We start from the raw sequence: 56,274 nt of genomic DNA, 5'->3' as shown, positions 1-56,274 counted from the left end.
GTTTCAAACGGGGTGCCGTCCACATCGCGGGCCGGTACCAGGCCACGGCCCGCGCGGCCGGAACCGGTGCCCGCCCGGCGGCCGGCGCCACCCCCGGCCGTCAGGCGCCGGCGCGGCACCACCAGGGTTTGGGCGCGGTAGGAGCCCGTGGCCGGGTCCTGAATGGTGGTTTCAATGGTGTCCACGTCGGCCGCGGCGAGCCGGGCGGCTTCCGCGCGACGGGCTGCGGCTTGGGCGACGGCCTGCGCTCGACGCCGCTTGCGCAGGGCCAGTCCAGTGGTATCGACGGCAAACACGTCCACGACGTCCTGGTCGGAAGCCCGGGCGGGGGCGCTCTGGGCATCCTGCTCGGCGCGGCGCTGGGCTTCGATTTGGGCCGAGGGCGAAGCGACCGGGGCCGGGGGCGCCGCTTCCACCGAAGGAATTTCGGGTTCGATGTTGGCCGAGGCGGCCGCGACCGGCTCGCGCTCCTGCTGGGCCGCCCGCTGCGCGGCCTTTAGCCACAGCAGCAGGCCACCGATGATGAGCACGAGCAGCAGGCCGGCTAAGGCCATCCAGTTGGCGCGCAGCACTTCAGCGGGCGTGCGCTTGGCAGGGGCAGCAGCCGGTACGGGCTGTTCCGTTGCTGGCTGAGCCGCAGAACGGCTATCGGTTGGGGGAGTGAGGGGTTCCATAGCAGGTACGGGCGGCGTTAGATGGTGGCGGCGCGGTTAATCACGCGGGAGGGCACGGGCAGCACCAGCACCCGGGCGCCGTTGAGCTCGCGCAGCGTTACTTCCAGGTAGCCGCGCTCGGTGGCCGCGTACAGGGGAATGGCGTAGGTCAGGTAGCCCGTGGTACGGCCGGTGATGACCTGGTTCGGGCGGCCGCCCGAAGGCGCCAGCGGGCGCCGGGCTTCGTTCTTTTTGCGGGCCAGGAACTTCTTCTGGGCATTTTCCACCAGCTGGAAGTCGGTGAAATCCACGTTGTAGTCGATGTTGGTCTTGTTGATGACCTTGAAGCGCAGGTAGGTAAAGTCCTTGTCGTTGCGCACGTTGGCCAGCGACAGCACCAAATCATTGTCGACTACGGCCACGGCCTGGTGCTCCTCCCGGGCTTTGCGCAGCTGGCTGAGCTTGCCCTCGACGACGGCTTTCTTTTCCCGCTCCTTGTCCAGGGCCAGCTCGTTTTCGGGGGGCGCCCCGGCGGACGCGGTGCTTTTGCCGTTGATGCTCAGCGCGCCGTCTTTCTGGAAGTCGTAGAGCTGCAGCACCGGGCGGCCTGTATACACGAGCCGGCCCATCCAGTACTTGGAGCCGTAGCGAATGAGCATGGGCGTGGGCGGCACGTGCTTGCGCTTGGCCCGCACAAACACGGCGTTGGCCTCAATCTTCACCAGGTAGTTGCCGGCCATGCCCACGTCGACCAGCGACACAGGCCCGCCAAAGACCAGGTAGGTGGTGGAGGAATCGGACACGGCCACGTCCAGCAAATTATCGGAGGTGGCCAGGGCGGGAACCGGGGTGGCGGCAGTGGTTTGCGCGGCCGCGGGCGCCGTGGTGAAGAGCAGGGAAAGCAGCCCCAGCAGGGCCGGAAGGGTGTAGCGTTGCATCGGAGACAAGGATGGGTGATTAGTTAGCCGGGGCCGCGGGCCCTGGGGTTGTAGCGGGGGCAGGAGCAGCGGGCGCTGCCGGCTCACCGGCCGGGGCCAGGCCCCGCTCGGCTTCCTGCAGGCGGCGCTGGCGGTCGGCTTCCTGGGCCTGCAACAGCTCCTGCTCTTCCCGCGTCAGCTGCGGGTTGTAGGGGATGTAGTCGAAGTTGGTGATGAGCAGCCCGTAGGGGTTGGCGTCCGAGCGGTTGGTTTCCACCAGGTTGAACTTGGCGGCCAGCGGCAGGGGCTCCTTCTGCTGGCCCCCAATGAAAATGCGCTGCTTGATGTAGACCGAGCCCGACCAGGGGCGCTGGCTCATGTCCACCAGCACGCTGTCCACGGTCACCACGTTGCGGGCGGCGTAGCGCTCGTAGTTCTGGAGCACCTGCCCGCGGGTAAAGCCCTCGTAGATGCGCCGGCCGCCGCGGCCCTCAATCAGGGGCAAGGCTGCGTCCAGGTTGGCTTTGTAGGTGTATTGGTCGTGGCCGAACATGGTTTGCATGAACTGGCGCACCAGGTTGCGGGCCTCATAGGGGGTATGAGCGTCGTTGCCGGCCGAGAGGGCCGCCACCGAGCCGGTTTGCGATACGACGTACACGCGCCGGCCGCTGTTTTCGTAGGCCCGGTACACGAGAAAGCCCGAAGCCAGGGCCACCAGCAGCAGGGCCAGCACGCTGCCCAGCGCCAGGTTGCGCATGGTGGAAAAGGAAGTACTTAAGTCTTTGGCGGAATCCATGAAAGTGTTGAGAGTCTGGTTGTGGTGATTGGTGCTTTTCTCCCGACCGCCCTTTACTGGCGGATGGGCAGCAGCACCTTCTTAAAGGAGTCGTCGAACCCGCCGGCGCGGCCCCGGTAGGGGTACACCACCAAAGCGGGCTGCTGCTGCTCGTTCCGGCCCAGGAAGGCGTAGAGCGTGCCGCGCACGGTCAGCGGCTTGCGGGGCTCGATGGGCGTGACGGTGTACCGCTCGCGGCCAGGCACGTTCAGGTTGAGGCCGCCCACGCGAAACGACGCTAGGGTATCCCGGCCGTTCGGGGCGTACAGCGGCAGCGAGGCCGGCACCTTTTGGTGGCCGAAGCCCTGGGGAATCCACTCAAGCACGGCTTCGTAGGAAATGCGGTAGCCGGGAGCCTGCTTCACCCCGTCCGGCCGGTCCGCGTCGGACTGCCACGCGGCCGGCAGCCGCAGCTGCATGGGCTCGGCTTTCAGGGCCTTGGCGGAAACGACCTGCAGATACCCTTCGCGGGGAGTCTGCTCAGCCACGCCGGGTTTGAGGTCCACGGCCGACGCCAGCAGCGGAGCCGGTAAACCAGCAGCAGGTTGGGTTGCTGCCGGGGCCGCCGGCGTGGTAGCTACCGGAGCGGATTCCTTGGATTGGCAAGCGGCCGTCAGAGTCAAGGCAAAGCCTGCAGCAATACATCGGGGAATGTTTTTCATGGCTAGGAAGTCAGCAGGGTGAGTTATTTGGTCCAGATGCCCGAGGCCCGCTGGCGGTAGGACGGGTTCAGGGCTTCCGACATGGTGATGGTGGGCAGGCCGGAGGAAGCCGAGGACGAAGCCGGCTCGTTTCCCTCGCTGCCGCCACCGCTGCTACTGCTTCCGCCGCCGGCGCTATAGCCCCCTCCCCCGCCGCGGCTGCCGCCGTTGCCCAGGGCGCGGCCCACGGCACTTGACAGGCCGCCGCCCCCAGGCGAGGCCACGCCGGCCACGGCCGTCGCGGCGCCCACGGCCGAGCCGACCATGGAGCCCACGAAGCCCTGCACGGCCGAGGAGCCGATGAACATGGACGTGAGGTAGGGCACCATTACGTAGAGCAGGACAAAGGCCACGGACATCACCATGAACTTCTCGTCATCGACCGACTGCTGCGGGCCATTGGTGAGCCCGCTGAACAGGCCGTTGGGGGCCTGCGCCGTCTCGGCGTAGAAGCCGTAGATGGTGTCGAGCAGCACAAACGTGAGTCCCCAGAGCTGCACGGCCAGAAAGTTCTGCAGCCACTTCAGGGCCAGCTGCCCGAAGGCCGGAATCACCGACAGGGTCATGGCAATCGGCCCGCACACGTACAGAAAACCCAGGATGAACTGCTGGATAAACTGCATGATGTGGCGGATGATGAGCACCGCCGTGGCCGTGAACAGCCGGGTCAGGATGCCCGAGAGCGTGAACGAACTCAGCGTTTGGGAAATGCTGGTCATCAGCGAGCTGGCGCCGGCCACGATGTCGCCGATGCCCATGGAGTCGTTGCGGGCCGCCGCGGCCACCGAGGCCGGCGTGGTCAGGTCCCGAATAGCTTCGGCCGCGGACTTGTCGGTCGAGAACAGGGCCGTAAAGGCGGCCAGTCCCGTGCCCAGGGTATCTACCAGCGTCTGGTAGAAGAAGAGCAGAAAGAATATCCAGGTGGCCTTGATAATTGGCCCCCAGTCCATGGCCAGGCCGCTACCAGAAATAAAACCGCGCCCGATGGTGTAGAGCAGGGCAATGCCCATCAGACTGGGCGTGATGAAGCGGCAGGCGGTAAGCACCACCTGCAGGGTCTGGTCACAGGCCCGCAGAAAGCCCGGGTCGATGCCGTAGGCTACCATCGCGAGCATGCTCATCGGGCCAGGGGCCCTTGGCGGGCCTGTTTATCTTCCACAAACTGGTCGACGGCGTAGTCCAGGCGCTGCACCCGTACCGGCTCGTACTCAATCTGACCCTCGGCATTGAGCAGCACGTGGCCGTTTTTGTCGGTGCGGGGCCGCTGCTGGGTTTGCTGGTAGAACTTGACCAGCTTGTTGAGGTGGTTGCGCTCCACGGGCTTCGACGTCAGGATGGCGTCGAGCTGCGGGGAGGCCTCCAGGGCAAATACCTTGCCCTTGGCGCCCTGCTTGATGAAAAACTCCCGCAGCGCCTCGGTGGAGCGCACCGACTTAATCAAATCCATCTCGTGGCCGGTGAGGCCGAGCGGGGCCTGCAGCTGCGCCAGCGAGTCGGGGTTGACGTGGCGCAGGATAATCTTGGTGGCCGAGTTGTTGATGATGGCCGGCCCGATTTTGCTGCTGGTAATCTCGGTGATGCCCTGGGTGATGATGGTGACCGAGCCGTTGGTTTTGCGGATGGTGCGGTACATCGACTCGATGAACTCCGAGAGCACGCCCGAGAGCATGGTCCAGGCCTCGTCGAGGGCGATGTACTTGATGTCGTCGGGAAACTTGCGGAACAGGTCCAGGCTCAGCTCCGTGATGAGCATGGCCACCACCGGGTAGAGGTCGGGGTCGGCCTGCACCTTGGCCAGGTCAAAGCAGATGAGCCGGTACTCCGACAGGTCTACGTCGCGCTTGGCGTTGAGCACCCGCTCGTAGCGCCCGCCGGTGATGTACTGGCCCAGCACCAGGAAAAACTGGTGCATGTCGATGTACTTCAGGTTCTTCTGGTACTGCCGGCGGGCGCCGTCCAGCGGGTCGGGCTCCCCGCCGTCGCCGGGTTGGGCCACGGGCTTCTGCATTTCCTGGTCGTACTGCTCCACGAAGCGGTAGAAGCTTTCCATGCCGGGAAACTCCTCATCCTTCTGGTTCAGGCGCGGGCTTTCGTTCAGGCAGGCGTAGTACTCAATCAGAAAGCGCGAGAGAATGGTGCGCTCCGACTTGTCCAGCGCCGTGTCCTTGCCGCCCTTCCAGAGCGCGGCCAGCAGGGCCAGGTGAAAGTTGGTTTTCTCGTCGTTGTAGAGCCACTTGCCCGCCGCGTCGCGCGGCACCACGAAGGGGTTGAACTCGATGGGCCGCTGCGGGTCGTACTCGAAGTAGGTGTTGTCGAAGTCCTCGCCGTTGAGCGACTGCAGCACGTTGCGGTAGGTGCCGCCCACGTCCATGATGATTTGCCGGGCGCCCTTCTCGAAGCGCTGCACAATCAAATTGCCGAAGGTGTAGCTCTTGCCCGAGCCCGAGGGGCCGATGACAATGGCGTTCTGGTTGTCCAGGGCCGTGTTGAAGAGGTTTACCTGCACCAGGTTGCGGAACCGGTCGGTCAGGTACTCTCCCACCGGGTCGGTTTTGTAGGTGGCCGTCCAGTGGGTGTAGCAGGCGCCGCGGTCGGCGGTGCTCGTCAGCCAGCGGTCCGGCACCTGCCAGGCGTTGCCGGGCAGCAGGCCGAAGAACACCGGCAGGGCAAGGTAGCTTTCCACCACGCTCTCGGTGCCGAACATGTAGCGAAAGGCCGCTGTGGCCCGCTCCACGTTCTCGCGCCGGCTGGTGTCGTTCGTGTCCCAGAGCACGCACGAGAGGTGCAGGCCCACAATCTGCTTGTTGTCGGCCCGCACTTCGGCGGTAAACTCCTCCACTTCAGCGGCCCGCAGGTGGTTGTCCTGCGTGGCCAGAAACGAGAGCGAGGCGTTGAGCTTGCGGTCGGTATCCAGCGAGCTGAGCTCGGCGCGGGTATCCTGAATGAGCAGGGCCTGGGTGAGCACGTGCGGGCACTGCAGCACGTGGGTGAGCGGGTAGAGCATGGGCGCTGTCACCCCGTAAGAGTTGCGCACGGCCGGGTAGGCGTCGGAGCCCTGGCCCACCATGCTCAGCACGTTGACCTTGTGCTCGCCCACGCTGAAGGTGCCCAGGTCGTTGCCGATTTCGCGCTCCTGCCGGGTGGGCTGCCCGTCGAAGTTGAGGTTGAAGTACTGCAGGTAGAGCTGGTGCATCTCGGCGCTGGCCAGCCGCTCGAAGGTCACGCCGCCCAGGTTCTTGAGGCCCTGAATGAATTCCACGGCGCCGCTTTCGGCCGCTTCGAGCGTGTGCACAAGCTGGGCAAACGGATTCTTGAGCACGGCCTCGCCGGCGCGGGCCACCAGGGCATTCACCGCGTTGGTCTTGGGCGACTTGACGGCCACCGGGGCAAAGGAGAGGAACAGGTAGGACTTCTGGAACAGCACCAGCCGCTCGAAGAAGTGCTTGTTCATCTTGTTCTCGAAGTAGGTCTGCTGGGTTTTGTCCTCGCGGTAGGGCCGGTCGTAGTAGATGTCGGTTTTCTGCACGATGGTGCCCACCGGCAGGGGGCGCAGCACGCCTACCAGCGCCGTTTGAAAGGCCTCGTAGTCGTCCGCGGTCCAGCTCTCCATCTCGGCGGGCTCCACGCGGAAGCCCACCGCCACGCGGCCGTCCTTGAAGACCACCTTGTCGCCCTCGAAGCTGTGCACGGGCATCACGGCGTTAAACGCGGCCGTTTTGGGCTTTTTGGTCATGATTGGGGAGGGGTAAGGCCCCCACCGCCAGGCGGCGGGGCTGGATGAAGGTGAAGGAAAGCCAGCCCATCAGAAAGCCGGGCGCCTGCCGCTTGCTCAGGTAGCGCAGGCCCAGAATCAGGCCCAACTCCACCAGGATGACGAGCAGGTACACCAGGCGCGGAATCTTGACGGCCATGCCCAGAAAGCCCAGCAGCAGCACCGAGCCGATGAAGAGGCCGACCATGATGCCCAGGTCCTGAATGTTCATGCCCAGCACCTGCGCGGGCCGCTCGATGGATTTGTAGGAGCGCATAAGTACTAGCGGACGCCCCCGTCGCCACCGCCCACGGCGCTGACCAAATCGTCCTTGAACAGCTGGAAGCCGAACCACAGAATCACGCCGCCCACGAGCCAGCCCAGGGAGCCCAGGGCATCCGGTGCGCCCTGCACGAACTTCATTACCACCCGAATCAGGCCCACGATGAGCACGATGGCGAAAATGACCTGCACGATGCCCACGACCGTTTCCTGCACGCCTTCAAGGGCCGCCGCGGCGCCCCCGCCGCCCAGCTGGGCGCGGGCCGGGCTGGTGGCCAGGGCCAGGGTGGTAAGCAGGGCCGCTACGCGCTGCTCGGCTTTGGAAGGCTGGTAGGTGTGGCCGGCCGCGGCCAGCGTGTGCAGTGCTTCGGTTGCCTTCGCGGCGTGGGTACGGGCCCGGGAAAGAAGGTTGGTTAGCATAGGAAGGAGGTTGGGTGAAAACGGGGCGCTTATCTCCCCGAAAAGCAGGTGTGGCAGTTAGGAGGGTTTGGCGGTGGGCACGGGGCTGCCAGCGCCGGGAAACAGCCCCGTGAGGGCCGCCCGCTGGGCCGCTGCGTCCTTGCTCATCCGGGCCCGCCGCTGCTGGCGCAGGGCGATTTCGGCCGCGCGGTTGGCCTGGTCATTGGCCGTGGGCGCCGGAGCGGTGATGGGGTTGTGAAACAGGGCTTCGCCCGGCTCCTCATCCGGGTCTGGCACCGGCGGTGGCGCCACTGCAGGCGCTTCGTCTACCGCGTCCAGCAGCACGGCAACGGCCCCGGCCGCGTGGCGAATGGAGGCCGGCCGCGGCGCGTCGTCGGCAGTCGGTTCAGCGGTAGCTTCTGCGGCTTCGGCCGGGATAGATTCCGCTCCGTCGGCTGGGCCGGCGGCCGCAACACCTGCTTCGGCCGGCTGCGCTGATTCTGCTACTTCCAGGTCTTCCGGGGGCAGCAGACTGGCCAGCGCCGCGGCCACGTCAGCCGCGGCCTCGGAAACCGCGGCTTGGGGAGTAGCGCCGGCGGGCTGGGGGTTCCACTAGAGTAGGAACGAAAACCAACGCTAAGGAAATTCGGCCAGGCGTTCTTCCCAGTTGGCGGGGTCGCGCAACGGGCGCATCTCCCCGGCGGCAATGCGGTCCGGCAAGGTGAAGTCGTAGCGGCCCAACATGTTTACGTGCTCGTGCAGCAGCGGCGAGAGGCGGGCGATGTCCGCTGGGTCCACCGCACCGTTCGTTTCCTGCCAGTGTTCCAGGGCGTGTTGCAGATACCGCGTATTCCACAAGACCAACGCATTGACGACCAGCCCCAGGGCACCTAACTGGTCCTCCATGCCTTCCCGGTAGCGCTGGCGCAATTCGCCTTTCTTGCCGTGAAACACCGCCCGGGCCACCGCGTGCCGCCCTTCGCCGCGGTTGAGTTGCACCAGGATACGACGGCGGTAAGTTTCGTCCTGCACATAGGCCAGCAGGTACAGCGTCTTTTCGAGGCGGCCAAACTCGGCCACGGCGCGGCCCAGCCCCGAGAGCGAACCCGCCCGTTGCAGTGTGCGCATGACCGCCGTGGCCTTGACTTTGCCCAGCTTGAGCGAGCCGGCCAGCCGCAGCATGTCTTCCCAATGGTCGTGAATCAGTTGGGCATTGACCACGTGGCGCCCCAAGTCGTTGAGCGGGCCGTAGTCATCCTGCTTGCGCAGGCGCCAGAAGCGCTGGTCGGCCAGATCGGCCAGGCGCGGGCTGAAGCGGTAGCCCAGCAGGGCAAACAGGCCGAACACCACGTCGCTGTAGCCGTGGGTGTCGGCCATGATTTCGCGCGGATCGAGGCTGGTTTGCTGCTCCAGCAGGCCGGCCAGGATAAATAAGGAGTCGCGCAGCGTGCCGGGCACGACGATGCCGTGGAAGCCGGTGAACTGGTCGCTGGTGAAGTTGTAGTAGGTCACGCCGCGCTGGCCCGGAAAGTATTTGCGGTTCCAGCCCGCGTGCACCGTACGCACGGGCACCACGAAGCGCAGGCCGTCGGCCGACGCCACGTCCCCGCCGCCCCACGCCTGGGCCAAGGGTAACTGGGCTTGCGCATCGACCAGCCGGGCGTTGGCGGCCGTCAGGGTTTCCACCCGCAGGTAGTGCTGCTGCACCCACAGCAGGCGCGCCGGCGTCAGGGCCGGCACGTCCGCCCGGGCGACGGTTTTGAGCCCTACGTTGCACGCCTGGGCCAGCAGCACGGCGCACACGCTCAGTGGCAGGTCCGCGGTGGCCGGCTGCCCGTCGGCCACGTGGGTAAACGCGCTGGCAAAGCCGGTGAAGGCCTCGACTTCCAGCAGCAGCGCCGCCACGTCGACCTGTGGCAAGCACGCCGTCAGCTGCGCCCGCAGGTCCGCCAGCTGCTCGGATTCCGACTGGGCGGGGACCGCGCGGAGTTCCACCGCCAGCTGGCCGTCTTGCTGGACCAGTTGCAAGGCGGTATTCTGGGCCAGGTTCTCGCTCACCTCGGCATACGCCGCCTGTACCCGTTGCTGCAAGGCGGCCAGCTCTACGCCGGGGTCCAGCGACCGGTCCAACGCCCGGACTACGGCGTCACGCACTGCGTCCCAGGCCGCCCCGCGCAGCAATTCCGCCCGGGGATCGGCGTACCGCTCGCTGACGGCGACGAACACGTCGCGGCGCCGCAAGGCATGGTGCAGCCGCTGCACCACGCAGAGGGTGTACGCCTGGGGGCTGACTTCTCCCGGGGCCGGGAACACCCGCCGGCGCCAACTGGGGGGCACGACCGTGCGGGGCGCCACAGTCCACTTGGGGCGCCCCCGCCCGCCGGCCTCTTGCTGCTGCAGGAAGCGCCAAGCCTCCAGCAACGGGCCCGCCGCCGGCGTTCCGTCGAACGTGAGCCCTGTCAGCAAGGCCGGCAGAAACCGCCGCACGGTGGCGTAGCTGCGGCTCAGCGCCTCGGCCAGCGGGTCGTCGTCGTCGGGGCTGGCCAGCGATTCGACGGTCGCCACGGCGGCCCGCAAGCGCTCTTCGCCCAGCTGGTCCAGCACCTGGCGGCGCACCTGTTCGGTGGGCACGGCCTCGTCCAGCAGCACCTGCACGGCGCGTTGCAGCAGCAGCGCGGCCTGGTCCAGGTCCTTGAGCGAGCGCAGCCGCTGCTGGCGGCGGGTGCTTTCGCCCCGCAACGCCAGCGTGGTGAGCAGGCTGTCGAAGAGGTCCAGCACGTCGTCGGTGGCCGTGCGCTCCAGCGCCTGCACGCATACCAGCAGCGTGGCCCGCCGGCGCTCGTCGCCCATGCGCAGCAGCGTCTGGGCCCACGCCACCTGGCCGTAGCGGGCCAGGCGCACCAGCTGGGCTTCGGGCAAATCCGCCACCGGCACCGTGCTCACCCCGAGCGCGCGAATCTCGTCCACGCGGCGCAGGGCGGCCACCAGCGCCGGCGCGGAGACGCGGGTGGGGGGTGTGCGCAGCCGCTCCAGCGGCGTTAGTCGCTCGCCCGGCGCCACGGTCAAGAGCGCTTCCAGCGCGGCCTGCTGGGCCGGCGTCAGGCGCGCCGCCAGGTGGCGGTAAAGCAAACGGCCGGTGCGTTCCCGCACCCGTGCAATCAGGCGGGCCAGCAGCGAGACGCCCGGCAACACCACCCGCTGCGCCACCAGGTGGGCCGTCGTCCAATCAAACAGGACGCTGGGCCGCACGGTGCTGGTCAGCACCTGGGCGTAGAGCCAGCGCGTGAGGCGGAACCCTTGCCGCGCGTCGAAGGGTGTATACCCCAGATGGGCCACCAGCAAGGCCTGGTGGGCGTACCACGTGTTGGGCCGGGTGCGGTACGCGGCCAGCGCCTCGGCCGGTACGCCGAGCTGCCCGGCCACGGTCTGCACGACTACGTCGGGCACCTGCAGCGGGTCGGGCAGGAACGTGCCCAAAAAGCGCAGAGTACAGAGTTGCACGCCACAGCCTAGCTTATTAGCGGGCCGTCGGCGCGTGGCCAGAAAGGCCTGATCCGCCGGGCTCAGGTAAAAGAACTGACTCAGCTGCTCCGGACTGGGGTCGGCGTGGTAGCAGCCAAAGCGGGCGGCTTGCTCATCGCTGAGAAACTCGACGGGCATGGGCAAAACAACCGGAAGAACACGGGAAACGCCTACAGACGCTATCCTCCTACCGGGGGGTGTGCCGCATTGCCCGTCGGTACACCCAGGTGGGCGAGGTAGCGGTACACGGTGGCCCGACCCACGGACAGCAGCTGGCCGATTTCGGCCACGGTCTTGTCGCGCTGCAGGTAGAGGGTTTTCGCGGCCTGGGCCTTGGACAGCGCTTCCTTCGACAAGCCTTTGGGCCGGCCGCCCTGGCGGCCCCGGGCCCGCGCCGCCGTCAGCCCGGCGTGGGTGCGCTCGCGGATCAGGTCGCGCTCGAACTCGGCCAGGGAGGCAAATAGGTTGAACATGAGCCGGCCCTGGGCGGTGGTCGTATCCAGGTGGTCCTGCAGGCTGACAAATTGCACGCCCTGCTCTTGAAAGCCGGTGACCAGCGTGACCAGGTCTTTGAGCGAGCGGCCCAGCCGGTCCAGCTTCCAGACCACGAGCGTGTCGCCGGCGCGCAGCTGCGTGAGCAAGCGCTGCAAGGCCGGCCGCTCCTTGCCTGCTGATACTTTTTCCTGCACCACCTCGGCGCAGCCGTAGGCCTGCAGGGCGTCGGTCTGCAGGTGCAACTGCTGATCAGGGGTACTGACGCGGGCGTAACCAAAAACCATGGGCAAATTCTCAACAAGTCAACACCGGCGAAGATAGCGAGTCGTTGATTCGTGAGAACTACCGATGAGACAATTTATGCTGCGCTTTGATGGATTGTTCGCCGCGAGCGCTGCCGTGCTTCTAAAACGTGCGTTTCGCGAGACGCTCTTGCTCACTTTTACATGCAGAAGTATCTCCCTGCCAATCGGCGGGGCGCTAGGGGTGCAACAGGTCGCTGGCGCGTTGGCGAAAGTGGCGGTAGAAGATGCGGGCGAAGTAAGCCACGTCCTCGATGCCCACGGCGAAGGCCGCCTCCTCGACGCTGCGCACCGCGCCTTCCTGCAGCAACTGGCGGGCGTGGTGCAGGCGATGCTCGCGCAGGTAGGCGTAGGGCGTCTGGCCGGTCAGCTCCCGGAAGCGGCGGTACAGCGACCTTTCGCTCATGTCCAACAGGTCGGCGGCCCGAGCCACGGTGAACGTCGGGTCGGGCACGGCCCGGGCGGCCAACTGGCGGAAGTTGCGGAGCATGGCTTGGTCGTCGTCGTTGGGTTCAGTCATGGCGCGACACGCGCAGCAGGTTCAGGGCTGCGCTACCTCTATCTTCTCACTGAAAGCGAAGCCGGCGCCCTCGACCCACAGAAAGTACCGCCCGGCCGCCAGACCGCGCACGTCCAGCACAGTAGCCCGGCCACCCGATACGGTCACGGCCGGCCGCACCACCTGACCTAGGGCGTTGAGCAGGCTCAGGCGCAGGCGGCTCAGCCACAGAGCCAGGTCAGCCTGCACGCGCAGGGGCGTAGCCGCTTTCCTGACGGGCGCGGCCAACTCCACGCGGCGCAGGCTGCTATAGGGCTGCTGGTAGCCGCTGATGTGCCATTCAAACTTGTGGCGCGGGCCGGGGCACGTGGGGCTCGTGCCCTCCAGCTTGGCATTGACATAGCCGCTGTGCCAGGCCCAGTACATGCCGCGGGCCGGGTCCAGGCCGCTGCCCTGGACCCCGGCTACGTTGGCAGCGTTGTCGACGCCCACGTCGATGAGGTGGTAGCCACGGGGCTGGACGTAGCTGCTGCCGCCGGTGTAGGTTAGGCGCAGGGCCGAGAGGTAGAGGAGGCAGGCACTGATAACGACCGGCCCGTTGTGGGTGGTGGGGCAAGCCTGCGCGTCGAGCACCAGCGGTTGGGCCCCGAACACCGGCTCGACGTGCACCTCTATCCCCCCGTCCGGCGGGGTATGCGGCAATCCGAGCGCAAGGGCCAGCCAGCAGACCGGCGGGGGAAGAAGCGAATGGAGCATAGCACGTCGAAAATGACGCCCGCACGCTTCATATCCGCGGCCGTTCGGCCAACGTGCACGTTTTTCCGACCAATACCCACAATGCCCGGCTGGCGCCCGCCCGTCCTCGAGGCTATTCCGCCAGCCAGGTTTTCAGGAATTCCCCGAACTCGTCCTTGTACTGCATCCCGATGGGCACATGGGTGGCGCCGATCTGGACCGACAGCCGCGACACGGCCTCAATGCAGCTCAGGTTGACGATAAACGAGCGGTGAATGCGCATAAACTGCTCAGCCGGCAGGCGCTCTTCCAGGGCGCGCAGGCTGCTCAGCGCCATCAGCGGCTTCAGCTCCCCACGCCGGTGCACCCGGGCGTAGTCACGCAGGCCTTCGATGTAGAGAATATCGGCGAAGCGCACCTTCACCAACTGGCTTTCCACCTTCAGGATAAACGAGTCGGCCGCTTCGGCCGCCGGCACCGGAGCAGGCGGCGCGGCGTAGCGCTGGGCCTTGAGGGCTACGCGCATGAATTCTTCGTAGCCGAAGGGTTTGAGCAAGTAGTCCAGCGCGTCGAGCTTGTAGCCGTCGAGGGCGTATTGCTGGAAGGCCGTGGTAAAGACGATGCGCGGGGCCGTACCGGTAACGCCGGCTGGCTCCAGCAACCGGGCCAGCTCCAGGCCGGTCAGCTCGGGCATGTGAATGTCGAGAAACAGCAAGTCCACGGGCTGGGCGCGCAGCGCGTGCAGCGCCTCCAGGGCATTCGTATAGCGGCCCGCCAGGCGCAGAAAGGGCGTGCGCTCAATGTGGCCGCAGATGTGGCTCAGGGCCAGCGGCTCGTCGTCGACGGCTAGGCAGGAAAGCGGTTGCATCAGGTCAGGGGCAGGGTCAGGTGAATGCAAAATTCGCCGGCGTCGTTGCGCTCCACCACGCGCAGGGAGTGGCGACCAGGGTACAGCAGTTCCAGCCGGCGCCGGGTGTTGCGCAGCCCGATGCCACTGCCCACCGCGAAGCCCGACTGCGGCACCGGAAACACCTGGTTGCGCACCTCAAAGGCCAGCGTGCCGTCGTCGGCCGACTGCTGCAGCCCGATAAAGATAGTGGCCGGCTGCGAGGTGCTGACCCCATACTTAAAGGCATTCTCCACGAAAGGCTGCAGCAGCATGGTGGTTAGCAAGCCGTTGCGCAACTGCTTGGGCCGCTCAAACTGTACCTGCATGTTGGGCGTCAGGCGCAGCTGCATCAACTTCACATAGTCGGTCAGAAACTCCACTTCCTGCGTGAGCTGCACCTGCGTTTCGTGGGTTTGGGCCAGCAGGTAACGCATCAGGCGCGAGAGGCGCAGAATGGCCTGCCGGGACTGGTCAACATCTACGTCGGTGAGCACGTAGATGCTGTTGAGGGTGTTGAAAAATACGTGCGGGTTCAGCTGGGTGCGCAGGTAGGCCAGCTCCACCTCCAGCTTTTCGCGCTCGGCCACGCGCCGCTGCTCGGCCTCCGCCAGCAGGCGCTGGTTAGTGGCGCGCAGCACCCCTGCCCCAATGATTACTGACACCGATAACAGCAGAATAAAGGCCGAGTCGTGTAGGCGCCACGTGGCCGGCCCCTGAGGGTTGCCCTGGGGCGGCAGCTTCACGAAAGGCATCATCTGCGGGGGACGGGGGCGGCCGGGCGGGCCTGGGGGCGTAAGCTCCCGCTGAAACGTGGTGGCCAGCAGCTGGCAGCTGGCTAGCATACCCAGCATCAGCGCCAGTACCACCAGCGCGTAAGCCCCCGCCCGGCCACGTAGCAGCAGCCGCGGCAGCGCCACGCGCGCGTTGAGCAGGTACACGCCCACGAGCAGCCCTACCCCGAACAGGTGGGCTGCCCAGGAGGTGGCGTTGTGCATCTGTCCACGCAGCACCGGCGCCAGCATGGGCATGGCCGCCGGCAGCAACAGCAGCAGAAAGTAGCTGAGGCGCGCCGCGCGGCGGGGCTGGCTGGGTTCGGTCATGGGAAAGAGGGCGACAAATGGGACGCAGCAATAGTACGCCCTAGCACCGGACTTCCCGGCGTTTTCCACCGATACCGTCAAATCACCGACCAACCCGCACAAAAACGCGGTGGTCTTAGAAACTCCTATTCTGCTTGCCATTTCCAGGCGCAGCCGGCGGCTAGGTCGGGCACCTCGGCCAGTGGCAGGGGCATAGGCGCCGGGCCCGGTAAGCCGGGCGCCGGTACGGCCGGCGGCAGCTGGCCTTGCAGAATATAAGGTTTTCGTCATAAGCACACCGCGCCTCCCGACTGGCCTTGCGAGCAATGACGGCTTCGGCCTCAACATTGGGTCAGGATGTCGAGCCGAAAAAAGGGTGGCGAGGCACCGGCTAAGCGCGCACTGCCCGCGTCGCCTCCTGTTGTAATTACACATCAGCGCCCGGCCTCCCCACGTTCCGGCCGCAGTAAGTATTGGTCGATGAAAGCATAGTTTATGCAGCACGCGGTCCGGGTTTGGTCGAATACCGGCAAGCTCCCACAAATCGCACGGCCTTTCCGTGTTTCTTTGCCGGATACTCTCCTCGTCAGTTGCCCGAATTGCGTATGCGCTTCACGTTTACCTGCCTGGCTGTCCTCAGCACCCTGGTGGCCCACGCCCAAACGGGCGTCGGCATCGGTACCACTACTCCGCAGGCCCCGCTGCACGTGGCCGAGGGCAACGTGGTATTTTCCGCCACCGGCGACGTTCCCGGCACCGATCCAGCGCCACCCCTCAGTGGCCTGGGCCGGCGCCTGATGTGGCTGCCCGACCGCGCTGCCTTCCGCGTGGGCTACGTCAGCAGTACACAGTGGGACACCAACAACATCGGCCGCTACTCTTTTGCCGCTGGCTACAACTCCACTGCCAGCGGCTACTCCGCCGTGGCGCTGGGCAACTCGGCCAGCGCCCAGGGCGAGCAGAGCCTTGCCATCCACGGGACGGCCGGAAGCGACGGCTCCGTGGCCATTGGCCAAGGTTCGGAGGCCAGGTCTATGTATGGCGTGGCCATTGGCATTTCGTCCTTATCTATGAACATGGGCAGCATAACCATCGGCCCCAGCATCACCAGAGGCCAGTTTGCCACGGCTATTGGCTTGCAGAACAGCGCCAGCGGCCAATATTCCACCGCCATCGGTAAAAACGCCCGCACCAACGTGAAGAAGGGCGCCATGGTCCTAGGCGACGCCAGCGCCACCTTCTCTTCGGACAGCGTGTACGCCACCGCCGACAACCAAATGTCTATGCGTTTCGTGGGCGGATATAAGCTCTACACGGCCCTGAACCTGAGCACCGGGGTGCAGGTAGCGGCCGGCGGCGGCTCCTGGACCAACATCAGCGACCAGCGCAAAAAGGAGAACTTTCGCCCCGTGGATGCCGAGCAGGTGCTGCGCAAAGTAGCCACCCTGCCCATCACCGAGTGGAACTACAAAACCCAGCCACCCACCCAGCGCCACCTCGGCCCCATGGCCCAGGACTTCTACGCCGCATTCCGCCTCGATGGCCTGGGCGCCGACACCACTATCAACTCCCTCGACATCGATGGGGTGAACATGCTGGCCATCCAAGCCCTGGAAAAGCGCACCGCCCGGCTGCAGCAGGAAAACGAGCAACTGCGCGCCCAGCTTCGCCAAAAAGACGAGCAGCTGGCAACTCAACTGCAGCTGCTGAACCAGCGCTTAGCCGCCTTGGAGCAAGTCGGTTCGACCGCGCCGGGCCGCCCCCGCAAAAGCCCGACACGGGCCGTAGCCACCAACTAACGTCGGGGAGCCAGCCGATCTGGCAGCATCCGAAGCCGGTGGTGTTGTCGGTCTGGAAAACCGGCAGCCCGTCGGACGTGGAGCAATAGCCAGGCGCCCGGGCCCGCGCCGGTGGTCCAAGCGGCGGGCGGCAGAAGGCCACTAGTCTGGGCGTGCCGGTCAGCGAACTGCAGGAACAAAGGCGCGCAGGTGCAAACAGCCCGGCGGCCGGGTGGCTTCTTATTGGATGACGGTGAGGTAGTAGTTCATCCCCAACGCATCCTGGGTATTCCCCCCTGCATTGACAAACTTGATGTCAATGGACCCATTGTAGGTCACGCGGGCGTTGGAGACGACCAGCGAGCCAGGAAGCCCCGCGTTGGGCGACACATATACGGTGGCACCCGGTACCGCCCCGGGCACGCTCACCGTCTGGACGTAGGAGTTATTGGAGCCGATGGCGGGCAAGTCGAAGTATACTGAGGCGCGGATGACGGCGTCCAGGGCCGTGCCGCTGCTGCCAATAGTGGTGGTGCCCGTCACGCTCAGGTTGGCACCAGCCGCCACGTCGCCGTTCACGGCCAGGGCTCCGTCGGTGGTCACGGCCCCGTTGTTGGAAATGCTCAGGCCGGTGCTGCCGCCGTTGCCCGTCAGCTTATGGGCGCCCAGGTCCAGGTCTTGGGTAGCGGTGTGGTCACCCAGGTTGTCGCTAAAGCCCGCGGGCAGGGCCGTCATGGGCGTCAGCAGTCCGCCGCCGTCGAGCCCTAGCAGGCGGGTGCTGCTCGCCGCGCCGGTAGCCAGGCCACTCAGCCGCAGGGTGCCCTGGCTGAGCCGCAGGGCCACGTCGCCAACGCTGCCGCTCTCGCTGTAAAGCTCCCACTCTTCAAAGGACGGGTGGACATTGCTGGCTTGTACGGCGGTGATTTTCAGGCGGTAATAGCGGTAGGTAGTCGTGTTGCTGAGCGTGTGCTCGTGCCAGCCGACGGTATTGGGCTCCCCGCTCACGGTGTGCAAGGAAATCCAGTTGGTAGCGTCGGTCGAGCCCTCCAGCGTCCAGTTCTTGGGGTTTTCCTGGTAGACCCCGACGTAGTAGAGGCGGTAGCGGCGCACCATCGCCCCGTTGGCGCCCAGGTCGGCCTGTACGTACTGGGGTAGGGTAGTGTTGGCGGCATACCAATGGGTGCTTACGTTGCCGTCGCCCAACCTGCGAACGGGGAAAGCCGCCATTTGGGAGCTGGCGGTCAGGTTGCTCGTCGTTACTAGGTTGCCGCTCGTGCCGTAAGAATAGAAATCGGTCACGCTGCCGGCCACGTGGAGCGGGGCGGCGGGACTGGTAGTGCCCACGCCCACCGCCCCGCCGCTGCTGATGCTGATGCCGGTGCTACCGCCGTTGCCCACGAGCTGGTTGGCGCCCAGGTTCAGGTGTTGGGTGGCGGTATGGTTGCCTAGGTTGTCGGCACCAAGCAGCACCCAGGCCGCGCCGGAGTAGGCGTACAGGCCGGGCGTGTTGTCGGTCTGGAAGATAACCAGGCCGCCCGGCGGGCTCGCAATAGCGTCGCGCTGGGCCTGGGTAAGACGCGGCAAGAGCAGCCCCTGCGTAGTGGACTTGATTTCCAGGGCCGCCGAAGCGTCCGGCGCCGTCGTGCCGATGCCCACGCCGCCCGTCGATTGGGCGCGGGAAGCGCAGCTGAGAAAGAGGGCGACCAGCCCGGCCAGGACGGGCCGCGAAACACGGGTAAAAAGGCACATACTAGTAGGGCCCGGGTAGGCGGGCAGCTTACTGAATGACGGTAATGAAATAGCTCATCGAAGGCGCGTCCTGCGTATTGCCGCCAGCGTTGACGAACTTGATGTCGATGGTGTCGTTGGCCGTCACGCGGGCGTTGGAGATGACCAGCGAGCCGGGCAGGCTGGCGCCCGGCGAGACGTATACCGTGGCGCCTGGCACGGCGCCGGTCACCGTCACGGTCTGCACATAGGAGTTGTTGGAGTTGATGCTAGGCAGGTCAACGGTAGCCGTGGAGCGGATGACGGCCGCCAGGGCCGTGCCGTCGGCCCCAATGGTGGTGGTACCCGTCACGCTCAGGTCGGCGCCGGCCGTCACGTTGCCGCCCGCCGTCAGCGCGCCGCCCACCACCAGCTGGGGCTCGGCGCTGTCGATGCCGCCAGGCGAGTCTTTGAGGTAGAACGTGTTGTCGGCGTAGCCCAGAAAGTCGGCACTCACGCCGTTGTGGCCGAAGGCAATGTAGTTGTTGTTGATGTAGTACCCGACCGCCGGGGTGCTGCCGTAGAGCATCTTGATGCCCGCCACCGGGGAGAAGGCGCCGTTTACTGTCAGGTCGGCGTCGCTGGTGACCCCGCCGGTGCTGCTGATGCTCAGCCCCGTGCTGCCGCCGTTGCCCACCAGCTTGTGAGTACTTAGATTCACGTTGCCGCCGGCGGTAATCTGCCCGCCCGTGGTCAGGGTGCTGACCACGGTCAGGGCGTTGTCGAAGGTAGCCGCCCCGCTGCTGGCAATGCCCAGGCCTGTGGTGCCGCTGTTGCCCACCAGCTTGAAGACGCCCAGGTTCACGCGCCCGCCGGCCGTAAACGCGCCGCCCGCCGCAATGGCCCCGCCGGTGGTCAGCAGCCCGGCGGTGGTCACCGAGCCGTCGCTGGCAATGCTTATGCCTGCATTGCCGCCGTTGCCCACCAGCATGTTGGCGCCGAGCTGCACGTTGCCGCCAGCCGTGATAGTACCGCTGGTTGTCAGCGTGCCGTCGGTGGTGACGTGGCCGCCACCGCTGATGCTCAGGCCGTTGAGGCCGCTGCTCACCAGCTTGTTGCCAGCCAGGTTCACGCGCCCGCCAGCTGTGATGGCGCCGCTGGTGGTCAGCGCCCCGCCGGTGGTCAGATCCCCGTCGGTGCTCACGCTGCCGGACGGGGTCACGCTCAGGCCCTGGGTGCCGGCGCTGCCCACCAGCTTGTGGGAGCCCAGGCTCACATTGCCGCCGGCCGTAATCGGGCCGCCCGTGGTCAGGCCCGCGTCGAAGGTGGCCGCGCCGGTGTCGGCAATGCGCACGCCCAATGCCCCGCCGCTGCCCACCAGCCGGAAGGTGCTCAGGTTGAGGTTGCCGCCCAGCGTGGTCACGGCATTGGGGTTCAGCAGCCCGGTGATGCCCAGGTTGTCGCCCACGTTCAGCGTGCCGTCGGTGCTGATGGTTCCGTTGGTGTCGATGCTCAGGCCCTGGGTGCCGGCGTCGCCCACCAGCCGGTAGGCGCTCAGGCTCACGTTGCCGCCGGCCTTGATGGGGCCTTCGGTGGTCAGGCCCCGGTCGAAGGTAGCGTCGCCGGTATTGGCAATCTGCAGGCCCAGCGAGCCGCCGTTGCCCACCAGCCGGTAGGTAGCCAAGTCGATGCGGCGGGTAGCGGTGTGGTTGCCCAGGTTGTCGCCGCTCAGCGTGGCGGTGGTGGGCAGGTTGAGCCAGCTGCCGCCGAAGTAGTACCAGAAGCCGGCGGTGGCGTCGGTCTGAAATACCATCAGCCCGTCGGGCACGCTGGTGAGGGCCGTGCGCTGGGCCTGGGTCAGCCGCGGGATGAGCAGCCCCTTGTCGGTGGCACTGATTTCCAGCGCCGCCCGGGCATCGGGCGTGGTGGTGCCGATGCCCACCTGGGCCCGGGCCGCGGGAGCCAGCAGCAACAAACCGGCTCCCAGACCCAGGGAGCGACAAAACCAGGAAAGCGTAGGGGTGGACATGGAGAGAGAAATCAGGAAGTGAACGAATCGGCAATAGAAGTCCGCGCCGGTTAGCCCGCGCCCCCAACCGACGAATGCGCGCCTGGCTCGACCGACACGCACAATTTTCCGACGGCACCTGGCGCGGCCCGCAGAAGCCGCAAGCCCCGCGAGGCGCCCCGCCCCAGCCGGGGCAGCAGTTCTTCGCGGGGCTTGGGCCGTGCGGAGGCTGCCCTGGCTGGTCGCCGGGGAAGGGCAGCCGGCAGCGCTTACTCCACCGCCAGCCGCTGCGTCTGGCCCGCGGCCTGAACCACGTACACGCCGGCGGGCAGGCCCGTCAGTGGCAGAATCAGGGCGCTGCCGTTGGTGGGTACGGTGCCACGGCGCAGCACCCGGCCCACGGCGTCGCGCAGCGTCACCACCTCGCCGGCCGGCAGTCCGCTTACCGTTACTTGCTGGCGGGTGGGGTTGGGGTACAGCGTCCAGGCCGCGCCCGGACCGGCCGTTACCGCGGCTATGGGCGAATACTGCACGCTGCCATCCGTATCCACTTGCCGCAGGCGGTAGTAGAGCTGCGCGGCAGGAGCGGCCGCGTCGCGCCAGGCGTAGCGGCGCAGCGTGGTGCTGGTGCCGGCGGCGGGCAGCAGGGCCGAAGCGTCGGCAAACGCGCGGCCGTCCAAGCTGCGCTCCACCACGAAGCCGGCCGCGTCGCGCTCCTGCGCCGTGGCCCAGGCCAGATCCACCGCGCCATCGGGGCGGCGAGTGGCCGCGAAGCCCAGCAGCTCCACCGGCAGCGGGGTGCTGCCCGCGTTGAGGGCCACGGCCCCGCCGTGCAGGTAGAATTCCGAGAAATGGTCGTCGACGGTAGCCGCGACGCTGAACCAGTTGGTGCCGCTGATGCTTTCGGTGCCGGTGGGCGTGAGCAGGCGCAGGCTGGTGGCGGCGGTGTTATCAGCCAGGGCGCAGTTTTCGTTGCTGCCCGCGTACTGGGTCAGGCGCAGGTCCGCCAGGGTGGTCACGTCGTTGGCGTCGCCGTCGTTGGCGGCCAGCAGGCGCGTCCATTCGCTGTTGAGCCCGTAAAACTTCACCTTCACTGCCTGGCCGGCAAACGTGTTCTGGGCTACCAAGTGCCAGTTGCGGTCCAGGTACTCCACCCCGCTGTCGTCGCGGCGCTGAGGGCTGCTGCTGAGTCGGTACTCGGCGTACACCGTGCCCAGGGCGTGGCCCTGGTCCTGCACCGCCGCCACCAGCTGCCCGTTCGGGGCCAGCAGCCACTGCCAGAGCGTGGTGCTGCTGCCCGTGCTGCTGATGCTGGTCGTGGTCAGGCACTGGTCGGGGCTGCCGCTGAAGATGTCGAGCACGGTAAACGTCTGGCCCGATTGGCTCGTGCCGCTGGCGTTGGTCAGGGTCACGTAGCCCGTGCCCGAGGCAGCAGCCGGCACCGTCACCTGCATGACGCTGCCCGTGAGGCGGCTGAACGTGGCGCTGACGCCGTTGACGGTGGCGCCCGTAATGGCGGTGGCGCCCGTCGGCAAAAACGGCCCGCCCAGCACGTTGATGACCGTGCCCACCGGCCCGCTGGTGTACGAGAGGCTGGTAATGGTGGGCGTGCCGGGCGTGATGGTAAACGAGCCGCTGGAGGTGAGCGTGCCGGCGCTGGTCACAACGATAAGCGGCCCGGTGGTGGTGCCGCTGGCTACTACGGCGTTGAGCGCGTTGGTCGAGGTGACGACGTAGGAGGTGGCGTTGGTACCGTTGACCTTCACGCCCGCCGCCCCGCTGATGCCGGTAAACCCGTCGCCGGCGAGGTAGACCCGCGTGCCCACCGGCCCGCTGGTGGGCGAAAACGAGTAAATGCTCGGCAGCAGCGTGAAGCTGGTGGGGGAAGTGCCGGTGCCCACACCCGTCGTCACGGTAATGGTCCCCGACGCGGTGCCCACCGGCAGCGTGGCCTGCAGCTGGGTATCCGACAGCACCGTGAAGCTGCTGGCGGCCGTGCCGTTGAAGCTGACCGCCGTGGCGCCGGTGAAGTTCAGCCCGGTGAGCGTGAAGACGGTGCCGGCCACGGCGCTGGCGGGCGTGAAGCCGCTAAGCGAGGGCGGCACTGCAAACACGCTGCTGCTCGTGGCCGAGCCGCTGGGCGTAGTCACCGTGAGGTAGCCGGTAGTGGCCGTGGCGGGCACGGTGGCCGTGAGGCTGGTGGCCGAGTTGACGGTGAACGTGGCCGCCGCGCCGTTAAACGTCAGGCTGGTGGCGCCGCTGAGTGTGGTGCCGGTGATGGTGACGCTGGTGCCGGCCGGGCCGCTGGTGGGCGTAAAGCTGGTAAGGGTAGGCGTGACGGTAAAATTACCGCTGCTGGTCACGGTGTTGCCCGCCGCCGTCAGGCTGATGAGGCCCGTGGTGGCGCCGGCCGGCACCGTGGCCGTCACCTGCGTAGCCGACCCTACCGTGAAGCTGGCAGCCGTGCCGTTGAACTTCACGCTGCTGGTCGTGCTCAGGTTGGTGCCCGTGATGGTGACCACGGTGCCCTCGGGGCCGCTCGTCGGCGTGAAGCTGCTAAAGGTTGGCGGGGCCGCGTTCAGCAGCACGCTCACCGAATTGCCGCTGCGGTCGGCCGTTACCAGGTCCAGGGCCAGGTCACCGTCCAGGTCGCCCACGGCCAGGCCGAAGGGCCCGTTGCCGACGGTGGCCACGCCGCTGCCCGTGAAGGCGGTGCCGCTGCCGTTGTTCAGGCGCACGCTCACCGCGCCGGGCGAGCTGGCGTGGCAGGTCACCAGGTCCAGGTCGCCGTCGCCGTCCACGTCGGCGGCGGCCAAGCCGTAGGGGCCAGCCGGCACACTCACGCTGCTGGCCGTGCCGAAGGTGGCTGCGCCCGTGGCCAGCGCCACCGAAAGGGAAGCCGCGCCGTTGTTGGAAGTCAGCATATCGGCCCGGCCGTCGCCACTCACGTCGGCCAGGACCACGTTGACGGGCCAGGTGCCCACGGCCACGGTAGTGCCGCTGAAGGCAAACGTGCCGCTACCGTCGTTGAGCGCCAGCCGCACCACGCCATTCGCGTGGTCGGCCACGGCCAGGTCCAGGTCGCCGTCCAGGTCCAGGTCGGCCACGGCCAGGCCGTAGGGCGTGCCGGTGGTGCTCAGCGTGGTGGCGGCGGCGAAAGTGCCCGCGCCGGTGCCCAGGTTCAGCGCCACCGACACCGACGGGGCACTGCTGCTGAGGTTGGCCGTCAGCAGGTCGAGCCACCCGTCGCCATTCACGTCGGCCACTACCACTTTATTCGGTAGCTGTCCCACCGCCACCGGCGCGGCGCTGGTAAAGGTGCCGGCGCCGGTGTTGAGCAACACACTGGCCACGTCGGCCATCAGGTTGACGGTGAGCAGGTCCAGGTCGCCGTCGTTGTCCACGTCGGCGGCCGTTACGTCGGTGGGGCCGTTGCTGGTGACGTAGCCCGTAGCCGGGCCGAAGCCGACGCCGCCCGTGTTCAACTGCACGAGCACCTGGTTCAGCGTTAGGGCTGCGGTGGCAAGGTCCAGGTCGCCGTCGCCGTCGAGGTCAGCCAAGGCCGTGGCCGTAGGCTGCGAGCTGCTGCCGATGCTGAGGGTGCTCCGCAGCCCGAAACCACCCGGGGCCGCGCCGGCTGCCGTCGTGAACTGCCACACATACGGGGTGGCCGGGGCGCCGCCTGCATTCTTCGCAAGGGCCGGAATGGTCACGCTCACCTGCTCACCGGGCTTGAAGTCGATACCCGGGTCCAGGGTCAGGCTGTTGCCGCTCACCGTGGCGGTGCGGCTGCGCCGCCCCTGCCGCTGCGAGCCGAACACGCGCACGTGGGCCCTGGTGGTGGCGGCCATCGGCTCCGGGAACGTCACGACCAGGTTGGTGGCGCGGCCTGCCGCTACCGCGTGGGGCGCGGGGGTCACGGCCGTTACGGGGAACAGGACCGTAAACGACGCCGCGCTGCTGCCCGGGCCACTCGGCGTGGTCACAGCCAGCGGGCCGGGGCTGGCGCCGGCCGGCACGGTGGCGGTAAGCTGCGTGTCGGAATTAACCGTGTACGGCGCGCTCACGCCGTTGAATTTCACGCTCGTGGCGCCGGTGAGCGTGGTGCCCGTGATGAGTACGCTCGTGCCGGCCGGCCCGCTGGCCGGGCTGAACGCGAGGACGCCCGGCGTGACCTGGAAGGCGGTGGCGGTGCTCACCGTGCCCAGCGTCGTCGTCAGGCTGATAAGGCCCGTGGTGGCGCCGGCCGGCACGGTGGCCGTCAGCTGCGTGGCCGAGTTGACGGTGAACGGCGCGCTGACGCCGTTCACCGTCACGGCCGTAGCGCCGGTGAGCGTGGTGCCGGTTATGACGACGGTGGTGCCCGTGGGGCCGCTGGCCGGGCTGAAGGCCGTGACGGCGGGCGTGACGGTGAAGCTACCCGCACTTGTGCCCGTGCCGCTGGGCGTGGTAACGGTAATGGGCCCGGTGGTGGCGCTGGCGGGCACTACCGCCGTGAGGCTGGTGGCCGACATCACCGTGAAGCTGGTGGCCGCCGTGCCGCTGAAGCTTACCGTGGTAGCTCCGCCCAGGCCCGAGCCGCTGATGGTGACGCTGGTGCCTTCGGGTCCGCTGCCGGGCGTAAAGGTCGCGAGGGTGGGCAGCACCGCAAATGCCCCCGTGGTGGTATACATGCCCGTCGGCGTCGTCACCCGGATGGCGCCCGTCAGGGCTGTAGTCGGGACGGTAGCCGTAATCTGGGTGGCCGAGTTGACGGTGAACGTCGCGCTGACGCCGCCGAACGTCACGGCCGTAGCTCCCGTAAGCGTGGTGCCGCTGATAACAACCGTGGTACCCGTGGGGCCGCTGGTGGGGCTGAAAGCCGTCACGGCCGACGTCACGGTGAAGCTGGCCGTGCTGCTAGCCGTGCCGCCGGTCGTCGTGACGCTGACGGGGCCGGTGCTGGCCCCGGCAGGCACCAGCACCGTGAGGCTGGTGGCGCCCAGGGCCGCAATGGTCGTCACGGCCGTGCCGTTGAAGCTGGCGCCGGTGGTGCCCGCCAGTCCGGTGCCCGTGATGGTCACGCTCGTGCCCTCAGGGCCGCTGCTGGGCGCAAAGCTCGTCAGCGTGGGCAGTACCGTGAAGCTGGCCGTGGTGGTGTAGGTGCCGCCGGCCGTGGTCACGCTCAGCACGCCGGTGGTGGCCGTGGCGGGCACGGTGGCCGTCAGCTGCGTGGCCGAGTTCTGGGTGAACGTGGCGCTGACGCCGTTAAACGCCACATCGGTAGCGCCCGTTAGCCCCGTGCCGGTAATGACTACGCTGCTGCCCGTCACGCCGCTGCCGGGGCTGAAGCTGCTCACTACGGGCGTAATAATGAAGTTGATGCCGCTGTTGGCCGTGTTGGCCGCGGCCGTCACCTCTACCGGTCCGGTAGTAGCCGTGGCGGGAACCGTGGCCGTGATGCTGGTAGTCGAGTTAAGCGTAAACGGGGCGCTGACGCCGTTAAACGTCACGCTGCTGGCGCCCGTAAAGGCCGTGCCCGTGATGGTGACCGTGGTGCCCACCGGCCCGCTGCCGGGGCTCAGCCCGCTGATGGTGGTGGAGCCGGGCACCACCACCGTAAAGTCGGTGCCGGTGGTGGCCGTGCCCCAAGGTGTGGTAAGGCCGATGCGGCCGGTGCTGGCCCCGCTCGGGACCGTAAACGTCACCTGGGTGCTCGATACGCGGGTGTAGCTCGTCACGGTAGTCCCGTTGAGTGTTAGGCCGGTAATGTTGTTGAACTCCGTGCCGGCTAGCGTCACCGTAGCACCCACGGCCCCGTGCGGGGTGAAGGCCGTGATGGTCGGCGTCCGGCCGTTCAGGCAAATTTGCATGGGCTCGTCATCCTCGTAGGAGGCGGCCATCAGGTCCAGGTCGTTGTCCCCGTCGAAGTCGGCCAGCAAGCCGGTGCTGGGTGCGACCTGCGTCACAAACCGGCTCAGGCTCAGCAGGCCCGCGCCATTGTTGAGCAGCACGGCCACGTTGGCGAATTGCTGGGAGCCGGCCACCACGTCCAGGTCGCCGTCGCCGTCCACGTCGCCAGCATCCGCCCAGGCGTAACAGGCAAACGTGACGATGCTGGTATAGTTAGTCTGGCTCCGCAGCGTGTACTGGCCGGTGCCGTCGTTGGCCAGCAGGAAGCGGACCCCGCTGTAGCAGCTGACCAGTACGTCCACATCCCCGTCCCCGTCGAAGTCTTCGCCCAGCAGGTGGGCAATCCTGCTGCCGACGGTGAACGACGAGGCCGCGCTGCCCATCAGGCCGTTGCCTTCGTTGGGGTACCACACCAGGCTAGTGCCCTCACCGCGCAGCAGGTCTAGGTCGCCGTCGGCGTCCACGTCGCGCAGCAGCACCGGCCCCGGCCAGAGTGACCCATATTCCGGACCCGCCTCGCCCACCACACGCACGGCCGTCAGCGTGCCGGTGCCGTCGTTGTAGCACAGGCTGGCGCTGTCGTCGTTGCCAGTGGCTACGTCCAGGTCGCCGTCGCCGTCCACGTCACCCACGTCCAGCAGCGCGAAGTTGCAGCCCCCGCTCACGTTGCACTTGCTGCTGAAGGTGAACTGCCCGCTGCCGTCGTTGCGGTACACGGCCACGCCCGCCACGGTCTGGCCGCTGAACTGAATCCCGACGACCAGGTCCAGGTCGCCGTCGCCATCTAGGTCGGCCAGGGCCACATCATCGGCCCAGATCGTCGACAACGTTTGCCAGGTGCTGAACGAGCCGCCGCCGTCGTTGCGCAGCACGGCGGTGGCGTCGGAGTTGGCCACCACCAGGTCCAGGTCGCCGTCGCCGTCCACGTCACCGCTGGCGCTGCCAATCCGCCCGTTGGCCAAGGCCGGCGCCGCCACCGTGCCGATGTTCTTGAGCACGTTGCCGGTGCCGGTAACGGCCGTGCGGAACTGCCACACGCCGCCCGCGGCGCCGGGGGCCGTGGCGTGCACCCGCTCGCCGGGCTGCCACGGCAGCGCCGGCATAAGCGTGCTGGTGTAGGTACCGCCGCCGCTCAGGCTGCCGGTGCGCAGGCCCTCGCGCTTGTCGCTGTACACTTTCAGGCCGGCCGGGGTCGCGCCGCTGGCCTGCGCCTGGCTGAAGGTGGCGGCCGGGCGCGTGCTCAGGGCTTGGCCGAAGGCGTTGCGGGCCGGCGTGGTGGCCAGCACGGTGGCCGTGCGCACCTGAAAGTGGGCGGGGGCGCTGGTGGTGGTGCCACCCACCACCGCCGTTACGGGGCCCGAGGTAGCCCCAGGCGGCACCACGGCCGTCAGGCTCGTGGCCGAGGTGCGCGTGCTGCCGGAGCTGGTCACGCCATTGAAGCGCACGGCCGTGAGGCTGCCCAGATTCGTGCCCGTCAGTGTCACCACGGTACCTACGGGGCCGCTGCCCGGGCTCATGAACCACAGCACTGGTGTGGGCGCGAACGAGGTGGCCGAGGTGGCCGTGCCGGCCGCGTTGGTTACCGTAATCGGGCCCGTCAGGGCGGTGGCGGGCACGGTGGCCGTCAGGCTGGTGTTGCTCTGCACGCTGAACGAGGCGGCGGCCACGCCGTTGAACATCACGGCCGTGGTGCCGAGCAGGTTCGTGCCGGTGAGCGTGACGGTGGTGGCCGCGACGCCATTGGCGGCGGCCGTGCCGCTGCTGGGCGAAAAGCTGGTCAGCGTAGGGGCCAGGGCAAAGACCGTGCTGCTGGTGCCCGTGCCCTGGGGCGTGGTCACGGTGATGTAGCCGCTGGCGGTGCCGCTGGCCACCACGGCCGTAATCTGCTGGGCTGAGTGCACCGTGTAGCTAGCGGCGTCCGTGCCGTTGAAGCGCACGGCCGTGGCCCCGCTCAGGCTCGTGCCGCTGATGACCACGCTGGTGCCGCTGGCCCCGGTGGCGGGCGTAAAGCCGGTGATGCCTGGCACGACCGTGAACCAGCTGCCGGAGGAGCGCGTGCCGGCGCTGGGCGAGGTCACCTGAATCAGCCCCGACACGGCCCCGGCCGGCACCGTAGCCGTGATGCTGGTGGCCGAGTGAATGGTGAAGCTGGTCGCCACGCCCCCGAAGGTGACGCGGGTAACGTCGGCCAGCTGCGTGCCCGTTAGGGCTACGCTCGTGCCCTCGGCCCCGCTGCCGGGCGAAAACGCCGAGATGCCCGGCACCACCGTGAAGCTACTGCTGCTGGTGCCGGTGCCCCCGGCCGTGGTCACGCTCAGGGGGCCGGTCGTGGCGCCGGCCGGTACGGTGGCTGTTATCTGGGTGGATGAGTTAACCGTGTACGTGGCCTCCACGCTGTTGAACTTCACCGCCGTCACGCCTACGAAGCCCGTGCCCGTCAGCACTACGCTGGTAGTATTTTCCCCGCCGCTGCTGGGCGTAAACGACGAAACAACTGGCAGCACTAAAAACGGGAGCGTGCCGCTGCCGTAGCTGCTGGTCACGCGCAGCAGGCCCGAGCTGGCGCCAGCCGGCACGGTCAGCGTTAGCTGATTGGGGGAATTCACGGTGTAGGTGGCCGCCACGCCGTTCACGGTTACCCCCGTTACGGCTGTGAAGTACTGTCCCGCCACTACCACAGCGCTGTTGATGGCGGCCGCCGCGGGCGTGGCCGAGGTCAGCTCCGGGGCCGGAATGCGGTTGAGCACCACGCTGGCCGAGTTGCCCGAGCCGTTGGCCGTCAGCACGTCCACCGCCCCATCGGCGTTGACGTCGACCAGGGTCAGGGCGCGGGGGTTGCCGCCCACGGCCACGGTGGTCGGGGCCGCGAAGCTGCCGCTGCCGTCGTTGAGGCGCAGCACCACCTGGTTGTTGGCATAGTCGGTCAGCAGCAGGTCCAGGTCCAGGTCGCCATCAATGTCCCCCGCCACCACGGCCGAGGCGTTGGTCCCGACGCTCAGGCTGGTGGCCGCCGCAAAGCTGCCGTTGCTGTTGAGCAGCAGGCTGGCCGTGCCGTCGGCGTTGGCCGTCACCACGTCCAGGTACTGGTCGCCGTTGACGTCGGTCAGCGTCAGGTGCTGCGGCCCGCTGCCCGCGGCTAGGGTGGTGGCAGCTGCCAGCGTGCCCGAGTTGTCGCCCCGCAGCAGGCTGACGGTGCCAGCGGTGGCGTTGGCCGTCAGCACGTCCAGGTCGCCATCGTTGTCCACGTCGCCCGCGGCCACGGCCTGCGCGCCGGTGCCCGCCGCGTAGCTGGTGGCCGGGGCGAAAGCGCCGCCGCCGGTGCCCAGCAGCACGCTCACGGTGTGGTTGCCGCTTACGACCACCAGGTCGGGATTGGTGTCAGCGCTCAGGTCGGCCACGGCCACGGCCAGCGCGCCGCTGCTGGCGCCAGTGCTCAGGGCGCTGGCCGTCCAGCTGGTGCCGCTGCCGCCGTTCAGCAGCACGCGCAGCTGGTTGGGCGTGTGCTCGGCCACCACCAGGTCCAGGTCGCCGTCCAGGTCCAGGTCGGCGGCGGCCACCGCCCGCGGGCTGCTCAGCCCCGCGTATGCCAAGGGGCTGCCGAAGCCGCCGCTACCGTCATTCAAGCGGATGGTCAAGGTATTGCCGGTGGCGTTGGCCGTCACCAGGTCGGGGTAGGCGTCGCCGTTCAGGTCGGCCGCCGCCACGCCGTAGGGGTTGGTGCCGCTGCTGTAATTGGTGGGGCTGGCCAGCGAGCCGCCGCCGGTGGTTTCCGTCCAGAACTGCAGCACCTGCTTGGTGGCAATGGCGCTGGGCACCACTACTGTGACCAACTCGCCGGCGCGGAAAGCGTTGGTGGGGGTGATGTTGAGCCGGTTGTTGGACTGGTTGCGCGAGCCCACCAGCGCGTACGCAGCCGCCTTGCGCCCTTCGTACTGGCTGCTCATCACCTTTACCAGGGAGGTGTTAAGGCTGGCTGACTGCGAGTGGTTGAAATCAACACGGATGCCGGTGGCACGCAGGGCGCCGGTTGTATGGCGCGACGGCGTGATGGAGGCTGTGTAGGTCTGGCCCTGGCCGAGCCTGGGAGACAAGGCGGCCAGCAGCAGGACCGCCGTAGGAATCAGCGTCGAAAAGAAACGGGGGCGTACATGTAGGCGCATAGGCAGGGGGAAGGCGACCAACCACAAATGGTTCTTCCTGATCCGTTGCGCCAGCGTTTGTGTGCTTCAAGTCACGTGTTGAGACGCGACAATCAGCCGCCAAGCAGACCACTCTAGGAAAAAGCCAATCGAACAAAGATGGAAGCTTTGCACGGGCAATGCCTAGTAAATTCCTGCCAATCTTGATGCCAAGGAGCCTTCCCTGCTTGTGGATGCGGTAGCTGCAACGAGCAAACCAGTCCGGCGCCACCTGGCTTTTTACAGCCAAGTGGTAGCGGCCAGGAAGAGGCCTTTTTGTGCTGCGCTGGTACAGCCTAGAGTTGGCGCAGCTTGGGTGAAATAGCCTGACTAAGATGGGTAATTTTAATACGTTGTTTTATATTGATTTTCAATTAGTTTCAAAGTTGTTGAATGAATGGTAACCGAGGGCGGAGTGACGCCGCTCGTCGTTGTACGGGTAGCATAAGCGTAAGGACAAAAATTCCCGTTGGGCTCGTGATGACCGGAGCGGCGGGTCGGGGTGTCTCCGGAAACGGGCGTTTTTTCGACCCAGCCGTAGCAGCCCCGGCTGTCTTACCGATGCACGGCACAAATTGTCTCATTCGTTGTTCTCACGAATCAACGACTCGCTATCCGCGTTGGTGGAGACTTTCTGAGAATTTGCCGCCGATTTCCTTAGCGTTGTTTTCCGTTCCGACTCTAGTGGGACCCCGGCTGGTAGTGAAAGGTGCGCAGGGAATGATGGTTGCGGGTGGCCGTCGCGGCTGGAGCCGCCGGCATGCCGCCGCCCTTGAACCGCCACCAGAGCAGGGCCGCCAGCGCGGCCAGGGCCAAGACAACCACCAGTAAGAGTATTCCCGAACGCATACCGCCCCCTTACGGCAGGACGCATTATTGTGTTAGTAAAAAGTTAGTAAAAACCTAAAAATTGTTTAGTCGTATGATGCGGCTACCGGCGAAGCAGGTCCCCATCCGGGCGGGTATCCGACGGGCAATCGGGTGGAAGATTTGAGTTTTTCCACGAAGGCGTTGCGGCTTCTAAGCCCGATATGCGTCCTTTGGGGTATCTCTCCGATACTTCACCCCCACTGCCCCCAGCAGTGAGCCTCCTTCGCATGGTACCCTCCGACCACGTTTCCGCCCCTTTGGGGTTTCCTGATTTAAGCCTATCCGCGCCCTACAGCGAGTGCCTGCGCTATGTCCAGTTTCGGCTCAAAGCCCTTGCCCAAGGCGATTTAACCTCTTTTTGCGCCCAGCATGGCCTGACCTATACCAACGTCGTGAACCTGAAAAACGGCAAGCTCAAGCGCGACGAGCCCCGCCTGGTGCAGCGCGTGCTGCGTGCCCTGGGCGTGCCCACCGACATCGTGCGCATCGACATCGGCAGCGGCGCCAACCAGTACGTGTTCGGCAGCGCCGAGCTTCTAGCACAATTCCGCGAGCAGCTGGCCTTCTTCGACGCGGCCGCCCAGCGGGCCGGCGGCACCCCGCCGACCACCTAACCCCCGGATAGCTTTCCGTCTCACGCCCGGTTCGGGTGCGGGAGGAGCCGGCGCTGTCCGGCTCCACTCCCCCATCTCATGAACGCACCCCGGGAAAACGACCCCTCCGAACTCGACCGCTTCAAGCGCGACATAGACCTGGTTGACTACGCCCAGCGCCAGGGCTACACCATCAAGAAGGAAAGCCGCCGCGGCGACTGGCACCACCTGGTCAAGGACGACGAGCACGTCATCGTCACCCGCAAGGGCGACCACCAGGTGTACCTCAACACCGGCGACGACCGCGACGCGGGCTCCATCATCGACTTTGCCAAAACCCGCGGCGGCGACGGCCACGGCCTCAACCTGGGCCAGGTACGCCAGCAGCTGCGCGAGTACCTCGATGGCGCCCCCGCCCCGGCCCGTCAGTATGCGACTCAGTACGCCACCCCGCCGGACACGTCCCGCCTGAGTAGCCTGCCCGCGGGCGACCCGGAACAGGCCCGGCAAGCCGAGGAAGAGCGCCGCACCCGGCTGATTTCCGAGGTGCTGGGCGTAAAGAAGGAGCTGACCGACCGCAGCTACCTGCACGGCCGCGGCATTACGGACGAAACGCTGGACAACCCCGCGTTTCAGGGCCGCATTTTTACCGCGCAGCAGAACGAGCACAAAAACACGGCTTTCCCCCTCTACAACGAGCACGGCCTGGCCAGCGTCGAGCAGAAGAACGAGCACTATAAAAGCCTGCTGCCGCTGCCCAAAAACGGCATCTGGGTATCCCACCCCACCGAAGGCAAGGACACCCCGGTGGAGCGCGTGGTGGTGAGCGAGTCGGCCATCGACTCGTTGTCCCACTTCCAGCTCAAGCACGCGCAGGACCCGAAGAACACGCTCTACATTGCCACCAGCGGCACGCCCACCGAGGCCCAGATTGCCTTGATTCAGCGGGTTATCGACAAGCAGCAGCCCCGGGAAGTGGTGCTGGCCAACGACCGCGACGCCGGCGGCCGGCAGTTCAACATCAATTACCTCAACGAGCTGCAGCCGGCTAGGCCGATGGTGCCCGTCGCCGAGCAGGAAGCCTACCGCGAGGCCTCCCGGCCGGTGGAGTGGCACGCCACCAGCGACAAGTACCATACCAGCCTGAAGGTGACGTTCCACCACGAGGCGGCCGAGCAAGGCGGGGCCCAGGTGCAGCAGCTGCGCGAGCGGGTGGAGCACATCAACCAGACCCAGCAGGACGGTCCGTCGCTCACCGTGGAAGTGCAGCGCAGCACCGAGCAGGCCACCATTGTGCGCCTCACGGTGGCCCGCGCCGACACGGCCCAGCTGGAAGTCGTGGCCCAGGAGCTCTACCGGCAGCGGGAGCAGCTGCGCACCGCGGCCGAGCGGCAGCAGGAAAGCTTTCTGCGGGTGGACTACCCGCTGGCCAAGGACTTCAACAAAGAGTTGGAGTACACCAACCAGGGCCTGAGCGCCGAGCAAATCCGGGCCGCAGCCCAGCGCGAAGAGCAGCAGCGCGAGTCGGAGCGGCAGCAGCGACTGGCCGAAGCCCAGCGCCAGGAGCGGGAACAGCGGGCCTTGGAGCGCCAGGCCCAGCGCGAGCGGGAAAACACGCCCGAAGCGCAGCAGGAGCGTGAGCGGGACGATAAGCGTTTTAGCCAGGCCGTGTTCGGAGCAGCTGTAACTGAGGCGGAACCGCGGCCAACCCGTTCCTACCGCAGCGAGCAAGAGGCTCGGGAGCAGACTGCCCAATTCACCCACCTCAAAGAGGCTGGGGTGGTGTTGCTTAAGGACTGGATGAACGACAACCCGCCGCCTACTGGGCGCCGCGCCAGCGAGGAAGAGCTGACGGCTGCACCGGCACCCAGAGCACCTGCCGTGGCAGTGGTTGCGCAAGCGCCTGACCACCCTGGGGTTGATAAGGTGGCTACTTGGCGGGTGGATGAACTGGCGCCCCATACCACGGGCCGGGCCGAAGCTTGGCAGGCCGTGCTGGAAAGCGACGGGTATATCCGCACCAGCGCTGTCCGCAGCACGGTGGATGAGCAGGGCATCCGCCGGGCTGAGTTCGATATGTACTACCGCAACGAGCAGCCCGAAGTCGCGCTGATTCACGCCATCGTGACCAACACCACGGCGCGGGCGGCAGCTGGCAATGCGAAATATGTCGGCGTCAGCATTACCGAAAGCGACCAGGACCGGGCGGAACGTCAGCAAGCCGCCGCCACCGCTACGCTGCAGCCCCGCACGGGTCCGACGCGTGAGCCGGCGGCTGCGGAAGCCACCGCGCCGCGCCCGGCCGACGCTGCCGGGGTCGAGCGGCAGGTTATTGTCCGGGTAGACGAAGCAGCTCCGGCGGAAGGCACCCGCGGGCAGGCCGAGGCCGTGAAGGAAGCACTGATAGCCAGCGGTGCCAAGGTTGGGGAGGTGCAGAGCACGACCGACGAGCAGGGCATCCGTCATTCGGAAATCAAGGTCTCCTACCGCACCGACCAGCCGGAAATGGTCCAGGTAAGCCATGCCCTGGATGCCGTAGCCGCGCAGCCGGGTAGCCAAGTAGTAGAACACGACAGCCAGCGGGCTGAGCGGCAGGAGTGGGCCCGTGGAAAGCAGGCCTTGGAGGCAGGCGCTAACCGCTCCGAAATGACGCGCTAGTCCCTGAAACGCCGTCCATGCCTGCGCCCGAGGCTTGGGTAGCTCGTAGTTACCGGGGTGCGTTGCGGGTAAGTGCAACCGGGGTGTGGAAGACCACTGAATCCTGTTTGGCTACCGCTGCCTAGTTGCTCAGCGCCGAAAAGTTTAAAACGATGGCGTAAAACGTGCACAAGTTGAGCGATAGTTGAGCGGCAAAAGAAAAAGCAGCCTGTCGAGGACGTATTTCCTGGTACCAGGGCATTTTCAATCCTGGCTACTCAATATGGACACGACCATCGTGCATCTATCAAACCTGCTGGGCGAAATCCCAGCCTTCGCCCAGGTTGCCGCAGTATATGGCACCCAGGGAATTGCCAACGGCCGGGACGGCCTGGCTGTTCGGTACCCGGACGGTACCGAAACGTTTCATCCAGTAGGCGACGGCAGCCGGCCCTGGCTGCGGAAGCTGTTCCCCTGGCTTGGCTGGCGGGCTGAAGTCGGACACGACGCCGACTACAAAACATTTGTGTTCCGGTTTTCCACCTACCAGGATTCGCTGGTGACCAAAACCCGGAGCCGCGTACTCTGCGCTCAGGCCTGGGGCATGCTGCGGTAGCAAAAGGGCCACAAACGCAACTGCCCGCCCCTCATGGGCGGGCGGTTGCGTTTTTAACGCCGGCCTACGGATAACAAGAACCTGCTTTGTAGCATAGACCGCTTGGCCAGCAGAATGCCGAAACGAAGACTTTGCCAAGCACCTAGTTGACCTCCGGATTGAGAACCACCTGAATGGGCTTATCCGACCGGGGAAAGATGCGCCAGAGCTCCTGGTAAGCGTTTGCTGCGGCACCCCGGTTTCTGAACCGGTTGATGATGATGGCGGTAATGTCGGCTATTTGTACTTCAAACGAGTCCTGGGAGGCGTAGAACGCGCAATGGTTCTGGAAGACATCGGCGAAGTCCAATCCCTTGCCCTCCTTTCGTTGGTATTTGTCCAGAAAAGGGTGACCCGTATGCTTCCAATCCTCCAGCACGGGAATTCCTTTAGCCGCATTGGTAAAGCTGGTGCGCAGCAACTCCTTCCAGAATATCTCCGGTTCGCGGCCGCGAACAAAATCCTGGTCAATCTTGAACTCGATGTTGAGCAGGTTCTCGTGAGAGGGGTCTTGGCCCGCCAGCTCCAGGGCGATGGACACGCCGACTACCTTCTCGAAGCAGGCGGTAATGAGTTCGCGGAGCAAGAGCAGCTTCATGTAATGCTGGTAGTGCATTTTTTTGGCATTCTTATGCCAGATGGCCATGGTGCTATACTGCTTGGCCAAGCCGTGCTTTCCTGCTTCCTGCGCTTTGGCCGCCGCGCGTTCCAGCAAGGCTACTTCCCGGGCTTTGAACGCTTTCATCCGCTCCTCCGGGTTTTCAGAAGGCCGAAACTGCACGTACGTGATGCGCACCGCCGGCTTGGCGCAGATTACGGTTTGGGCGAAGGAAAGCAATTCCTCTTCCGTTAAGTTGCTGCCCTTCACCTCCCCGGTGGCATCTAGCTTTTCGGGTGGAATGGTGGCCAGCCAAGCCCTAAACTGCTGTTCCTTGAGCTGAATCCCATTCCCGTGCTGGGCCAGTTGCACCGCAACAAAAAAGCTGAGCAACTCACTGCCCGGGGCAAAATCCCCGGTTTCGTCGATTCCTATTACCATACTAGGTGGAAAAAAAACCTACAATTTACCGGGTGTAACACCGCCCGCATGGTCGGCGGTTAAGTTTCTCGGCAGCGGCTTTCGACAAGGCCTTGATTGACCTCGTACACCACGCCAATCCCTCGCACCGAGTGGTTCGGTGGTAGGCGTAAGAGGCGGAGCCCTGGCAGATGTAAACGGGGCTGGGAGGCGACGCCACCCATAGGGCACTGAGCAGGAATAGGGGCAGCATATAGCTGCCGAATATACACGCTTAGCCCACCGTGGTGCTCACCACGTGGCTACGCGCTTCGGGCTCGCCCTGCTGGGTTTCGTGCTGCACGTAGTACTCCACCAAGGTGCCGGGGGCAAAGGCATCGGTATCCAGGAAGGGCGAGCGGGCATTCACGGCCACGCGCTGCCAGGGCGCAGCCTCGCCCCCCACGCGGCGGAACACGTGGGCCACTTCGAGCAGGTCTTTGGAAAACGCCAGGTGGCGGCCAGAAGCCTCCAGGGTCAGGTCAATTTTAACGGTGTGTTCAGCCGACATACATAACGGAGGATAAGCTCCTAGGCAACCATGCCCAGCAGCAGGAACAAAAGAAAGCCGACAAAGAAAGCCAGCGTGAGCAATGGGGTCTCGGTTTCTTCGTGGGCCTCGGTGAGCAATTCTTCGGTGACCAAAAAAAGCAACGCCGCCAGGCCAAAGGAAAGCACGATTTCCAGCAGGTTGCCGGTGGCCCCGCGCAGCACGGTGGTGCCGATGCCGGCCCCTACGAGCAGCAGCAGGGACGTGCCGGCCACAATGGCGACTACCCGCCCCTTGCCGTGGCCGCCCTGGCGCAGCTCTACGGCGGTGGCCAGGCCCAGCGAGAGCAGCTCAATGGTCAGGGCAATGGCTAGTAAGGTCCCCTCCTTGGCGCCGGCGGCAAACCCGATGCCGAGCAGCAGCCCGTCAATTAAGATGTCAATGCCGATAGCTACCAGCAGGCCCCAGGGCAACGGGGCCGCCGGCGCCGGACCAGGAGCGCTCGTCTCCATGGTTGCCGCAGCAGTGGGCTGCGCGGGTTCGACTTGCTTTTCCAGCCGTTGGGTGAAATAGCGCAGCCCGAGCATGGCCGCCACGCCCAGCCCAAAGCCCAGGGCTACTTCGTACGGGGCGTGATGCTGTACGATGTCGGGCAGCAACTCCACCGCCACCACCGAGAAAATCACGCCCGCTGCGAAGTGCAGAATGGCACTGCGCAGCTTTGGGCCAGGGGCCCGCCACATGGCCAGGGCCGCACCACCAACCATCACTGCCGCTGGCAGTAGGAAAAACCCGAGCAAGGTGGGCCAGGTAGGAGCAGCGGTTGTCATGCGGCGCCGTCTAGTAATGCCTGCAAATCCGCCGGAATGGCCATTTTCTGCTCGGCCGGCATGTTGGTCCCGCCCGTGTTGCCCGTCGGCACGCGACCCACCAACGACCCTAGAAATCCGAACACGACCCGCGGCAGTTGCCCCACTAGTTCACGGGCATTGCGCGTGCGCCAGCCGTGGGCCAGCATCAGCAGATGCACCTGCGTGTGCGGCCAGGCCCACCGCTGCCCCAGCACGTGGGCGCGTTCCAGGTGGGCAAAGGCCACCCGCCAGTCGCGGCGAGCAGTGGCCGCCCGGGCCGCGCGCAGCTCGGCGCGGTAGGGCAGGCGCAGGCGGGCGGGGAGAAGCAGCGTATTCATGGAAGAAGGGAAAAGCGGTTTAGCAACTCAAAACCGCATCCGTTGGATGCGTACGGCGTTCAGGATGGCCAGCAAGGCTACGCCTACGTCAGCAAACACGGCCTCCCACATCGTGGCCACGCCGCCGGCGCCCAGGGCCAGCACGATGGCCTTCACCCCGAAGGCCAGCCAGATGTTTTGCCATACCACGCGGTGGGTGGCGCGGGCAATGCGCCGGGCCGTAGCAATCTTGCTGGGGTGGTCGGTTTGAATGACGACGTCAGCCGTTTCGATGGTGGCGTCCGAGCCCAGCCCACCCATGGCAATGCCCACGTCGGCCAGGGCCACCACCGGGGCGTCGTTCACCCCGTCGCCCACGAAGGCCAGCTTGCGGCCCTCCCCCAGGTATTGCTGCACGTAACGCGCCTTGTCTTCGGGCAGCAGGCCGCCGTGGGCTTCGCTGATGCCCAGTTCCCGGGCCACGCGCTGCACGATGCTGTCCTTGTCGCCGGAGAGCATGACCACTTTGCTGATGCCATCGGCTTTCAGCTCCTGCACGGCGCGGGCCGCGTCCTCTTTCGGGGCATCGGCCACGGTCAGGTACCCGGCGTACTGCCCGTCCACCGCGGCCACCACGATGCTGTCCACCACCTGGTCGACTGCCGGCGGGTAGGCCACGCTAAACTTGGCAAGCAGCTTGGTGTTGCCGGCCAGCACATCGCGGCCGTCCACCTTGCCCCGCAGGCCGTGGCCCGCGATTTCCTCCACCCCTTCCACGGGCACCCCCGCGGCCGCCGCGCCCACGTGGGTCACCACGGCCTTCGCAATGGGGTGGGTCGACTTGGTTTCCAGTGCGCCCACCAGGCGCAGCAGTTGCTCCGGGGTGGTGCCGGCAGCGGGCTGCACCTGCTGCACGGCAAACACGCCCTGGGTGAGCGTGCCGGTCTTGTCCATCACCACCGTATCGATTTCGCGCAGCACATCCAGGAAGTTGGAGCCCTTGAACAGAATGCCCGCTTTGGAGGCCGCGCCGATGCCGCCGAAGTAGCCCAGCGGGATGCTGATGACCAGCGCGCAGGGGCAGGAAATGACCAGGAACACCAGCGCCCGGTAGAGCCAGGTGCGAAACACGTAGTCGTCGACCACAAAGTAGGGCACCACGATGAGCAGCACGGCCAGGCCCACGACGATGGGCGTGTAGATTTTGGCAAACTTGGTGATGAACTGCTGGGTTTTGGCCTTGCGGCCCACCGCGTCCTGCACCATCGCCAGAATCTTGCTCAGCTTGGTGTCCTGAAAGGCGGCCGTCACGCTCACCTGAATCAGGGATTCCAGGTTTATCATGCCCGCCAGCACGGCCTCGCCCGGCTGCTTGGTTTGCGGGGCGGATTCGCCGGTCAGGGCGGCCGTGTTGAAGCTGGCCGCGGTGGTGTTCAGCGTGCCGTCGAGCGCCACCTTCTCGCCGGGCTTGACTTCCATCACGTCGCCCACCTGCACTTCTTTCGGGTCGAGCACCAGGCTCTGGCCGTGGCGCACCACCGTGACTTCGGTGGCCTGAATTTCCAGCAGGGCCTTGATGCTGCGCTTGGCGCGGTTGACGGCCGCGTCCTGAAACAGCTCGCCCACGGTGTAAAACAGCATCACGGCTACGCCCTCCGGGTACTCGCCGATGGCAAAGGCCCCGAGCGTGGCGATGCTCATGAGTAGAAACTCGTTGAACACGTTGCCGGAGGGAATGCTCTGAATGGCCGAGCGGATGACTTTCCAGCCGACCAGCAGAAAGGCCACCCCGTACCAGAGCAGCCGCACGTAGCCCGTGAAGAAGCCTGCCTGGTAGTAGTCCAGCGCAATGCCCGACAGCAGCAGCGCCAAGCTCACGCCCGGCCAGAGGTAGGGGTTGGCGCCGGCCGGGCCGTGGTCGTGGTCGTCGCCGTCCTCATGGGAATGGCCTGCGTGCTCGTCCTCCGCTTCGCCGGCCAGGTTCACGACCTGTTTGCCGGCGGGGTGCTGGTGGCCGGTGTGGTCGCGGGTGGCGTGGTCGTGGCCGGGCACGTCGTGGCCTTCGGGCGCGGCGGCGGCTTCGGGCGTGAGCTGGTCGCGGCTCAGGGCGCCCACGTTTTCGAGCTTTACCTGCTTGGCGGTGTTCAGCTCTTCGTTGGGTTCGGGGGAAGTGGGGTCAGGCATAAGAAAGCAATAGCAATGATGAACGAATGGGACGGCAGGCGCGGGAGCCTACCAGTCCACGAAAAAGCCCGCCAGCCCCACCAGCACGAGCACCGCCCCGGTGAAGCGACGCTCATGCCGGGCCAGGCTTGCGAGGTTGAGGCGGCGAATGCCGGAGTACACCACAGCCACCAGCACGCTCATGGCCCCCAGCGACACGACCAGGTACGTGGCCATCAACAGGGCGAGCATGGCCGTGCCGTGAGTACCGGCGGCCAGGAAAAACGTCTGAATCTCCAGGCAGGGCGCCAGGAACATGGTGGCCGCCAGGCCCAGCACCACCCGCCCGCGCGGGCGCCGCGGCACGGGGGAGGGGTCCGGATGCGTGTGCCCCGGCCCGGAAACGGCGTAGAGCAAGCCAATGACGACGAGCAGCGCCGGGGCGGCCACGCCCGCAAACTGCGCGAAGCGGGCCGACAAGCGCCACCCCAGCAGCCCCAGCGCCAGGCCCAGCAGCACGGTGCTCAGCACGTGGGCCAGGCCCGCCGCCACCGTCACCCCCACCGCCCGCCGCAAGGGCCAGCGCTCGGCCCGCGCCACGGCCAGCACCGGCGCCCAGTGGTTGGGAATGGCGGCGTGGAGCAGGCTGAGCAGAAAGGCTCCGGTGAGTAGTTCGAGCATGGGAAGCGGGGTTTCGGGCACGCGCACCGCCGGTTTCAAGGACAAACCTCGGGCGCCGGGGCATGCAATGCTATTGCATTGTTTACGCGGGGAGGGCGGCATCACTGGCGCAACGCGGGCAGAGGCCTTTCATGACCAGGCTGGTTTCCTGCACCTGGTAGGCGCCGGGCAAGGCAATGGTCGGCACGGCCGTCGTGGGCAGGCACGAGGCTTCCCGGCAGCGAAGGCAGAAAAAATGCACGTGCAGGTCCTGGTGCTGCCCGGGCGTGCAGTCGGGCGCGCACAGGGCGAACTTGACCGCGCCGCTGCCGTCCTCGATGCGGTGCACCAGGCCTTTGTCGGTGAACGTTTTCAGGGTGCGGTGCACCGTGATGCGGTCGGCGTGCTTCAGGTGCAGCTCGACGTCGGCCAGGCTCAGCGCGGTCGGCTCCTGTTGCAGCACGTCCAGCACCAGCAGGCGCATGGGGGTGGGCGTTATCTGCCGGGCGATTAGCGTGTCTTCGAGGGGATGGGCCATGGCTATTCTTCTTCTTCGGCGTTTTTCATCTTGGCCAGCAGCGAGTAGGCCCCATCCGTCACGAAAGTGGTGGTGGCAGGCACCGTTTCGGGCAGGGTAACTTCGGTGAAGGCGTCCTCGCTGCGGCCCAGCGTGACGGGCACCATCCGGTAGCGGCCGGGCGCCTCCACGGCGTATGCGTAGCTTTTGCCTTCAAAGCGCACCAGGGCCGAGTTGGGCAGGGTAGCGGCGTCGGTGCGCCCCGTTTCGATGGTGGCGCGCACGTAGAGGCCCGGCAGCAGGGCCGGGTCGTTTTCCTGGTCCAGGTGGCCGTGTACCCGCACGGTGCGGTCTTCGCCGATGGCCTTGCCCACCAGGTACACGTGGGCCGTGCGCTCCCGGCGGGTGCCGGTGGAGTCGCTGGCCAGCGTAAAGCGAATCAGCTGGCCGTGCTGCACCCGGGCCACGTCCCGCTCGAATACCGTGAGCTCCACGTGCAGGTGCTCGGGGTCCACGATTTCAAACAAGGGCTCGGTGGCCGTCACGCTCTGGCCCACCGTGACGTTCACGGCCCGCACGAAGCCGGCCCGCGGGGCGCGCAGCGTGGCCGTGGTGCTGATGGCCCCGCCCACCGGCAGCCCGGCAATGCGCAGCTGCGCGGCCTGGGCGCTGAGCTGCACCTGCAGGGCTTCGACTTCGGCCTGGGCCCGCTGGTAGTTTTTCAGGGGCGCCACCTCCTGCTGGTACAGTTCCCGTTGGCGGGCCAACTCGGCATTGGCAAACTTGAGGCGGCTGCGCAGCTCCAAGTACTCTTTCTGCAGGGTAACAAACTCGGGGTTGCGCAGCACGGCCAGCACTTCGCCCTTGCGCACGCGGGAGCCCTGCAGCAGTTCGGTGCTCTGCACGTAGCCGCCCAGCGGGGCCGTGATGGACACGGCGCTTTCCGGGGGCACGTCCAGCGTGCCGTTCACGGCCAGGCCCGCGCCCATGGGGCGGGAGCTCACGCGGCCGGTTTTCAGGCCGCCGGCCTGCTGCTCGGCCGGCGACAGGGTCACCAGGTCCGATGCTTCTTCGGCCTCACCGGCCGGCGCTTCGGCTTTTGCGTTTTTTTCAGCGGCCTCACCGTCAGCAGTGGAGCTGGTATCAGCGCCGCAGCCGGCCAGGGTCAGGCTCAGCAGCAGCGCCAGGAATGCGGTATACTTCATGGGTCGTAGTCGAGAGAAAAGATTATTGCGCGGCGGTGCCCAGCAGGTAGTCCAGGTCGATGACGGTCTGGTTGTGCTGCAGCACGGCGTCGAGGTAGGCGGTGCGCACGGCCAGGGCGCGCTCCAGGTTGAGCAGCAGCTCGGAGTAGGTGGTTTCGCCGGCTTTGTACGCAAGCTGGCTCAGCCGCACGATGACGGCGGCCTGCGGCAGGGCGGTTTGCTCGTAGAAGCGCACGCGGCGCTGCTGCTGCTGCAGGCGCGTGCGCAGCTCGTCGAGCTGGCCGGCCGCTTGGGCGCGGTAACGCTGGTAGGTGGCCGTAGCCACCTGCTCCTGCAGCTTGGCGGCCTGCACCCGGGCTTTCTGGGGGCCGCGCAGCAGGGGAATGGCCACGCCGGCCTGCACGCTCTGAAACCGGTCGCCGGTGCCGTAGGTCTGCGCCCGCCCGTCCACCTCGTAGGTGCCGCGCAGGGATTGGTTGGTGTAGCCCAGGCTCACCTGCGGCAAGCCCTGGGCCTGCTCCAGCCGGGTTTCGGCTTGCCGCTCGGCCAGCTGCTGGCGCAGCACCCGGGCTTCGGGGGTCTGGGCCAGCAGGGCCGTGTCGGTGGCCGCGGCGGGGGCGGGCAGCAGGCGCAGGGAGCTGTCGGCCACGGCTACCAGCGCGGGGGTTTGCAGCAAGGCCTGCAGCTGCCGCCGGGCAATGGTGAAGTCGGCCTGGGCCTGTGCCAACTGGTTCTGCGTTTCGCCCTGCTGGATGATGGCGTTGGCCGGTTCCAGGCGGTTGACCTCCCCGGTCTTAAAGCGCAGCTGGGCCGCGCGCAGAAACTCGGCGTAGATGCTGTCCTGCCCGCGCAGCGTGCGCAGGCGGTGGCGGGCGTACACGGCCTGCTCGTAGCTCAGGCGTACCTGGCGACGCAGCTCGGCCTGCACCTGCGCGAGCTGCTGCTCGCGGGCCGCAATCTGGGCCTGGCTCAGCCCGGCCTGGGCCTTGTAGTAGCCCGGCAGGGCCAGCGTCTGGCCGATGCTGAGCACGTTGTCGGAAAGCGGGGAGTTGACCTGCCCGTAGGTGCCGGTCACCGTGGTGCGGCCCACGTCGAAGGCCGTGCGGCGCAAGGCCTGCTGGGCTTCCAGGGAGCGTTGCGCCGCCTGCACCGTGCCGTTGGCCTGCAGGGCCTGGCTCACGGCCTGGTTCGCCGTCAGCGGCCCCTGGGCCTGCACGGGCCCGCAGGCCAGCAAACCGCCCAGTAGAAGCACTACCACCCCCGAAACCGGCAGGGCCGGAGCCGGTTGCGGCTGCTGCTCGGGTTTGGGGTTGCGCTCGGACAGGGCGTAGAGCACGGGCAGCACCAGCAGCGTCAGCATCGTGGCCGTGACCAGCCCGCCAATGACGACCGTGGCCAGGGGGCGCTGCACTTCCGCGCCGGCCGAGGTGCTCAGGGCCATGGGCAGAAACCCGAGCGAGGCCACGGTGGCCGTCATCAGCACCGGCCGCAGGCGCACCTGCGTGCCTTCCAGGATGCGCTGGTAGAGGTCCGTGCGGCCTTCGTCCTTGAGCTGGTTGAAGTAGCCGATGAGCACGATGCCGTTGAGCACGGCCACGCCGAAGAGGGCAATGAAGCCCACCCCGGCCGAGATGCTGAAGGGCATGCCGCGCAGCCAGAGCGCCAGCACCCCGCCGATGGCCGAGAGGGGAATGGCCGTGAATATCAGCACCGACTGCTTGAGCGAGCGGAAGGTGAAGAACAGCAGCACGAAAATCAGTAGCAGGGCCACAGGCACAGCAATGCTCAGGCGCTGGGTGGCCTGGCGCAGGTTCTCAAACTGGCCCCCGTAGGTGGCGTAGTAGCCGGGCGCGAACCGGAGCTGCCGGTCCATCTTGCCCTGCAGCTCCTGCACGATGCTTTCCACGTCGCGGCCCCGCACGTTGAAGGCCACGGTGATGCGGCGCTTGGCGTCGTCGCGCTGAATCTGGTTGGGCCCTTCCTGCAGGCCCACGGTGGCCACCTGCTCCAGGGGCACCTGCTCGCCGGCGGGCGTGGCCACCAGCAGCTGGCGCACCTGGTTGATGTCCTGGCGCAACTCGGGGGCCAGGCGCAGCACCACGTCGAAGCGGCGCTCCTGCTCGAAGAGCTGCCCGGCGCTCTGCCCGGCGAAAGCCGTCTGCACCGTGCGGTTCACGTCCTCGGCGTTCAGGCCGAAGCGGGCCATGCGGTTGCGGTCGAGCTTGACCACGATTTGCGGCAGGCCCGTGACCTGCTCCACGTACACGTCTTCGGCCCCCTCTACCTGCCGCACCAGGCGGGCCGCCTGCTGGGCGTAGGTCGCCAGCCGGTCGAGGTCTTCGCCGTAGATTTTAAGGACCACGTCCTGCTTGGCGCCGCTGATGAGCTCGTTGAAGCGCATCTGGATGGGCTGCTGAAAGCCAAAGGTGACGCCGGGAATCACGCTCAGCGCCTCGGCCATCTTCTCCGCCAGCTCTTCCTGGCTGCTCGCCGAGGTCCACTTGCCCTGGTCCTTTTCCAGCAGCACCATCACGTCCGCAGCTTCTACCGGCATGGGGTCGGTGGGAATTTCGGCGGCGCCAATCTTGGCCACCACCTCTTTCACTTCCGGAAACTGCTTGGTCAGAATGGCCGCCGCCTGCTGGCTTTTGTCTATTGTGTAGCTCAGCGAGGAACCCGTGAGCGTGCGCATCTCGATGGCAAAGTCCCCTTCCGAGAGCTGCGGGATAAACTCGCCGCCCAGGGTGCGGAACAGCAGCAGCGCGCCGGCAAACAGGGCCACGGCTGTGCCCAGCACCAGCGCCCGGCGGCGCAGCGCCCATTCCAGCACCGGCCGGTAGCGGGCTTCCAGCCAGCTCATCATGCGGTCCGAGAAGTTGCGCTGGTGCTCCGTGTCGCGGCTCAGGGCCAGCGCCGACATCATGGGTACATAGGTCAGGCTCAGGATAAAGGCGCCCACAATGGCAAAGGCCACCGTCTCGGCCATGGGCCGGAACATCTTGCCCTCGATGCCGGCCAGGGCCAGCAGGGGCAGGTACACAATCAGGATGATGATTTCGCCAAAAGCCGCCGAGGCGCGGATTTTGGAGGCGGCTTCGTACGTGGCCTCGTTCATCTGGCCGGGGCTCAGGCGGCCCCCGGCCCCGTCGGGGTGCGCGGCGGTGCCCACGTGGTGCTGCAGGCGGTGCACGATGGCTTCGACGATAATCACGGCGCCGTCCACCACCAGGCCAAAGTCAATGGCTCCGAGCGAGAGCAGGTTGCCCGACACGCCGAACAGGCGCATCAGGCTGATGGCAAAGAGCATGGCCAGCGGAATCACCGAGGCCACCACCAGGCCGGCGCGCAGGTTGCCCAGGAACAGCACCAGCACAAAAATGACGATGAGCGCGCCTTCGAGCAGGTTTTTGCTCACCGTGTGGATGGCCCGGCCCACCAGGTCGGAGCGGTCCAGGTAGACGTCGATGGTCACCCCCTCGGGCAATGACTTTTCCACCGTCGCCATGCGCGCCTTGACGGCTTTGATGACTTCGTTGGCGTTGGCGCCCTTGAGCATGAGCACAATGCCGCCGGTGACTTCGCCCTCGTTGTTGCGGGTCATGGCCCCGTAGCGCACGGCCGAGCCCAGGCGCACGTCGGCCACGTCGCGCACCAGCACCGGCAGCCCGCCCTGGGTGTTGCGCACGACGATGTTGCCCAAGTCGGCGGCATTCTCGGCCAGGCCTTCGGTGCGGATGAAGTAGGCCGTGGGCTTCTGGTCGAGGTAGGCCCCGCCCGCGTTCTGGTTGTTGCGCGAGACGGCCTGGTACACCTGCTCGGTCGTGACGTTCAACGAGCGCAGCCGCGTGGGGTCCAGCCGAATTTCGTACTGCTTGAGCAGGCCGCCGAAGCTGGCCACGTCGGCCACGCCGGGCGTGCCCAGCAGTTGGCGCCGCACAAGCCAGTCCTGAATCGTGCGCAGCTCGCGGGCGTCGTAGCGCTTTTCATAGCCGGGCTTGGCGCGCACCAGGTACTGGTACACCTCGCCCAGGCCGGTGCTCACCGGGGCCATTTCCGGCCGGCCGATGCCCTGGGGAATCTGGCTTTCGGCCTCGCGCAGGCGCTCGGCCACCTGCTGGCGGGCCCAGTAAATGTCAATCTTGTCCTCGAAAACGATGGTGACCACCGAGAGGCCGAAGCGGGAAAACGAGCGCACTTCCTCGCGGCCGGGAATGGTGGCCAGGCTCTGCTCGACGGGAAAGGAGACGAGCCGCTCGATGTCGCCGGCGGCCAGCGACGGGGCCACCGTGTAGACGACGACCTGGTTGGTGGTGATGTCGGGCACCGCGTCAATCGGCAGCCGACTCAGCGAGTAGCCGCCCCAGGCAATCAGCGCCAGGGTGAGCAGCCCGATGATGAGCTTGTTATGAATGGAAAAATGAATCAGCCGGTCGAACATCCGTTGCTGTGGGGGTTGGGTCTAACACTTCGGGTAAACCCTGCTGGCCCGCGGCTCCCGGCCAACCATGGCAGGAGGGCGGCGTACTCACTGGCGGCTAGTCCGTTGCAACGGAGAAGCCACCAGCAGCCCGGGCGCACAACGGGCGCGTCAGGCTACCCCGGCGGGGGAGTCAGCAGGAAACGGGAAGGGTTAGGCCTGGGGCGGCTGCCACACGGCTCCGGCGCTCCGGGTCAGGGCGCTCACCCGCATGGGGGGGTGGCGCAGGGCAGTGGCCCACGTCACGGCGGGGGCCTCTGTCAGCGCTGGCAGGGGCGCCAGCGGCACCACGGCGCCGCCGCAGCAGTGGCATTGGCATAGCGGGGAGCACCAATCGCCCAGGGCGCCGGCGTCGCAGTCGGTGTGCGGGGTCGCGGCCACGGTGGTCTGCTTGGCGTCTTTGCACACAACTTCGCCGTCGGCGCAGGTCAGCGTCGAGAGGCAGGCGAAGTAGAAGGCAAAAAACAGGGCCAGAAAGCGCATCGGGGCAAAGGTAACGACCAGCGGAAATAGTCGGCTACCGCTTGTACCGGCAGAAGCAGACAAAGGTTCCCCGCTGGCGGGGAGGCGCCCGCTCAGCGCCGGAAGCTGCGCCCAAGTAAATAGCTGGTTTCGGTTGTCCGGGTGAGGGCTAGGTTGAAGCCCAAGTCTAACTGCAGGTTGTCGCTCACCCGCCAGATGGGCCGGCCGTTGAGCGTGGCGGACCAGGGCGCGGGTACCCAGGTACCGGCCACCTCTACTGTAGCCACCGAGGGTGCGGTACAAGTCGTGGCCCACCGTCACGGTGGGGGCCAGTTCCACGTAGTGGGCCATGGGCCCCCGGGTCCCATAAATAGCTTGTCTAAGTCGAACCAACTGCCGTGTTCCGCTAAGCAGAAAGGTGGTAGCTCTTACCCAACAAGCAGCAAATCTTCCAGCCGCGTGGTATACTGCGGCGTGCGCCACTGCGCCTGCCCTTCCCAGGGCGCCTGCGCCCTGCCCGGCGGCAACACCAACGACGCCAGCTTCACCGTGCCTTTGCCAAAGCGGCGGTTCAGGGCGTCCAACTCGGCCATCAGCTTGGCGCGCTTCTCCGAAACCGGCGCGGGTTCAAACAGCGTAAGCTGGGTTTGGCCTTCCGGCTCCAGCCCGTCGAGTATCACGCCCGCCTTGGTGTAGCGGTTGCCCGGCTGCCAGAGGCGTTTGAGCGCCGCCCGCGCAAAGCGGACCAACTCGATGGTGTCGTTAGTGGCCACGGGCAGCGTAAGCACGGCGGAGCAGGAATACGGGGGCGGCTCCAGGCCGTAGCGGCTCTTGCTCAGAAAGACGGTCATCAGGTGGGCCGCGTCGCCCTGCCGGCGCAGCTTCTCAGCGGCCCGGGAGGCAAACGCGCTGACGGCACCCGCCACGTCGGGAAAGGCCGTGAGCGGCCGGCCAAACGTGCGCGAGCAACACAGCGTGCGGCGCGACAAGGTCCCGTCTTCGCTCGGGGCCAGCCCCTGGCAGGGGTAGCCCTGCAGCTCGCGCACCAGCCGGGCGCCCACCACCCCGCCCAGGTGCTTGCGGGCGTAGGCCTCGGAGCAGGCCGCCAGCCCCGCCGCCGTGCTGATGCCGGCGGCATACAGCTTTTGGGCGTACTGCCGGCCGATGCCCCAGACGTCTTCGACGGCCACCTGCTCCAGGGCCCAGCGGCGGCGCTCCGCGGTGTCGAGGTAACACACCCCGCCCATCTCCGGGTTTTTCTTGGCCAGGCGGTTGGCCAGCTTGGCCAGCGTCTTGGTAGGGGCGATGCCCACGCAGGTCGGGATGCCGGTACGGGCCAGTAGGTTGGCGCGCACGGTGCGGGCAAAGGTGTCCAGGCTGCGGACCACGAAGCGTTCCAGGCCGTGCAAATCCAGGAACGCCTCGTCGATGGAGTAGATTTCCACCGCCGGCGCCACCTGGCTCAGGTACCACATCACCCGGCGCGACATGTCCCCGTAGAGGGCGTAGTTACTGGAAAACACGGCCACGTGATGCTGCTCCAGCAGGGGTTTGACCTGAAAGTAGGGCTCGCCCATCTGCAGGCCCAGGGCCTTGGCTTCGGCGCTGCGGGAAATGATGCACCCGTCGTTATTCGACAGGACCACGACAGGCCGGCCGTCGAGCCGGGGCTGAAAGACCCGCTCGCAGGAAACGTAGAAGTTGTTGCAGTCGACCAGGGCGTACATGACTAGTCGCGGGTGCGCAGCAAGGCCGCGAGTTTGCCGGGAACCAACTCGTGCAGCACGTGGGTCACCACGCCCCAGATGCGCACGGCGCCCGCGTCGTGAATCTCCCAGGGTTGGTAGTCGGGGTTCTCTGGCTTGAGCCACCACGTGCCGTGCTCGCACACCAAGCGCTTGACGGTGCACTCCCCGTCCACCACGGCCACCACGATGTGGTTGTGGTCGGCTTCCATCTGCTTGTCCACGGCCAGCAGGTCGCCCTCGTGAATCTCGGCGTTTTTCATGCTCTCCCCGCTTACCCGTACCAGGTACGTGGCGTCGGGGTGGCGCAGGAGCAGGCGGTTCAGGTCAAACAGCTCATCGGTGTAATCGGACGCCGGCGAGGGAAAGCCGGCGGACACCGAGCAGCTAAAAAGGGGAAGCAAAAATGGGGTTTGGGAGTCGTGGACCGGGATTAATTCGACGTTGCGCATGGGTGGTGTAGCATAGGCGTGGCCACAATAATACGTGCTGCTAATAAAATTAGTAGAAACAAGGCTAAAAATTGTAGCCGGAAGTTGACGAAGGCTCCTGTCAATACCGTGGGTGTTACCCGGCCACGCGCTGTACCGAACTGGCTGGGCAAGCTGTCTGGCCGAAGGCTCATCAAACTACACTGCCGCTTATAAAAAGTGGTTTTTAAGCTGCTGTCATACCGTCTTTTCGGCGCAGCAACAAAGGGGCAGTGGGGGAAAGAAGGCGGTGTAAAAAGAGCAAAAAGATATAAAATATAGAGCAAAAAGAAAACTATGAGGGTGCAGTTTTCGTTTAATAAGTATAATAAACGCCCACGGAAACAGCGCTTTATCATGAAAAAGACCCGCAAGCCCGCCGCCCGTACCGCCACTCCTCGCCCCGACGTGTACCAGATTGTTACCGACCGAATTGTGGCCGCGCTGGAAGGCGGGGTGATTCCCTGGCGCAAGCCCTGGAACGCGGTGTATGGTTTGCCCCGCAACTACGCAACCGGCGCGGCTTACACGGGCATTAACGCCTTTTTGCTGCACTTCAGCGGCGCGCTGCCCTTCTTTTTAACCTTCAAGCAGGCCCTGGCCCTGGGCGGCAACGTGCGCAAGGGCGCTAAAGGGCACCCGGTGGTATACTACAACGTGTCGGTACGCGAGAACGAGCAAACCGGCAAAGAAGAAAAAACGCCTTTCCTGAAGTACTACACCGTGTTTTCAGTGGAGGACATCGAAAACATTGACTTTGTGCTGCCCGCAGTGGAACGCCACGCGCACACGCCCATTGAGGCGGCCGAGGCCATTGTGCGCAACTGGGACGGGCGCCCGGCCATTGAGCACCTGCACCAGCGGGCTTACTACTCCCCGGCACTCGACCTGGTAAACATGCCGGAGCGGGCCACCTTCACCACCGCCGAAGGCTACTACGCGACCCTGTTTCACGAGCTGACCCACAGCACGGGCCACGCTTCCCGGCTCGACCGGCCGGACCTGACCGCCGGCGAAGGCAAGGGCTCGGCCAGCTACGCCCGCGAGGAGCTGACGGCCGAAATGGGCGCTTCCTTTCTCTGCGCCGCGGCCGGGCTCGACACCGCCCAGACCGAGACCAATGCCGTGGCCTACATTCAGTCCTGGCTGGAGCGTCTGAAAAACGACAAAAAGCTGGTGCTGCAGGCGGCCAGCAAGGCCCAGCGCGCCGCCAAGCTGATTTTGGGCGTGGTTGAGGAAGGCGAGCCGGTGGCCGCTCCCGCGCCGGCCCGGGTGGTGGAGCTGGTGCCCGAAGAAGACGAAGTGAGCCAACAGTACAAAGCGGCTGAACTCAGCTGGCTAGCGGCCGCATAAGCCCCGGCCCGGGCAGCCGCGGCCGGCGGCTGCCCACCTGGCTGGCTTCTTTTTCACCCTCTTCTCCCCTACCGCCCCATGAATGCAAGTGAAGCCCCCGTTTTCGGGGACGCCGATTGGAACCACTACCGCGCGCGGGTGGCCGCCGTGCTCACCGACATCGAAGCCGACATGCAGCAGCGCGGCTACGGCCTGAGCAGTGAAGGCCTCACACTCGAAGTAGCCGAGCGCCTGCCGGTGGCGGTGGCCACCGACGAAGACTTCGAGGTACTTGAAGCCCTGGTCAAGTCCTTGCGGCCCCTGGCCCGCGAGGCCGTGCGCGCCACCCGCGAAGACCAGGCCGGACAGTACCGCCTGTTGCTGCTCTGAGAGAATTACCCCATTCACGCTGTTTCCCGTCCCTATGCCTGCAGCCCAGCAGTTAATCGTCGGCGACGCCGTGCTCTATCCCCGCGAGCACGCCGTGGGCCTCATCTACGAAGTCTACGGGCGGGGGGCCGACGAGCGGCCCGGCGTGCAGGTGCTCCTCAGCGATGGCCGGGACCTGAGCGGCTTCAGCGCCGAAGAAGCCGACCAGTTTCTGCAGCCCCTGGGCCACACGGGCCTTTGCTACGATTTCACCCACGTGGGCCAACTGCACGCCGATTATCACCGCGGCCACTTTGCCGCCGCCTTTGCCACGGCCCGGCTGCTGGCCGGCTTCCGAGACCCGCGCTACCTGAACGCGCGCTGAGCGACGCGGGCTCTTCCCGCTTTCCTCCTACCCTATTTCCTTTTCCTATGAACCCGTACCCCAAAACCACCGCCGTAGCAGACCCTTTTCCGGCGCAGCAGGCTTACGTAGCCATCGAGCAAAAGCCCCGTGATGCAGCCGAAAAACGCCACCTGCAGGCCGTACGCCAGCACGTGCAGGCCCACACCCACACCACCGATTTGCGCGGGCTGGCGGGGGCGGTGAAGAAGCTGCTAGGGCCCGGCTACGAAGTAGGCTGCGGCAGTGCGCATATCTGGGTGCGGCGCGACGGCGAGCAACAGCGCCTGGCCATCGTGGCCGACCGGCTCACGTCGGCTTACCGGGATTGGTTCGAGCCCTTGCCGGATGCGGGGGCCACGAGTCGCACCCCCCGCAAGCAACTGCCTCGTTTGGGGGAGTCGCCTGCTGCAGGTCCATCCTGAACACGTCTTAAATCAACATAGGAGCCGTTGCCAGAACCTCCAGTTGCACTTTTTGAGCGCAGTCCCGCGGGGGCAGTGAGGCAAAGAAGGTTACAGATAAAGAGCAAAAAGATACAAATTATAGGTAAAAAAGAGAACGTGCAGGGCCTGCAATTCGTTTAATAGATAGTAGTAAGATTCAATAAATCAGCCCTGTAGTATGGAATACGTCCCCTGTTTAATCACCCCTGGACCGCTGTTGTTCAGCCTGCACAATACGGAGTTGGTAAAGCCCGAGGGCGCTAACTTTCCGCTGCCGGCCCGTCTGTTTCTACGCACCGCACCCGGTCAGCCGACGCTGATTGTGGCCCTATGCGGCACAACAGGCCAGCTTTTTCCGACGACCACCTACGACCATGGGCCATTTCAGGTGGTGGGCGGCCAACGGTACGCCACCCGGCAGGAATTGGGGGCTTACTTCCAGAGCCAGCACACCGGCATGAGGCCAGCCCAGGGAGCAGCTACACTGCTGGCCGTGGACGGCAGCACCCGCGAGGTGCGCCCCGACAAGGGCCGCAAAAGCTTTGGCCTGGCCCAGCTACGGGCCGCCCTGGCCGCTGACTACATCGACGTGCACTGCCCCCAGCACGGGCCTTACGAGGGGTATATTTTCGTGTTTGATGACGAGGGCAAAAACCGCCGGCTCCCCATCAACCCGCTGGCCACGGCCGCCTGGTACGAAACCTACCCGCTGGAGCACTACTCGCCCGTCGACGTGGTAGCCGGTCCGGTGCTGCTGATGAAATCTGACATGCTGCGCTAGGTCAGCCCGCAGCCGCCCCGTTATCGGGGCGGCTGCCTGGCTATTAGCCGCTTCTTTATTGCCTCTACTGCTGCTACTCATGTCCGTAAACTTGCCTGTACCGGAATCCGCAACTGCTCCCCTGCAGTATGGCCTTGCGGCCTTGCGCGCCGAGCTGCGCTGCATTTTACAGCACCCGGCCATTTCGCCGGAGCGCCGGCAAGCGGCGGAGCCGTTTATTACGCGGTGCACGGAACCGGCCCGGTTGGAAGCGTGGCTGGCGCTGGCCGTAGCCGAGTGCGGCCGCTGGGAGGAGCAAATGCTTGCGTCGGAACATAGCCAAAGGGGTTGCCGGTGCCCGAAAGGCTAGACGCTGCGTAAAAGGGCTACCTTACGCACTTTATTCTGTGCCTTTTTAGCCTTTTCCCAATGCCTAAAATACCCGTCCCGACCGTGGCCTTTACCGAGCCCCTGACCAGTCCCCCGCGCGTCCACCACCCCAGCACGCTGGCCGAGCTACTGGAAGTGGCTGGCACCCGCAAGCGCATCGTGGAAGCCTGGGGGGTATCGGCCCGCACCTACGACACCCGCAAGCGCAGTCCTGAAACGTGCACCGTGGGAGAACTGCAGCAGCTGGCCCGGGTGCTGGGGGTGGCAGAGGAAGAGTTATTTGCAGTCGTGCGTGCCCAAGCCTCGGCCAGCCAAGCAGGCCAGCCGGACGATGAGCAGTAGACCTCTAATTCACTTAAGCAGTTCTCACAAGCGGGTATCCCTCGACGCTTAGCCCTTATCGGTAGTATGGAAGCTAACCATGAACTCGATTTTGACCTTTTGCTTAACGGAGCCATCGAAATCGGGAATCGCTTGCAGGGCCAGAAACTGCCCGCTGACATTGCGGGCATCTACTACGCCGAAGGACTGGGCCAAAAAATTATACACCATTGCCTTTCCGTGCGCCACCTCTTTAAGGGCTACCAGCTACTGACCGCAGAGCAGCTTTATGGCACTAAAGTGGATTTCGCCTCTATTGCCATCCTGGTAAGAGCCGCCCTTGAGACCTACTTAACCCTGCATCATGTATTCGTGGCCTCACAGGACCCGGAGGAGCTCAGGTTTCGGTTCGCGTGCTGGCATCTCGGTGGCTTTACCGACCGAGCTGGATTTGACCCCAAGAATCAGTCTCAGATTGATTTAAAGGTAAGCGAAGCCAAGTCTATTGCGGATTTGCAGGCGGAAATCAAGGCGTCGCCCTGCTTTCAAGCGTTGACTCCCAAACACCAGAACATGGTGTTAAAGGGCGAATGGCGAATTGACAAGGGGTGGGCGGTTCTCGCCGTCAATGCCGGCTTTCAGGAAGCCTTTTTCAAGCAGCAGTACAAATTTCTCTGCGGCTACGCCCACTCCAGCCGCCTCAGCATCATTCAGATTCAGCAGAGCGGCGGCCTGCAGCAGCAAACAGAAATGGCCAAGGCATCGGTTGGCGTGGCCATGGTTGTACTGGCCAAGTTTATGTTCGACTACATCCATTTGATTCCTGCCTTGCGGGAAGCCAAGCACGAACTGCCCACGTTCCCCATGATTTCCATCTGGAAAGCTGTTGGGGAAGAACTGGCTGCGTAGCGGTTGTCACCCGCTGGGCAGAATGGCTACCGCAGACCGCAGATTTTCAGAAACAGGCCCCCGGGGTTCTTGGTGGCTTTCACCTTGTCGGTTTTCAACTGGTAGGTAAACTTGAACAGCTGGTCCAGGTGCTTGGCATCGCCGAGAATGGTGGCCACGAGTTGCGGCTGGGTAATGCCCAGCGCGTCCAGGTGCTGCCGGGCCGCGAAGGCGCGGGCATCCTCCGCCGGCTGCTCGAACGGAATGGGCAACTGTTGGGGATGCTGGCGGGCGATGGTGAAGCGTACCGCGTCGTAAGCTCTGCCCTTCTTGACCAGCTCGTAGTCAATCTTGAGGTCGGTGTGCTCACTGACCTGGCGCACGGCAATGTCGAGCACCCGGGCTTTGAGCTGGCTGATGTTCTGAAACAGCTCCGGCTCCTTGCCCTTCGGGTCTTTCAGGTGCAGCATCTGCTTGAATTCGTCCAGCGGGTAAGTGCGCGTCGAAGTCTTGTCCTTCCACTGGCTCACCAGCTGGTAAATCCGCTTGGCGTACTTGCTGCTCAGCTTCAGAGCCGAATGCAGCTGGTAGGAAGTAAAGTTTTCCTTGAGGTTAAACAGGTAGGGGCGAATTGGTGCCGCCAGCTGAATCTGCAGGCACCCTTTGCCTTTGATGTACTCCACCCGCTGAAACATCCACAGCTGCTGGTAAGTCCGCTCGTTTTCTACCTCGAACATGCGCGAGCCCATATCGGCCGTTGCCTCGCGCAGCTGCTGGTAGTTCCACTGACGGCCCGTGAGCGCCTCCACGTCCTTCACGTAAATGGTGTACTCCTGGTCGGGCGTGTCATCCCGGCGCAGGCGGGAGAGCAGGTAAAAGAAGATATCCAGCTGGCAGGCCGTGTAGTCGTAGCGGGCCTGTGTGATGGCATTGTGCTGGCGAACGACGGGAGTGGGCTCTACGACTACAACGGCGGTATCTTCAGGCTTCATAAATTCGGGATAAGAACGCGGGATAAGGCAAAAGTACGTGACAGGGAAGTAAAAAACCACAGTGGTAGTTGAGCGTGGTTTTTCGCTTATAAAACGTGGTCTTTGGACTTATAAAACGTGAGATTTCGCTTATAAAACGTGGTAATAAAAGGTATAAAAAGTGGTTTTTCGCTTATAAAAAGTGGTTTTATACCATTATTTACTGCTGTGTATCAGTGAGTTATGAGCCCTACAAATAGAACAAGTAATAGCAAATAACTCACAAGAGTTGTTGTACCCCCTACGATTAGCTTTTAAGTGGCCGGTTGCAAACCACCAGCCAAACAAACAAGAAAACAACACAACGAGCATGGGAAAACCGACGTCATCAAGGGATTGCACTTTTCAAAGTAATTACTTCCCTATTCAAAGTTAATCTCACGTTTTATAAGCGACTGCAGCATCGAGAAGCTGCAGTGGGAATAGATGCTTTGCACCACTTTTTATAAGTCATTCCAACATTTTTTAAGGTGAAAAAGACGCTTACTAACTTTATACTAACTATTAACTAACAGTGAATTACCACGTTTTATAAGTCCGGGC

The 56,274-nt window shown here is 65.6% G+C and carries 44 protein-coding genes; 11 read left to right on the top strand and 33 right to left on the bottom strand.

Going from position 1 to position 56,274, the window contains the following annotated elements; all coding sequences use genetic code 11:
- From EJV47_RS26525 to EJV47_RS26455, 15 genes are all read right to left on the bottom strand, one after another.
- A partial coding sequence (locus tag EJV47_RS26525) for a hypothetical protein (RefSeq protein ID WP_207896006.1) occupies positions 1–674 on the bottom strand: 674 nt, incomplete at its 3' end.
- Between the two features lie 17 nt (positions 675–691).
- The gene (locus tag EJV47_RS26520; protein ID WP_126696240.1) at positions 692–1,591 is read right to left on the bottom strand and encodes a DUF4138 domain-containing protein; all 900 of its coding nucleotides are present in this window, start codon (positions 1,589–1,591) and stop codon (positions 692–694) included.
- Between the two features lie 19 nt (positions 1,592–1,610).
- Positions 1,611–2,366 (bottom strand): conjugal transfer protein TraK, encoded by a 756-nt coding sequence (locus EJV47_RS26515; RefSeq protein WP_126696239.1) that lies wholly within the window; start codon positions 2,364–2,366, stop codon positions 1,611–1,613.
- Between the two features lie 53 nt (positions 2,367–2,419).
- Entirely contained in the window at positions 2,420–3,067 is a 648-nt protein-coding gene (locus tag EJV47_RS26510; RefSeq protein WP_126696238.1) for a hypothetical protein, read from the bottom strand.
- A gap of 23 nt (positions 3,068–3,090) precedes the next feature.
- Positions 3,091–4,227 carry a conjugal transfer protein TraG N-terminal domain-containing protein gene (locus tag EJV47_RS26505; RefSeq protein ID WP_126696237.1) on the bottom strand — a complete coding sequence of 379 codons (1,137 nt, stop codon included), beginning with the start codon at positions 4,225–4,227 and terminating at the stop codon, positions 3,091–3,093.
- Positions 4,224–6,839: a TraG/VirB4 family ATPase gene (locus tag EJV47_RS26500; RefSeq protein WP_126696236.1), complete on the bottom strand. Its 2,616-nt coding sequence runs from the start codon at positions 6,837–6,839 to the stop codon at positions 4,224–4,226. The genes EJV47_RS26505 and EJV47_RS26500 overlap by 4 nt, the downstream gene beginning before the upstream one ends.
- Positions 6,808–7,134, bottom strand: coding sequence for a hypothetical protein (locus EJV47_RS26495; protein WP_126696235.1), 327 nt, complete (start codon positions 7,132–7,134; stop codon positions 6,808–6,810). The genes EJV47_RS26500 and EJV47_RS26495 overlap by 32 nt, the downstream gene beginning before the upstream one ends.
- A gap of 5 nt (positions 7,135–7,139) precedes the next feature.
- Complete coding sequence (locus EJV47_RS26490; RefSeq protein WP_126696234.1) at positions 7,140–7,559, bottom strand: hypothetical protein; 420 nt, start codon at positions 7,557–7,559, stop codon at positions 7,140–7,142.
- Between the two features lie 57 nt (positions 7,560–7,616).
- Positions 7,617–8,090, bottom strand: a complete 474-nt coding sequence (locus tag EJV47_RS26485; protein ID WP_126696233.1) for a hypothetical protein — start codon at positions 8,088–8,090, stop codon at positions 7,617–7,619.
- An 84-nt stretch (positions 8,091–8,174) separates the two neighbouring features.
- Positions 8,175–11,198, bottom strand: a complete 3,024-nt coding sequence (locus EJV47_RS26480) for a Tn3 family transposase (RefSeq protein ID WP_126696232.1) — start codon at positions 11,196–11,198, stop codon at positions 8,175–8,177.
- Positions 11,199–11,239: 41 nt separating this feature from the next.
- Complete coding sequence (locus EJV47_RS26475; RefSeq protein ID WP_126696231.1) at positions 11,240–11,839, bottom strand: recombinase family protein; 600 nt, start codon at positions 11,837–11,839, stop codon at positions 11,240–11,242.
- A gap of 196 nt (positions 11,840–12,035) precedes the next feature.
- Entirely contained in the window at positions 12,036–12,377 is a 342-nt protein-coding gene (locus tag EJV47_RS26470) for a helix-turn-helix transcriptional regulator (protein ID WP_126696230.1), read from the bottom strand.
- A gap of 21 nt (positions 12,378–12,398) precedes the next feature.
- Complete coding sequence (locus tag EJV47_RS26465) at positions 12,399–13,112, bottom strand: MbnP family protein (RefSeq protein ID WP_207896005.1); 714 nt, start codon at positions 13,110–13,112, stop codon at positions 12,399–12,401.
- A 112-nt stretch (positions 13,113–13,224) separates the two neighbouring features.
- Complete coding sequence (locus tag EJV47_RS26460) at positions 13,225–13,959, bottom strand: LytR/AlgR family response regulator transcription factor (RefSeq protein ID WP_126696228.1); 735 nt, start codon at positions 13,957–13,959, stop codon at positions 13,225–13,227.
- A complete protein-coding gene (locus tag EJV47_RS26455; protein ID WP_165903949.1) occupies positions 13,959–15,080 on the bottom strand; it encodes a sensor histidine kinase in 1,122 nt (373 codons plus the stop codon). Before EJV47_RS26455 ends, EJV47_RS26460 begins: the two co-directional genes overlap by 1 nt.
- 584 nt (positions 15,081–15,664) lie before the next feature.
- Between EJV47_RS26455 and EJV47_RS26450 the strand changes: the two genes are divergently transcribed.
- On the top strand, positions 15,665–16,858 hold the full coding sequence (locus EJV47_RS26450) for a tail fiber domain-containing protein (RefSeq protein WP_126696226.1): 1,194 nt from the start codon (positions 15,665–15,667) through the stop codon (positions 16,856–16,858).
- Positions 16,859–17,077: 219 nt separating this feature from the next.
- Here EJV47_RS26450 and EJV47_RS26445 read toward each other — a convergent pair whose 3' ends face one another.
- The 4 genes from EJV47_RS26445 to EJV47_RS28285 form a co-directional block, all read right to left on the bottom strand.
- Positions 17,078–18,586 (bottom strand): discoidin domain-containing protein, encoded by a 1,509-nt coding sequence (locus EJV47_RS26445; protein ID WP_126696225.1) that lies wholly within the window; start codon positions 18,584–18,586, stop codon positions 17,078–17,080.
- Between the two features lie 28 nt (positions 18,587–18,614).
- Entirely contained in the window at positions 18,615–20,573 is a 1,959-nt protein-coding gene (locus EJV47_RS26440) for a beta strand repeat-containing protein (protein ID WP_126696224.1), read from the bottom strand.
- 248 nt (positions 20,574–20,821) lie between these two features.
- The gene (locus EJV47_RS26435) at positions 20,822–30,604 is read right to left on the bottom strand and encodes an FG-GAP-like repeat-containing protein (RefSeq protein ID WP_126696223.1); all 9,783 of its coding nucleotides are present in this window, start codon (positions 30,602–30,604) and stop codon (positions 20,822–20,824) included.
- 699 nt (positions 30,605–31,303) lie between these two features.
- Complete coding sequence (locus tag EJV47_RS28285) at positions 31,304–31,471, bottom strand: hypothetical protein (RefSeq protein WP_165903948.1); 168 nt, start codon at positions 31,469–31,471, stop codon at positions 31,304–31,306.
- A gap of 413 nt (positions 31,472–31,884) precedes the next feature.
- Between EJV47_RS28285 and EJV47_RS26430 the strand changes: the two genes are divergently transcribed.
- The 3 genes from EJV47_RS26430 (at position 31,885) to EJV47_RS26420 (ending at position 35,338) form a co-directional block, all read left to right on the top strand.
- On the top strand, positions 31,885–32,106 hold the full coding sequence (locus tag EJV47_RS26430; RefSeq protein WP_126696222.1) for a hypothetical protein: 222 nt from the start codon (positions 31,885–31,887) through the stop codon (positions 32,104–32,106).
- A 78-nt stretch (positions 32,107–32,184) separates the two neighbouring features.
- On the top strand, positions 32,185–34,743 hold the full coding sequence (locus EJV47_RS26425; RefSeq protein ID WP_126696221.1) for a toprim domain-containing protein: 2,559 nt from the start codon (positions 32,185–32,187) through the stop codon (positions 34,741–34,743).
- 262 nt (positions 34,744–35,005) lie between these two features.
- A complete protein-coding gene (locus EJV47_RS26420) occupies positions 35,006–35,338 on the top strand; it encodes a hypothetical protein (RefSeq protein WP_126696220.1) in 333 nt (110 codons plus the stop codon).
- A gap of 142 nt (positions 35,339–35,480) precedes the next feature.
- Here the strand turns inward: EJV47_RS26420 and EJV47_RS26415 are convergent, their stop codons facing one another.
- From EJV47_RS26415 to EJV47_RS26360, 13 genes are all read right to left on the bottom strand, one after another.
- A complete protein-coding gene (locus tag EJV47_RS26415) occupies positions 35,481–36,416 on the bottom strand; it encodes a hypothetical protein (RefSeq protein ID WP_126696219.1) in 936 nt (311 codons plus the stop codon).
- 253 nt (positions 36,417–36,669) lie between these two features.
- On the bottom strand, positions 36,670–36,945 hold the full coding sequence (locus EJV47_RS26410) for a hypothetical protein (RefSeq protein ID WP_126696218.1): 276 nt from the start codon (positions 36,943–36,945) through the stop codon (positions 36,670–36,672).
- Between the two features lie 20 nt (positions 36,946–36,965).
- Positions 36,966–37,754, bottom strand: coding sequence for a ZIP family metal transporter (locus EJV47_RS26405; protein ID WP_243651329.1), 789 nt, complete (start codon positions 37,752–37,754; stop codon positions 36,966–36,968).
- Complete coding sequence (locus tag EJV47_RS26400) at positions 37,751–38,113, bottom strand: DUF3703 domain-containing protein (protein ID WP_126696217.1); 363 nt, start codon at positions 38,111–38,113, stop codon at positions 37,751–37,753. The genes EJV47_RS26405 and EJV47_RS26400 overlap by 4 nt, the downstream gene beginning before the upstream one ends.
- Positions 38,114–38,140: 27 nt before the next feature.
- A complete protein-coding gene (locus EJV47_RS26395) occupies positions 38,141–40,276 on the bottom strand; it encodes a heavy metal translocating P-type ATPase (protein ID WP_126696216.1) in 2,136 nt (711 codons plus the stop codon).
- Positions 40,277–40,324: 48 nt separating this feature from the next.
- Positions 40,325–40,936: a hypothetical protein gene (locus EJV47_RS26390; RefSeq protein WP_126696215.1), complete on the bottom strand. Its 612-nt coding sequence runs from the start codon at positions 40,934–40,936 to the stop codon at positions 40,325–40,327.
- An 82-nt stretch (positions 40,937–41,018) separates the two neighbouring features.
- Positions 41,019–41,453, bottom strand: a complete 435-nt coding sequence (locus EJV47_RS26385; protein ID WP_126696214.1) for a Fur family transcriptional regulator — start codon at positions 41,451–41,453, stop codon at positions 41,019–41,021.
- Positions 41,454–41,455: 2 nt separating this feature from the next.
- Positions 41,456–42,637: an efflux RND transporter periplasmic adaptor subunit gene (locus tag EJV47_RS26380; RefSeq protein WP_126696213.1), complete on the bottom strand. Its 1,182-nt coding sequence runs from the start codon at positions 42,635–42,637 to the stop codon at positions 41,456–41,458.
- Between the two features lie 22 nt (positions 42,638–42,659).
- The gene (locus EJV47_RS26375; RefSeq protein ID WP_126696212.1) at positions 42,660–47,075 is read right to left on the bottom strand and encodes a CusA/CzcA family heavy metal efflux RND transporter; all 4,416 of its coding nucleotides are present in this window, start codon (positions 47,073–47,075) and stop codon (positions 42,660–42,662) included.
- Positions 47,076–47,267: 192 nt separating this feature from the next.
- Complete coding sequence (locus EJV47_RS26370; RefSeq protein ID WP_110980512.1) at positions 47,268–47,597, bottom strand: DUF6660 family protein; 330 nt, start codon at positions 47,595–47,597, stop codon at positions 47,268–47,270.
- A gap of 92 nt (positions 47,598–47,689) precedes the next feature.
- A complete protein-coding gene (locus tag EJV47_RS28280; RefSeq protein WP_165903947.1) occupies positions 47,690–47,863 on the bottom strand; it encodes a hypothetical protein in 174 nt (57 codons plus the stop codon).
- Between the two features lie 141 nt (positions 47,864–48,004).
- The gene (locus tag EJV47_RS26365; protein WP_126696211.1) at positions 48,005–49,303 is read right to left on the bottom strand and encodes a Y-family DNA polymerase; all 1,299 of its coding nucleotides are present in this window, start codon (positions 49,301–49,303) and stop codon (positions 48,005–48,007) included.
- Positions 49,304–49,305: 2 nt separating this feature from the next.
- Entirely contained in the window at positions 49,306–49,725 is a 420-nt protein-coding gene (locus tag EJV47_RS26360; RefSeq protein ID WP_243651328.1) for a LexA family protein, read from the bottom strand.
- 423 nt (positions 49,726–50,148) lie between these two features.
- Here EJV47_RS26360 and EJV47_RS26355 point away from each other — a divergent pair, with 423 nt between their 5' ends.
- The 7 genes from EJV47_RS26355 to EJV47_RS26325 all read left to right on the top strand — a co-directional run bounded on the left by EJV47_RS26355 (position 50,149) and on the right by EJV47_RS26325 (position 54,721).
- A complete protein-coding gene (locus EJV47_RS26355; protein WP_165903946.1) occupies positions 50,149–51,144 on the top strand; it encodes an ArdC family protein in 996 nt (331 codons plus the stop codon).
- A gap of 78 nt (positions 51,145–51,222) precedes the next feature.
- The gene (locus EJV47_RS26350; RefSeq protein ID WP_126696209.1) at positions 51,223–51,513 is read left to right on the top strand and encodes a hypothetical protein; all 291 of its coding nucleotides are present in this window, start codon (positions 51,223–51,225) and stop codon (positions 51,511–51,513) included.
- 34 nt (positions 51,514–51,547) lie between these two features.
- Positions 51,548–51,877, top strand: a complete 330-nt coding sequence (locus tag EJV47_RS26345; RefSeq protein ID WP_126696208.1) for a hypothetical protein — start codon at positions 51,548–51,550, stop codon at positions 51,875–51,877.
- Positions 51,878–51,924: 47 nt separating this feature from the next.
- Entirely contained in the window at positions 51,925–52,320 is a 396-nt protein-coding gene (locus EJV47_RS26340) for a hypothetical protein (protein WP_126696207.1), read from the top strand.
- Between the two features lie 199 nt (positions 52,321–52,519).
- Positions 52,520–53,122, top strand: coding sequence for a hypothetical protein (locus EJV47_RS26335; RefSeq protein WP_126696206.1), 603 nt, complete (start codon positions 52,520–52,522; stop codon positions 53,120–53,122).
- Between the two features lie 408 nt (positions 53,123–53,530).
- Positions 53,531–53,833 (top strand): hypothetical protein, encoded by a 303-nt coding sequence (locus tag EJV47_RS26330; RefSeq protein ID WP_126696205.1) that lies wholly within the window; start codon positions 53,531–53,533, stop codon positions 53,831–53,833.
- Between the two features lie 66 nt (positions 53,834–53,899).
- Positions 53,900–54,721 (top strand): hypothetical protein, encoded by an 822-nt coding sequence (locus EJV47_RS26325; protein ID WP_126696204.1) that lies wholly within the window; start codon positions 53,900–53,902, stop codon positions 54,719–54,721.
- A gap of 26 nt (positions 54,722–54,747) precedes the next feature.
- Here EJV47_RS26325 and EJV47_RS26320 read toward each other — a convergent pair whose 3' ends face one another.
- Complete coding sequence (locus EJV47_RS26320) at positions 54,748–55,692, bottom strand: replication initiation protein (RefSeq protein ID WP_126696203.1); 945 nt, start codon at positions 55,690–55,692, stop codon at positions 54,748–54,750.
- Between the last annotated feature and the right edge of the window lie 582 nt (positions 55,693–56,274).

Origin of the sequence: Hymenobacter gummosus (assembly GCF_003970915.1) — a bacterium.
Lineage (GTDB): Bacteria > Bacteroidota > Bacteroidia > Cytophagales > Hymenobacteraceae > Solirubrum > Solirubrum gummosum.
This window is presented reverse-complemented; position numbering and strand designations above follow the sequence as displayed.

Bases quoted from the DNA above. Each gene is read 5' to 3' on its own strand.
- EJV47_RS26520 (WP_126696240.1), bottom strand. From the start codon at position 1,591: ATGCAACGCTACACCCTTCCGGCCCTGCTGGGGCTGCTTTCCCTGCTC.
- EJV47_RS26515 (WP_126696239.1), bottom strand. From the start codon at position 2,366: ATGGATTCCGCCAAAGACTTAAGTACTTCCTTTTCCACCATGCGCAAC.
- EJV47_RS26510 (WP_126696238.1), bottom strand. From the start codon at position 3,067: ATGAAAAACATTCCCCGATGTATTGCTGCAGGCTTTGCCTTGACTCTG.
- EJV47_RS26505 (WP_126696237.1), bottom strand. From the start codon at position 4,227: ATGAGCATGCTCGCGATGGTAGCCTACGGCATCGACCCGGGCTTTCTG.
- EJV47_RS26500 (WP_126696236.1), bottom strand. From the start codon at position 6,839: ATGACCAAAAAGCCCAAAACGGCCGCGTTTAACGCCGTGATGCCCGTG.
- EJV47_RS26495 (WP_126696235.1), bottom strand. From the start codon at position 7,134: ATGCGCTCCTACAAATCCATCGAGCGGCCCGCGCAGGTGCTGGGCATG.
- EJV47_RS26490 (WP_126696234.1), bottom strand. From the start codon at position 7,559: ATGCTAACCAACCTTCTTTCCCGGGCCCGTACCCACGCCGCGAAGGCA.
- EJV47_RS26480 (WP_126696232.1), bottom strand. From the start codon at position 11,198: ATGCCCGTCGAGTTTCTCAGCGATGAGCAAGCCGCCCGCTTTGGCTGC.
- EJV47_RS26475 (WP_126696231.1), bottom strand. From the start codon at position 11,839: ATGGTTTTTGGTTACGCCCGCGTCAGTACCCCTGATCAGCAGTTGCAC.
- EJV47_RS26470 (WP_126696230.1), bottom strand. From the start codon at position 12,377: ATGACTGAACCCAACGACGACGACCAAGCCATGCTCCGCAACTTCCGC.
- EJV47_RS26465 (WP_207896005.1), bottom strand. From the start codon at position 13,112: ATGCTCCATTCGCTTCTTCCCCCGCCGGTCTGCTGGCTGGCCCTTGCG.
- EJV47_RS26460 (WP_126696228.1), bottom strand. From the start codon at position 13,959: ATGCAACCGCTTTCCTGCCTAGCCGTCGACGACGAGCCGCTGGCCCTG.
- EJV47_RS26455 (WP_165903949.1), bottom strand. From the start codon at position 15,080: ATGACCGAACCCAGCCAGCCCCGCCGCGCGGCGCGCCTCAGCTACTTT.
- EJV47_RS26450 (WP_126696226.1), top strand. From the start codon at position 15,665: ATGCGCTTCACGTTTACCTGCCTGGCTGTCCTCAGCACCCTGGTGGCC.
- EJV47_RS26445 (WP_126696225.1), bottom strand. From the start codon at position 18,586: ATGTGCCTTTTTACCCGTGTTTCGCGGCCCGTCCTGGCCGGGCTGGTC.
- EJV47_RS26440 (WP_126696224.1), bottom strand. From the start codon at position 20,573: ATGTCCACCCCTACGCTTTCCTGGTTTTGTCGCTCCCTGGGTCTGGGA.
- EJV47_RS26435 (WP_126696223.1), bottom strand. From the start codon at position 30,604: ATGCGCCTACATGTACGCCCCCGTTTCTTTTCGACGCTGATTCCTACG.
- EJV47_RS28285 (WP_165903948.1), bottom strand. From the start codon at position 31,471: ATGCGTTCGGGAATACTCTTACTGGTGGTTGTCTTGGCCCTGGCCGCG.
- EJV47_RS26425 (WP_126696221.1), top strand. From the start codon at position 32,185: ATGAACGCACCCCGGGAAAACGACCCCTCCGAACTCGACCGCTTCAAG.
- EJV47_RS26420 (WP_126696220.1), top strand. From the start codon at position 35,006: ATGGACACGACCATCGTGCATCTATCAAACCTGCTGGGCGAAATCCCA.
- EJV47_RS26415 (WP_126696219.1), bottom strand. From the start codon at position 36,416: ATGGTAATAGGAATCGACGAAACCGGGGATTTTGCCCCGGGCAGTGAG.
- EJV47_RS26410 (WP_126696218.1), bottom strand. From the start codon at position 36,945: ATGTCGGCTGAACACACCGTTAAAATTGACCTGACCCTGGAGGCTTCT.
- EJV47_RS26405 (WP_243651329.1), bottom strand. From the start codon at position 37,754: ATGACAACCGCTGCTCCTACCTGGCCCACCTTGCTCGGGTTTTTCCTA.
- EJV47_RS26400 (WP_126696217.1), bottom strand. From the start codon at position 38,113: ATGAATACGCTGCTTCTCCCCGCCCGCCTGCGCCTGCCCTACCGCGCC.
- EJV47_RS26395 (WP_126696216.1), bottom strand. From the start codon at position 40,276: ATGCCTGACCCCACTTCCCCCGAACCCAACGAAGAGCTGAACACCGCC.
- EJV47_RS26390 (WP_126696215.1), bottom strand. From the start codon at position 40,936: ATGCTCGAACTACTCACCGGAGCCTTTCTGCTCAGCCTGCTCCACGCC.
- EJV47_RS26385 (WP_126696214.1), bottom strand. From the start codon at position 41,453: ATGGCCCATCCCCTCGAAGACACGCTAATCGCCCGGCAGATAACGCCC.
- EJV47_RS26380 (WP_126696213.1), bottom strand. From the start codon at position 42,637: ATGAAGTATACCGCATTCCTGGCGCTGCTGCTGAGCCTGACCCTGGCC.
- EJV47_RS26375 (WP_126696212.1), bottom strand. From the start codon at position 47,075: ATGTTCGACCGGCTGATTCATTTTTCCATTCATAACAAGCTCATCATC.
- EJV47_RS26370 (WP_110980512.1), bottom strand. From the start codon at position 47,597: ATGCGCTTTCTGGCCCTGTTTTTTGCCTTCTACTTCGCCTGCCTCTCG.
- EJV47_RS26365 (WP_126696211.1), bottom strand. From the start codon at position 49,303: ATGTACGCCCTGGTCGACTGCAACAACTTCTACGTTTCCTGCGAGCGG.
- EJV47_RS26355 (WP_165903946.1), top strand. From the start codon at position 50,149: ATGAAAAAGACCCGCAAGCCCGCCGCCCGTACCGCCACTCCTCGCCCC.
- EJV47_RS26350 (WP_126696209.1), top strand. From the start codon at position 51,223: ATGAATGCAAGTGAAGCCCCCGTTTTCGGGGACGCCGATTGGAACCAC.
- EJV47_RS26345 (WP_126696208.1), top strand. From the start codon at position 51,548: ATGCCTGCAGCCCAGCAGTTAATCGTCGGCGACGCCGTGCTCTATCCC.
- EJV47_RS26340 (WP_126696207.1), top strand. From the start codon at position 51,925: ATGAACCCGTACCCCAAAACCACCGCCGTAGCAGACCCTTTTCCGGCG.
- EJV47_RS26335 (WP_126696206.1), top strand. From the start codon at position 52,520: ATGGAATACGTCCCCTGTTTAATCACCCCTGGACCGCTGTTGTTCAGC.
- EJV47_RS26330 (WP_126696205.1), top strand. From the start codon at position 53,531: ATGCCTAAAATACCCGTCCCGACCGTGGCCTTTACCGAGCCCCTGACC.
- EJV47_RS26325 (WP_126696204.1), top strand. From the start codon at position 53,900: ATGGAAGCTAACCATGAACTCGATTTTGACCTTTTGCTTAACGGAGCC.
- EJV47_RS26320 (WP_126696203.1), bottom strand. From the start codon at position 55,692: ATGAAGCCTGAAGATACCGCCGTTGTAGTCGTAGAGCCCACTCCCGTC.